Source organism: Corynebacterium sp. UBA2622 (assembly GCF_002339505.1).
Taxonomy (GTDB): Bacteria; Actinomycetota; Actinomycetes; order Mycobacteriales; family Mycobacteriaceae; genus Corynebacterium.
This window is the reverse complement of the sequence record NZ_DDJO01000009.1, coordinates 226,350-282,558: the sequence shown is the minus strand read 5'-3', so window position 1 is coordinate 282,558 and position 56,209 is coordinate 226,350. Positions and strand designations below refer to the sequence as shown.

55 protein-coding genes (2 of these 55 only partly in view) are annotated in these 56,209 nt (G+C 68.6%); 23 read left to right on the top strand and 32 right to left on the bottom strand.

Translation table 11 applies throughout. The features are described 5' to 3' along the window. The 3 genes in view from B3611_RS03980 to B3611_RS03970 are tightly spaced (at most 1 nt apart) and all read right to left on the bottom strand, a layout consistent with a single transcriptional unit that may run on beyond the window. Window positions 1–427: the 5' portion of an energy-coupling factor transporter transmembrane component T family protein gene (locus tag B3611_RS03980; RefSeq protein WP_291313770.1), read on the bottom strand. It extends 188 nt beyond the left edge of the window; the window shows 427 of its 615 coding nt (coding positions 1–427); the start codon lies at window positions 425–427; its stop codon lies off the left edge, out of view. After that, window positions 424–1,119 (bottom strand): energy-coupling factor ABC transporter ATP-binding protein, encoded by a 696-nt coding sequence (locus B3611_RS03975; RefSeq protein WP_291313769.1) that lies wholly within the window; start codon window positions 1,117–1,119, stop codon window positions 424–426. Before B3611_RS03975 ends, B3611_RS03980 begins: the two co-directional genes overlap by 4 nt. 1 nt (window position 1,120) lies before the next feature. Further along, on the bottom strand, window positions 1,121–1,720 hold the full coding sequence (locus tag B3611_RS03970) for a biotin transporter BioY (protein ID WP_291313768.1): 600 nt from the start codon (window positions 1,718–1,720) through the stop codon (window positions 1,121–1,123). An 89-nt stretch (window positions 1,721–1,809) separates the two neighbouring features. Here B3611_RS03970 and B3611_RS03965 point away from each other — a divergent pair, with 89 nt between their 5' ends. The 3 genes from B3611_RS03965 (at window position 1,810) to recX (ending at window position 4,018) form a co-directional block, all read left to right on the top strand. Further along, window positions 1,810–2,025, top strand: a complete 216-nt coding sequence (locus tag B3611_RS03965) for a DUF3046 domain-containing protein (RefSeq protein ID WP_291313767.1) — start codon at window positions 1,810–1,812, stop codon at window positions 2,023–2,025. Window positions 2,026–2,269: 244 nt separating this feature from the next. After that, window positions 2,270–3,409, top strand: coding sequence for a recombinase RecA (recA, locus tag B3611_RS03960; protein WP_291313766.1), 1,140 nt, complete (start codon window positions 2,270–2,272; stop codon window positions 3,407–3,409). A gap of 6 nt (window positions 3,410–3,415) precedes the next feature. Then, window positions 3,416–4,018: a recombination regulator RecX gene (gene recX / locus B3611_RS03955; RefSeq protein ID WP_291313765.1), complete on the top strand. Its 603-nt coding sequence runs from the start codon at window positions 3,416–3,418 to the stop codon at window positions 4,016–4,018. A 94-nt stretch (window positions 4,019–4,112) separates the two neighbouring features. Here recX and B3611_RS03950 read toward each other — a convergent pair whose 3' ends face one another. The 4 genes from B3611_RS03950 to gluA form a co-directional block, all read right to left on the bottom strand. Continuing rightward, on the bottom strand, window positions 4,113–5,057 hold the full coding sequence (locus tag B3611_RS03950) for an amino acid ABC transporter permease (protein ID WP_291313764.1): 945 nt from the start codon (window positions 5,055–5,057) through the stop codon (window positions 4,113–4,115). Next, entirely contained in the window at window positions 5,057–5,743 is a 687-nt protein-coding gene (locus B3611_RS03945; RefSeq protein ID WP_291313763.1) for an amino acid ABC transporter permease, read from the bottom strand. Before B3611_RS03945 ends, B3611_RS03950 begins: the two co-directional genes overlap by 1 nt. Window positions 5,744–5,818: 75 nt before the next feature. Continuing rightward, window positions 5,819–6,691 carry a glutamate ABC transporter substrate-binding protein gene (locus B3611_RS03940; RefSeq protein ID WP_291313762.1) on the bottom strand — a complete coding sequence of 291 codons (873 nt, stop codon included), beginning with the start codon at window positions 6,689–6,691 and terminating at the stop codon, window positions 5,819–5,821. Between the two features lie 57 nt (window positions 6,692–6,748). After that, the gene (gluA, locus tag B3611_RS03935) at window positions 6,749–7,477 is read right to left on the bottom strand and encodes a glutamate ABC transporter ATP-binding protein GluA (protein WP_291313761.1); all 729 of its coding nucleotides are present in this window, start codon (window positions 7,475–7,477) and stop codon (window positions 6,749–6,751) included. A gap of 286 nt (window positions 7,478–7,763) precedes the next feature. Between gluA and miaB the strand changes: the two genes are divergently transcribed. After that, on the top strand, window positions 7,764–9,302 hold the full coding sequence (gene miaB, locus B3611_RS03930; protein WP_291313760.1) for a tRNA (N6-isopentenyl adenosine(37)-C2)-methylthiotransferase MiaB: 1,539 nt from the start codon (window positions 7,764–7,766) through the stop codon (window positions 9,300–9,302). 51 nt (window positions 9,303–9,353) lie between these two features. Beyond that, window positions 9,354–10,001, top strand: a complete 648-nt coding sequence (locus tag B3611_RS03925; RefSeq protein WP_291313759.1) for a hypothetical protein — start codon at window positions 9,354–9,356, stop codon at window positions 9,999–10,001. 18 nt (window positions 10,002–10,019) lie between these two features. Here the strand turns inward: B3611_RS03925 and B3611_RS03920 are convergent, their stop codons facing one another. Beyond that, a complete protein-coding gene (locus B3611_RS03920) occupies window positions 10,020–10,715 on the bottom strand; it encodes a GAP family protein (RefSeq protein WP_291313758.1) in 696 nt (231 codons plus the stop codon). A gap of 88 nt (window positions 10,716–10,803) precedes the next feature. On the opposite strand from B3611_RS03920, the gene B3611_RS03915 reads away from it, so the two are divergent. After that, a complete protein-coding gene (locus tag B3611_RS03915; RefSeq protein WP_291313757.1) occupies window positions 10,804–11,409 on the top strand; it encodes a TetR/AcrR family transcriptional regulator in 606 nt (201 codons plus the stop codon). A gap of 7 nt (window positions 11,410–11,416) precedes the next feature. On the opposite strand, the gene B3611_RS03910 is transcribed toward B3611_RS03915, so the two are convergent. Both B3611_RS03910 and B3611_RS03905 read right to left on the bottom strand, forming a co-directional pair. Then, on the bottom strand, window positions 11,417–12,478 hold the full coding sequence (locus B3611_RS03910) for a GNAT family N-acetyltransferase (RefSeq protein WP_291313756.1): 1,062 nt from the start codon (window positions 12,476–12,478) through the stop codon (window positions 11,417–11,419). Continuing rightward, a complete protein-coding gene (locus B3611_RS03905) occupies window positions 12,479–13,900 on the bottom strand; it encodes a DUF349 domain-containing protein (RefSeq protein WP_291313755.1) in 1,422 nt (473 codons plus the stop codon). A gap of 170 nt (window positions 13,901–14,070) precedes the next feature. Between B3611_RS03905 and B3611_RS03900 the strand changes: the two genes are divergently transcribed. From B3611_RS03900 to dapF, 3 genes are read left to right on the top strand one after another with little or no spacing between them, the layout of a single operon-like run. Further along, window positions 14,071–14,661 (top strand): hypothetical protein, encoded by a 591-nt coding sequence (locus tag B3611_RS03900; RefSeq protein WP_291313754.1) that lies wholly within the window; start codon window positions 14,071–14,073, stop codon window positions 14,659–14,661. Beyond that, window positions 14,658–15,563 carry a tRNA (adenosine(37)-N6)-dimethylallyltransferase MiaA gene (miaA, locus tag B3611_RS03895; protein WP_291313753.1) on the top strand — a complete coding sequence of 302 codons (906 nt, stop codon included), beginning with the start codon at window positions 14,658–14,660 and terminating at the stop codon, window positions 15,561–15,563. The genes B3611_RS03900 and miaA overlap by 4 nt, the downstream gene beginning before the upstream one ends. Continuing rightward, window positions 15,560–16,432: a diaminopimelate epimerase gene (gene dapF / locus B3611_RS03890; RefSeq protein WP_291313752.1), complete on the top strand. Its 873-nt coding sequence runs from the start codon at window positions 15,560–15,562 to the stop codon at window positions 16,430–16,432. Before miaA ends, dapF begins: the two co-directional genes overlap by 4 nt. 16 nt (window positions 16,433–16,448) lie before the next feature. Here dapF and B3611_RS03885 read toward each other — a convergent pair whose 3' ends face one another. Together B3611_RS03885 and B3611_RS03880 are read right to left on the bottom strand one after the other, a co-directional pair. After that, window positions 16,449–16,964, bottom strand: a complete 516-nt coding sequence (locus B3611_RS03885) for a hypothetical protein (RefSeq protein ID WP_291313751.1) — start codon at window positions 16,962–16,964, stop codon at window positions 16,449–16,451. Window positions 16,965–17,012: 48 nt separating this feature from the next. After that, window positions 17,013–17,762, bottom strand: a complete 750-nt coding sequence (locus tag B3611_RS03880; protein WP_291313750.1) for a hypothetical protein — start codon at window positions 17,760–17,762, stop codon at window positions 17,013–17,015. 174 nt (window positions 17,763–17,936) lie between these two features. Here B3611_RS03880 and hflX point away from each other — a divergent pair, with 174 nt between their 5' ends. Both hflX and B3611_RS03870 read left to right on the top strand, forming a co-directional pair. Then, window positions 17,937–19,487: a GTPase HflX gene (hflX, locus tag B3611_RS03875; protein ID WP_291313749.1), complete on the top strand. Its 1,551-nt coding sequence runs from the start codon at window positions 17,937–17,939 to the stop codon at window positions 19,485–19,487. Window positions 19,488–19,559: 72 nt separating this feature from the next. Then, window positions 19,560–20,867 (top strand): uracil-xanthine permease family protein, encoded by a 1,308-nt coding sequence (locus B3611_RS03870; protein WP_291313748.1) that lies wholly within the window; start codon window positions 19,560–19,562, stop codon window positions 20,865–20,867. Window positions 20,868–20,874: 7 nt separating this feature from the next. On the opposite strand, the gene B3611_RS03865 is transcribed toward B3611_RS03870, so the two are convergent. Both B3611_RS03865 and lexA read right to left on the bottom strand, forming a co-directional pair. After that, complete coding sequence (locus tag B3611_RS03865; RefSeq protein WP_291313747.1) at window positions 20,875–21,660, bottom strand: DeoR/GlpR family DNA-binding transcription regulator; 786 nt, start codon at window positions 21,658–21,660, stop codon at window positions 20,875–20,877. Between the two features lie 117 nt (window positions 21,661–21,777). After that, complete coding sequence (lexA, locus tag B3611_RS03860) at window positions 21,778–22,467, bottom strand: transcriptional repressor LexA (RefSeq protein ID WP_291313746.1); 690 nt, start codon at window positions 22,465–22,467, stop codon at window positions 21,778–21,780. Window positions 22,468–22,746: 279 nt separating this feature from the next. On the opposite strand from lexA, the gene B3611_RS03855 reads away from it, so the two are divergent. Beyond that, a complete protein-coding gene (locus B3611_RS03855; protein ID WP_291313745.1) occupies window positions 22,747–23,121 on the top strand; it encodes a hypothetical protein in 375 nt (124 codons plus the stop codon). Between the two features lie 85 nt (window positions 23,122–23,206). Next, window positions 23,207–23,665: a transcriptional regulator NrdR gene (nrdR, locus tag B3611_RS03850; RefSeq protein ID WP_291313812.1), complete on the top strand. Its 459-nt coding sequence runs from the start codon at window positions 23,207–23,209 to the stop codon at window positions 23,663–23,665. Window positions 23,666–23,685: 20 nt separating this feature from the next. On the opposite strand, the gene hrpA is transcribed toward nrdR, so the two are convergent. The 5 genes from hrpA to B3611_RS03825 form a co-directional block, all read right to left on the bottom strand. Continuing rightward, window positions 23,686–27,588, bottom strand: a complete 3,903-nt coding sequence (hrpA, locus tag B3611_RS03845) for an ATP-dependent RNA helicase HrpA (RefSeq protein WP_291313744.1) — start codon at window positions 27,586–27,588, stop codon at window positions 23,686–23,688. Window positions 27,589–27,603: 15 nt separating this feature from the next. Beyond that, window positions 27,604–28,560, bottom strand: a complete 957-nt coding sequence (locus tag B3611_RS03840) for a hydrogen peroxide-inducible genes activator (protein WP_291313743.1) — start codon at window positions 28,558–28,560, stop codon at window positions 27,604–27,606. A gap of 91 nt (window positions 28,561–28,651) precedes the next feature. Further along, window positions 28,652–29,899 (bottom strand): NAD(P)/FAD-dependent oxidoreductase, encoded by a 1,248-nt coding sequence (locus B3611_RS03835; protein ID WP_291313742.1) that lies wholly within the window; start codon window positions 29,897–29,899, stop codon window positions 28,652–28,654. 78 nt (window positions 29,900–29,977) lie between these two features. Continuing rightward, on the bottom strand, window positions 29,978–32,521 hold the full coding sequence (locus tag B3611_RS03830; RefSeq protein ID WP_291313741.1) for a DEAD/DEAH box helicase: 2,544 nt from the start codon (window positions 32,519–32,521) through the stop codon (window positions 29,978–29,980). A 36-nt stretch (window positions 32,522–32,557) separates the two neighbouring features. Next, window positions 32,558–33,655, bottom strand: a complete 1,098-nt coding sequence (locus tag B3611_RS03825) for a PAC2 family protein (protein ID WP_291313740.1) — start codon at window positions 33,653–33,655, stop codon at window positions 32,558–32,560. 251 nt (window positions 33,656–33,906) lie between these two features. Between B3611_RS03825 and B3611_RS03820 the strand changes: the two genes are divergently transcribed. Further along, window positions 33,907–35,031, top strand: a complete 1,125-nt coding sequence (locus B3611_RS03820; RefSeq protein ID WP_291313739.1) for a DUF4192 domain-containing protein — start codon at window positions 33,907–33,909, stop codon at window positions 35,029–35,031. Here B3611_RS03820 and galE read toward each other — a convergent pair. The 6 genes from galE to B3611_RS03790 all read right to left on the bottom strand — a co-directional run bounded on the left by galE (window position 35,028) and on the right by B3611_RS03790 (window position 40,499). Further along, a complete protein-coding gene (galE, locus tag B3611_RS03815) occupies window positions 35,028–36,014 on the bottom strand; it encodes a UDP-glucose 4-epimerase GalE (protein ID WP_291313738.1) in 987 nt (328 codons plus the stop codon). The two genes, B3611_RS03820 and galE, sit on opposite strands and share 4 nt — an antisense overlap. A gap of 14 nt (window positions 36,015–36,028) precedes the next feature. Beyond that, a complete protein-coding gene (locus tag B3611_RS03810) occupies window positions 36,029–36,721 on the bottom strand; it encodes a metal-dependent transcriptional regulator (protein WP_291313737.1) in 693 nt (230 codons plus the stop codon). 196 nt (window positions 36,722–36,917) lie between these two features. Further along, window positions 36,918–37,913 (bottom strand): sigma-70 family RNA polymerase sigma factor, encoded by a 996-nt coding sequence (locus tag B3611_RS03805; protein ID WP_291313736.1) that lies wholly within the window; start codon window positions 37,911–37,913, stop codon window positions 36,918–36,920. A gap of 85 nt (window positions 37,914–37,998) precedes the next feature. Then, a complete protein-coding gene (dtd, locus tag B3611_RS03800; protein ID WP_291313735.1) occupies window positions 37,999–38,433 on the bottom strand; it encodes a D-aminoacyl-tRNA deacylase in 435 nt (144 codons plus the stop codon). A gap of 34 nt (window positions 38,434–38,467) precedes the next feature. Next, a complete protein-coding gene (locus tag B3611_RS03795; RefSeq protein WP_291313734.1) occupies window positions 38,468–40,009 on the bottom strand; it encodes a class I SAM-dependent methyltransferase in 1,542 nt (513 codons plus the stop codon). 22 nt (window positions 40,010–40,031) lie between these two features. Next, complete coding sequence (locus B3611_RS03790; protein WP_291313733.1) at window positions 40,032–40,499, bottom strand: DUF3099 domain-containing protein; 468 nt, start codon at window positions 40,497–40,499, stop codon at window positions 40,032–40,034. A gap of 62 nt (window positions 40,500–40,561) precedes the next feature. On the opposite strand from B3611_RS03790, the gene B3611_RS03785 reads away from it, so the two are divergent. Then, window positions 40,562–40,816 carry a DUF3039 domain-containing protein gene (locus tag B3611_RS03785; protein WP_291313811.1) on the top strand — a complete coding sequence of 85 codons (255 nt, stop codon included), beginning with the start codon at window positions 40,562–40,564 and terminating at the stop codon, window positions 40,814–40,816. A 59-nt stretch (window positions 40,817–40,875) separates the two neighbouring features. Further along, window positions 40,876–42,543 carry a DEAD/DEAH box helicase gene (locus B3611_RS03780; RefSeq protein WP_414646293.1) on the top strand — a complete coding sequence of 556 codons (1,668 nt, stop codon included), beginning with the start codon at window positions 40,876–40,878 and terminating at the stop codon, window positions 42,541–42,543. A gap of 142 nt (window positions 42,544–42,685) precedes the next feature. Here the strand turns inward: B3611_RS03780 and B3611_RS03775 are convergent, their stop codons facing one another. Together B3611_RS03775 and ppgK are read right to left on the bottom strand one after the other, a co-directional pair. Beyond that, window positions 42,686–44,170 (bottom strand): RNA polymerase sigma factor, encoded by a 1,485-nt coding sequence (locus B3611_RS03775; RefSeq protein ID WP_414646292.1) that lies wholly within the window; start codon window positions 44,168–44,170, stop codon window positions 42,686–42,688. A gap of 222 nt (window positions 44,171–44,392) precedes the next feature. Further along, a complete protein-coding gene (gene ppgK / locus B3611_RS03770; protein WP_291313730.1) occupies window positions 44,393–45,178 on the bottom strand; it encodes a polyphosphate--glucose phosphotransferase in 786 nt (261 codons plus the stop codon). A gap of 87 nt (window positions 45,179–45,265) precedes the next feature. Between ppgK and B3611_RS03765 the strand changes: the two genes are divergently transcribed. Continuing rightward, the gene (locus B3611_RS03765) at window positions 45,266–46,141 is read left to right on the top strand and encodes an inositol monophosphatase family protein (RefSeq protein ID WP_291313729.1); all 876 of its coding nucleotides are present in this window, start codon (window positions 45,266–45,268) and stop codon (window positions 46,139–46,141) included. 170 nt (window positions 46,142–46,311) lie between these two features. Beyond that, complete coding sequence (locus B3611_RS03760) at window positions 46,312–46,605, top strand: DUF4193 domain-containing protein (RefSeq protein WP_291313728.1); 294 nt, start codon at window positions 46,312–46,314, stop codon at window positions 46,603–46,605. Window positions 46,606–46,677: 72 nt separating this feature from the next. Here the strand turns inward: B3611_RS03760 and B3611_RS03755 are convergent, their stop codons facing one another. Further along, window positions 46,678–47,232 carry a DUF3093 domain-containing protein gene (locus B3611_RS03755; RefSeq protein WP_291313810.1) on the bottom strand — a complete coding sequence of 185 codons (555 nt, stop codon included), beginning with the start codon at window positions 47,230–47,232 and terminating at the stop codon, window positions 46,678–46,680. 164 nt (window positions 47,233–47,396) lie between these two features. Between B3611_RS03755 and dut the strand changes: the two genes are divergently transcribed. The 4 genes from dut (at window position 47,397) to dxs (ending at window position 52,204) form a co-directional block, all read left to right on the top strand. Further along, the gene (dut, locus tag B3611_RS03750; RefSeq protein WP_291313809.1) at window positions 47,397–47,834 is read left to right on the top strand and encodes a dUTP diphosphatase; all 438 of its coding nucleotides are present in this window, start codon (window positions 47,397–47,399) and stop codon (window positions 47,832–47,834) included. A gap of 141 nt (window positions 47,835–47,975) precedes the next feature. After that, window positions 47,976–48,878 (top strand): DUF3710 domain-containing protein, encoded by a 903-nt coding sequence (locus B3611_RS03745; protein WP_291313727.1) that lies wholly within the window; start codon window positions 47,976–47,978, stop codon window positions 48,876–48,878. 2 nt (window positions 48,879–48,880) lie between these two features. Beyond that, window positions 48,881–50,152 carry a class I SAM-dependent RNA methyltransferase gene (locus tag B3611_RS03740; RefSeq protein WP_291313726.1) on the top strand — a complete coding sequence of 424 codons (1,272 nt, stop codon included), beginning with the start codon at window positions 48,881–48,883 and terminating at the stop codon, window positions 50,150–50,152. Window positions 50,153–50,284: 132 nt separating this feature from the next. Continuing rightward, window positions 50,285–52,204: a 1-deoxy-D-xylulose-5-phosphate synthase gene (gene dxs / locus B3611_RS03735; protein WP_291313725.1), complete on the top strand. Its 1,920-nt coding sequence runs from the start codon at window positions 50,285–50,287 to the stop codon at window positions 52,202–52,204. A 17-nt stretch (window positions 52,205–52,221) separates the two neighbouring features. Here the strand turns inward: dxs and B3611_RS03730 are convergent, their stop codons facing one another. Both B3611_RS03730 and B3611_RS03725 read right to left on the bottom strand, forming a co-directional pair. Further along, window positions 52,222–53,409 (bottom strand): HRDC domain-containing protein, encoded by a 1,188-nt coding sequence (locus tag B3611_RS03730; protein WP_291313724.1) that lies wholly within the window; start codon window positions 53,407–53,409, stop codon window positions 52,222–52,224. 5 nt (window positions 53,410–53,414) lie between these two features. Beyond that, entirely contained in the window at window positions 53,415–54,053 is a 639-nt protein-coding gene (locus tag B3611_RS03725) for a DUF3000 domain-containing protein (RefSeq protein ID WP_291313723.1), read from the bottom strand. Window positions 54,054–54,269: 216 nt separating this feature from the next. Here B3611_RS03725 and hemQ point away from each other — a divergent pair, with 216 nt between their 5' ends. Further along, entirely contained in the window at window positions 54,270–55,013 is a 744-nt protein-coding gene (gene hemQ / locus B3611_RS03720) for a hydrogen peroxide-dependent heme synthase (RefSeq protein WP_291313722.1), read from the top strand. A gap of 3 nt (window positions 55,014–55,016) precedes the next feature. Here hemQ and msrB read toward each other — a convergent pair whose 3' ends face one another. Further along, window positions 55,017–55,439: a peptide-methionine (R)-S-oxide reductase MsrB gene (msrB, locus tag B3611_RS03715; RefSeq protein ID WP_291313721.1), complete on the bottom strand. Its 423-nt coding sequence runs from the start codon at window positions 55,437–55,439 to the stop codon at window positions 55,017–55,019. Beyond that, window positions 55,384–56,209, bottom strand: the 3' portion of a protein-coding gene (locus tag B3611_RS03710; protein WP_291313720.1) for a glycosyltransferase family 87 protein. Its footprint extends 473 nt past the window's final position; only the last 826 of its 1,299 coding nucleotides appear in the window; the start codon falls outside the window, past its right edge; the stop codon is at window positions 55,384–55,386. Before B3611_RS03710 ends, msrB begins: the two co-directional genes overlap by 56 nt.

The window sequence follows — 56,209 nt, the reverse complement described above, 5'->3', positions numbered from 1 at the left end:
GGCTGACGGTCTCCACGGGCACGCCCAGGCGCGAGAGCGGGGCCATGCTGCGCTCCAGCGCCCCGAGCAGCTCCTCGACGGTAGTGGTGAGGGTGAGGAGGTTTGCCGCCGCCAGGGTGGCCACGAGCCCGAGGGACGCGGTGAGGGCCCGCGACGCCCCGTTCTGCCACCACAGGTAGAGGCCGAGGACGACTATCAGCGGAAGTACCGGGGCGAACTGCCGTGCCGCCGCCCCCACCGGCACCCGAGCCAGCAGGTACAGCGCCACGACCACCGCCAGAGCCACGGCCGCGTGCCACGGTTGGCGGGGGAGAATTGTCACCGCGGCGATGAAGACGAGGACCACCACCAACTTCAGCGCCGGCGGTGCCCGGTGCACGGGGGTGGCACCGGGAATGTAGAGACCGAGGGGGACATCGCGGATCACGGTTCCGGCTCCCCGTCCATGAGGCGGAGGTAGTGCTCGATCGCGCCCTCCGCGGTGCCGTCGTACACGAGGGAGCCGTTGTCGAGGCAGAGCACCCGGTCGAAGCCGCGCAGCATGTCGAGGTCGTGGGTGACCACGATGACCTGCTGGTCGAGGGCCGCCAGCTCCCGGATGATGCGTCGGCGGTTGCGGAGGTCGAGCAGCGTTGTCGGCTCGTCCGCGATGATCGTGTCCGGCTCGATGACTGCCACGGCTGCCAGCGCGAGGAGCTGCTTCTCACCACCCGAGAGGGTGTGCGGCGAGTTGTCGGCTTTGTCCGCGAGGCCGTAGCGGGTGAGCATCGTCTCCACGCGGGTCCGGACCTCGGCGCGGGGCAGCCTGAAGCGGCGGAGGGAGAAGGCGACATCGTCGGCCACCAGGGGCATGACGATCTGGGTTTCGGCATCGGAGAAGACGAAGCCAACCCGCCGGCGCACGTACTTTCCCTGCGACGCGGGGTCGAGGCCGTCGTAAAGCATGCGCCCCGCCGTGGGTTCGATGAGGCCGTTGATCAGGCGCACGAGCGTCGACTTGCCGGACCCGTTGGAGCCGATGATGCCGATGCGGCGCTCGCTGAGCTCGAGGGTGACGGGGCGCAGGACCTCCTCACCGTCGTAGGACACGGCCGCGCCCTCAAACGAGATGACCGGCACCCTAGCGCGCACCCTTTGTCGCTTCGCCGCGGAGAAGCTGGGGGAAGGCGGAGTGGACACCGACGGCGATGGCGACCATCACCGCCATCTCGATCGCGTCGGTTGGAATGAACGGCAGCTGAGCCTTGAGCGCGCCGGCGGTGTCGAGCTGGGTGCGGACCATCATGCCGATGGTGCCACCGAGGTACTGGATAGCCAGCCCGAGGTAGCCCGCGAGGAGGAAAACCGCGGCCTTGCCGCCCCTGGGCTTGCCGACGGCCCGGGTGGCGACCAGCCCCGCCACGGGCGCCGCGACCAGGTAGCTGAGGAGGTAGCCCACCGTCGGGCTGCCCAACGCGAAGATGGTCGTTCGCCCGCCGGCGAGCACGGGGAGAAAAAGGCCGATGATGAGGAACAGGGCGGTGGCGTAGAACCCGCGCCGGGGCCCGAGGACGAGCGCGGCGAGGATTACCGCCGTGTTCTGGAGGAGGATGGGCACGCCCGCAACCCCGACGGGCACGGCCACGAAGCCGAGGACGATGATGAGAGCCGCGAAGACGGCGATGTACGCCAGGTCCGCGGTGCGTGTCGACGCAGAGCGGGAAGTGGTGGTTGTAGTCATGGCGGACACCATACTTGAACGGTGTTCAGGGGCGCGCAACCCGGTCGGTGCTTTCCCGTCGGGTGCGGGTTGACGCGTATATTGGCCGCATGCGTCTAACGGAGTTTCACCAGCTGGTGGAGGATGAATTCGGACCCGGAAAAGCGCGCTGGGTGGTCGATTCGCAGGTGTTGCCCGAATACGGGGCGACCGCTGAGGAGATGATCGAAAAGGGAATCGATCCGCGTTGGGCATGGGAGGCCCTGTGTGAGGCCTTCGACGTTCCCCCGGAGCGCCGCCTGGGCGTGGACCGGCCCGGGTGGTGAGATCGGGGCGCGCCGCCGCGTTCGAACACGTATTCGTGTACGATGGGTCCAGTGACGTGAGGGCCGTATAACTTAAACCCCAGTCCCGGTGGAGGGGCCGGGCTCCCCGGTGGGAACCACCCGCCCCGCCAGGGGGTCTAACTACCCGGAGGCATAACCGGGGACGGCGGCGTGCCGCTCCGTCAAGAGCACGGCCGACGCCCCCGCCGGCAGAAAACTGATAGCGAAGGATGAAACACTGACGATGGCTACCAAGAAGAAGACCGCCGCCGCATCGACGGGTGCGGACAGGCAGAACGCCCTCGATGCCGCTCTCGCGATGATCGAGAAGGACTTCGGCAAGGGCGCGATCATGCGCCTGGGCGACGAGAACCGCCCGCCGATCCAGTCGATTTCCTCGGGCAACACCGCGATCGATGTTGCCCTGGGCATCGGCGGCTGGCCCAAGGGGCGGGTCGTGGAGATTTACGGCCCCGAGTCATCCGGCAAGACGACCGTCGCGCTCCACGCCATCGCGTCGGCCCAGCGCGCCGGCGGCATCGCGGCGTTCATCGACGCCGAGCACGCCCTCGACCCGGACTACGCGCGCAAGCTCGGCGTCGATACCGACAACCTCCTCGTGTCCCAGCCGGACACCGGCGAGCAGGCCCTCGAAATCGCGGACATGCTCGTGCGCTCCGGTGCCATCGACATCCTCGTCATCGACTCCGTGGCGGCCCTGACGCCAAAGGCCGAGATCGAGGGTGAGATGGGCGATTCCCACGTGGGCCTGCAGGCCCGACTGATGTCCCAGGCCCTGCGCAAGATGACCGGGGCGCTCTACAACTCCGGCACCACCGCGATCTTCATCAACCAGCTCCGCGAGAAGATCGGCGTGATGTTCGGCTCGCCCGAGACCACCACGGGCGGCAAGGCCCTCAAGTTCTACGCCTCCGTGCGCTGCGACGTGCGTCGCATCCAGACCCTCAAGGACGGCCAGGATTCCATCGGCAACCGCACCAGGCTCAAGGTGGTGAAGAACAAGGTCTCGCCGCCGTTCAAGATCGCCGAGTTCGACATCATGTACGGCGAGGGCATCTCCCGGGAGTCCTCTATCATCGACATGGGCGTTGATAACGGCCTGGTGAAGAAGTCCGGATCCTGGTTCACCTACGAGGGCGACCAGCTCGGGCAGGGCAAGGAAAAGGCCCGGCTCTTCCTCAAGGAGAACCCTGAGCTCGCCGACAAGATCGAGGACGAGATCTTCCAGAAGCTCGGCGTCGGCGCGTACGCGCACACCGCGGCGGCCTCCGACGACCTGACCGACGATCCGGTGGACATGGTCCCCAACATCGACTTCGACGACGAGGACGAAGACGATCTCGTCGCCGGGGGCGCGGAGTAGGCGGGCGTGCCCACCCCCGACCCGGAAAAGCTCGGGAGGCTCCAGGCTGCCCTCGCCGCCTACGAGGCCGGGGAGGCCGCCGGGAGCCTTTTCGACCGCGCGGAGGAGGAGGCCCTCGAGCCGGTGCGTAAACGGGCCCTGGGTCTTCTTGATCAGCGGGCACGCTCACGCAAGGAACTGCGCGACCGGTTGATTCGCGCGGAGTTCGAGGAGGCGCTCGTCGACCGCGTCGTCGATGCTCTCGAACGCTCGGGGCTGGTCGACGACGAAGCCTTCGCCCGGGAGTGGGTGCGGCAGCGGGCGGCCCGCCGGGGGAAGTCGGCAATGGCGCTGGACCGCGAGCTCCAGCAAAAGGGAGTGGCCTCAGCCGCGAGGGCGCGGGCACTGGAGCAGATAACCGACGAGGACGAGGAGGCGGCCGCCCGCGCCGTCGCGGAGAAAAAGGCGCGTGGCGTGAAGCACCCTCCCGGGGACCGGGGGGAGTACGACGCCCACCTGCGGAGGATCATCGGGGTCATGGCGCGCCGCGGCTATAGCTCGGGGATGAGCATGAGACTCGGACGGGAGATCCTCGATGCCCGCATCGCGGAGCTGGAAGAGCTGACGTAAGGACCCGGCACGGGCAAAGCCCCGGAATAAGGGGTCTTCCGGGGCTTTCCGCTGCCCGCTCCCCGGGGTGACACCCGGTTCAGGGCTCACCGCGTCAGAGCTTCTCCTCCGGGTTGTCGATCTTGACGTAGCTCTGCGAGTGCCAGTCCAGGGTGGCGTTGTCCTTCGTGTCGAGGCCCTGGTGCGCGGCTTCGGGAACCTTGGCGAAGGGGTTGCGGCGCGCCCGGCCGGCACGAAGCTGCGCTTCCACGCGCGTGGCGAGGCGCGTGAGCGTGAAGTTGATCAGGATCATGATCAGCGCCACGACAATCAGCGAGGGGATGTAGTTCTTGTTCGCCGAGGCCACCTGCGTGCCGGAGCGGACAACTTCCACGTATCCGATCTGGTAACCCAGGGCGGAATCCTTGAGGGCGATGACGACCTGCGCGATGAGCGCGGGAAGCATGGCTGCCACGGACTGGGGCAGGAGGATCCGCCAGAGGGTCTGTCGGTGAGTCAATCCGAGTGCCTGGGCGGCCTCGGTCTGGCCGCGCGGCAGAGAGTGGATCCCGGCGCGCAGGATCTCGGCCACCACGGAACCGTTGTACAGGGTCAGGGCCAGGACCACGGCCCAGAACGCCAGACCCTTGGGCGGGACAACCTTGAACACCGCGAAGAGCTGGTAGAGGAAGATCATCAGCATCAGCACCGGGATGGCGCGGAAGAACTCGATGATGATCGCGCAGAGCCACCGCACGGGGCGAGTCTCGGCGAGGCGCCCGAGGCCGAAGACCACTCCGAAGACGAGGGCGAAGAGGATGCTGAGCAGGGCCGCCTTCAGGGTGCCCCACAGGCCGGGCAGGATGTAGGTCTGCCACGTGTGCGGATTGGTGAACGGCTGCCACTTGGCGGCGGTGAGCTGGCCGTTGTCGGCGAGCCGGCTGATCACCCACCAGCCGACCAGGGCGATGACCACGAGCGTGATCGCCGTGTAGATGCGGTTGCGCCGGATGGCCCTGGGGCCCGGGGCATCGTAGAGAACAGTTGCGCGGACGGACATTATCGCTTCACCGCCAGTCGGTTGGAGAGCCAGCCGAGGAACAGGCCCATCGGCAGGGTGAGGATCATGAAACCGAGAGCGAACACGCCGAAGATGACGAAGAGCTGGCTGGCGTGGAACTCGATGGTGGACTTCATCAGCAGCGAGGCCTCGGCGACACCGATGACGGAGGCGACCGTGGTGTTCTTCGTCAGCGCGATGAGGGTGTTGCCCAGCGGAACGATCGCGGCGCGCAGGGCCTGCGGGAAGATGATCAGGGAGAACAACTGCCCGAAGCTCAGCCCGAGGGAGCGGGCCGCCTCCGCCTGTCCGAAGTGGACCGTGTTGATGCCGCTTCGCAGGGACTCCGCGACGAAGCAGGACGTGTAGAGGATGAACCCCAGGACCGCGAGACGGAAGTTCTGGTCAGCGATGAACGTGTGGGAGTCGCGGCTGGCGAGCTGGAGGCCCAGGTTCTGGTACAGGCCGAAGGAGCAGAACAGGACCACCAGCGTCAGGGGTGTGTTGCGGACCGTCTCGATGTAGAACGTCGACAAGCCCCGCAGGATGCCCACGGGAGACACGCGCATGGCGGTGAGGAGGGTGCCGAAGAGCATGGAACCGAGCGCGGCGTAGACCGTCAGCTTGATCGTGGTGGAGAAGGCGGGCCACAGTTTGGGGAGGAGGTCGGCCCATAAGGCGTCCATCGCGTGAATCTCCTTGCGGTTAGGTCATGAAGGGGGCCCGGGCAGTGCCCGGACCCTGGTGGGGTGGCGGAGTCCTTAGAGGAAGGACAGGTCGCCCGGCTTGTCCTGGGACACGCCCACGCCGCCCTGGAGGTTGCCGTCGACGAACTTCTGGAACGAGCCGTCGGAGTACATCGATTCGAGGGCCTTATTCACGGCGCCGACGGCGTCGTTGTCGTCCTTCTTCACGCCGATGCCGTAGTGCTCGTTGGTGAAGGGCTGGCCGTCCTTTTCCAGCTCAAGGACGTTGAAGTCACCCGGGGACTGGGCGGAGTAGCCGCCGAGGATGGTGGCGTCGGTGGTCAGCGCGTCAACGTTGCCGTTGCGCAGGGCCTCGACGCAGGAGGAGTAGGTGTCGTACTCCTGCAGCTGCACGCCCGGAAGCGCGTCCTTGACCTTCTGCGCCGGGGTGGAGCCGGTGACGGAGCAGAGGATGCGGCCGTCAAGGTCGTTCAGGCCCTTGATGTTGCTCTCGCCGGAGCGAACGAGCAGGCCCTGGTGGGTCAGCAGGTAGGGGCCGCCGAAGCTGACGGCCTCTGCGCGGGACTTGTTGATGGAGTAGGTCGCGCCGATGGCGGCGACCTCGCCGTTCTGGATTAGCGTCTCGCGCTGGGCGGAGGGGGTCTCGCGCCAGGTGATCTCCGGGTGCTTCCACCCCTTGTCGTCGGCGATGGAGTTGACCACGTAGGTCAGCACGTCGACGTCGAGACCCTTCATGGAGCCGTCGCCCTCGCGCAGGCCGAGGCCCGGCTGGTCGTACTTGGTGCCCAGGGTGACCTTGCCGGACTCGATCTGGGAGAGCAGGCCCTGGTTGGAGGAGCCGCTGTCACCGCCACCGCAGGCGGCGAGGGTGGTGGCGGTCAGGGTGGCGACGGCCGCGGCGGCGAGGGAGCGCAGGATGCGGTTCATGGTTTTTCTCCTTGGTTGGGGTGAAGGGGGTGAAGTTTTCGGTCCCGGGTGTCAGTGTCAGTGGGGGAGGATCTTGCCCAGGAAGTCCCGGGCGCGGCTGGACGCGGGGTTGGCGAAGAAGCTCTCCGGGTCGGTGTCCTCGACAATCTCGCCGTCGGCCATGAAGAGGATGCGGTCCGCCACCTTGCGGGCGAAGCCCATCTCGTGTGTGACCACGACCATCGTCATGCCGGAGCGGGCGAGCTCGGCCATGACGTCGAGCACTTCGCCCACCATCTCGGGGTCGAGGGCGGAGGTCGGCTCGTCGAAAAGCATGACCTTCGGGTCCATGGCGAGCGCGCGGGCGATCGCCACGCGCTGCTGCTGGCCGCCGGAGAGCTGGGCGGGGTACTTGTCCGCCTGGTTGCCGATGCCGACGCGGTCGAGGAGCTCGTTCGCGCGCTTGGTGGCGGCTTCCTTGCCCGCCTTGCGCACTTTCATGGGCCCGAGGGTCACGTTGTCGCGGATGGTGAGGTGGGGAAAGAGGTTGAACTGCTGGAACACCATGCCGACATCGGCGCGCAGCTTCGCCAGCTCCCTGCCCTCCTCGGGGAGGCGCTTGCCGTCGATCTCGATGGTTCCCTTGTCGATGGTCTCGAGGCGGTTGATCGTGCGACACAGGGTGGACTTACCGGAGCCGGAAGGACCGAGGACGACGACAACCTGGCCTCGGGGAACGTCAAGGTTGATGTTTTTCAGCGCGTGGAAGTCGCCGAAGTACTTTTCGACGCCTTCGATGCGAATCATTGGTCCTTGGGCCTGTGTCATGAATGTAACTTCTACACGGAAACAGTGACCGTATACACATTTTGGTGAATTAATTTCATAAGGTTTGCAAAAATTGCAGCATGGACGGGCGTATAGGGGGTATTTCTCGCCCGTTCGGCTACACCCGGGACGGGTTGCGGGCAGGTCGGAGCCCGCCCCCGCCGAGGACCCGCCCCCGCCCGCCCCCCGGCCTCCGGAACGACCCCCGCCGCCACCTCCTTTCGCGTTTAGGCCGTCACCCGGGGCGGCGATAGACTTTCCCTCCGTGACACAGCAACCCACCGCGCAGGACAGCCCCCGCACCTACGAGGTGCGCACCTTCGGCTGCCAGATGAACGTCCACGACTCGGAGCGGCTCAGCGGCCTGCTGGAGGAGGCCGGGTACGCCGCAGCCGGTGAGGGGGAGGAACCGGACCTGGTGGTGTTCAACACCTGTGCGGTGCGCGACAACGCGGACCAGCGCCTCTACGGCACCCTGGGCCAGCTCAAGAACACGAAGGACGGCCACCCTGGCATGCAGATCGCGGTGGGCGGGTGCCTGGCGCAGAAGGACCGCGACCGGGTCGTGGAGAAGGCACCCTGGGTCGACGCTGTCTTCGGCACCCACAACATGGCTGTCCTCCCTGTCCTGCTTGAGCGCGCCCGCGTGAACGACGAGGCGCAGGTGGAGGTCGTGGAGGCGCTCGAGACCTTCCCCTCGGTGTTGCCGGCGAAGCGGGAATCCTCCTACGCGGGGTGGGTCTCCATCTCCGTGGGCTGCAACAACACCTGCACGTTCTGCATCGTTCCGAGCCTCCGCGGGAAGGAACAGGACCGCCGCCCGGGTGACATTCTCGCCGAGGTTCAGGCGCTGGTGGACCAGGGTGTCACGGAGGTGACCCTCCTGGGTCAGAACGTCAACGCCTATGGCGTGAACTTCGTCGATGAGGACCTCGAGCGGGACCGCTCCGCGTTCTCCAAGTTGCTGCGCGCCTGCGGCGACATCGAGGGCCTCGAGCGCGTGCGCTTCACCTCCCCGCATCCGGCCGAATTCACCTCGGACGTCATCGACGCCATGGCCGAGACCCCCAACGTGTGCCCGCAGCTGCATATGCCTCTGCAGTCGGGTTCCGACAGGGTGCTCAAGGAGATGCGGCGGTCCTACCGCTCGAAGAAGTTCCTCGCCATCCTCGACGAGGTCCGCGAGAAGCTTCCGCACGCCGCCATCACCACCGACATCATCGTGGGATTTCCGGGTGAGACCGAGGAGGATTTCCAGGCCACGCTCGATGTCGTGGAAAAGGCTCGTTTCACCTCCGCGTTCACCTTCCAGTACTCCCCGCGCCCCGGAACCCCCGCCGCGGAGATGGACAGGCAGGTGCCCAAGGACGTCGTGCAGGAGCGTTTCGAGCGCCTCATCGCCCTCCAGGAGCGCATCAGCGCCGAGGAGAACGCAAAGCTCGTGGGAACGGACCAGGAGCTCCTGGTCCAGGACGGGGGAGGGCGCAAGAACGACCGCACCAACCGCATGTCCGGGCGAGCCCGTGACGGGCGCCTAGTGCATTTCCGGGCGGAGGGTGCGACGGACGGCACCATCCGCTCGGGCGACATCGTCACCGTTACGGTGACCGAGGCCAAACCGCACTTCCTCATCGCGGACTCCGGTGTGCACTCCCACCGCCGCACCAGGGCGGGTGACAACGCCGAAGCGGGAACGGTTCCCACCACAGCGCCGGTTGGGGTGGGCCTCGGCCTGCCGACGCTCCGCCGACCCGCTGACACCCACGAGGTTCCGGCCGCAGATTCCGCCTGTTGCGGAGGGTAGGTCTACAATTAATTCCATCAAAAGTTGGACTGAACCCAGGGGAGGCGCGGCATGACCGACAGGCAGCCGAACGACGAAACCATTGACCTGGCTGAGCTGGAGAAGGATGCGTCGAGAAGCATCGAGCTCGGCACCGCCCACTGGGTGCTGCTCGGGTGCGCGCTCGTCTATCTCGCGGCAATGTTCCTCCCCTTCGCCGGTTCCACCAGCGGGTGGGAGATCATCGGTGCCACCGAGGGCTCGCGGGCCGTCCAGACGAAGGTGACGGAGTACCTCTTCGCGTGGCTCAGCTTCGCCGGCGTCGGCCTGCTGACGCCGCTGGTCCTGTTGACGAAACGGTTCGTCGTCGCCGCCCCCGCCTGGATGATCTCCACGCTCGCGCTCATCCTCTCGATCCTGGCCATCTGGCTGCGCCGCACCAGCTCGAGCTTCGACGTCGGGCTGCACCACGGCGCTGGAATCTACCTCGCGATCGCGGCGGTGGCCGTCACCGTGTTCGCCTACATTCCGGTGGTGCTCGGCCGAAGCGGGTCCCAGGAGGAGATCGCCCGCCGTCGCGCGGGAGCGGAGAAGCGTGACGACGTCGCGCTGGCCCAGGAAAGTGCGGCTCAGAAGGCGCGGACGGGGGAGGGCAACCCCCTGCTCGTCGATGACCGGCGGGCGCGCGCCGCCGAAAGGCACCGGAAATACGAGGGCTAGGACCCCGCCCCAGCTGCGCTACCCGATGAGACCCAGGTGGGATGCGCTGCGCACGGCAAGGTGGATACCCACGATGACGGCGATCCACAGGGCTGTGACCTTGGTTTCGTATTCAAGCCGCGGCAATACCGCCGCCACCCTCCTGAACACGCGGCCGCGTGAGAGCTGGACCGCGACCCCGAGGACACTCGCGGGCGCGATCATGACCACGCAGTAGGCGAACAGCGCGAGCAGCCGGGCTGCCGTGCCCGACTCAAATGTCTCGATGATTCCCACGGCCGCGAGGTAGGGAAGCATCGTGGCGGCCTCCGCCACCGCGGCTCCCGCCGCGAGCGCGACCATGGCGCCGAGCCCTCCCGCCGACGCGGTACCGCCGCGCTGCCGGGCCGCCAGGATGTCTTCGGCGGCCCTCCTCTTCGGGGAGGGCGAGAGGATTCCCAGTGCGATGAGGGAAACGCCCGCGGCGAGCAAGACCCACCAAAACGACCGGGAGGAGGTGACGGCCGCCCCACCGGCCCCATCGACGGCGATGCGAATGCCGGACATGAGGGCGACGCCGATGGCGAAGTAACTCACGGTGATCGTCGCCAGGTAGGCGGTATAGTGCGCCAGCCGCATCCGCTGCCAGGACAATAGCAGCACCGCCGGTATAAGCAGTGTTCCCGCGCTCACGCTGTCCACCAGTGCGAGCCCTGCGAGACCCAGAACGTCCACGGGCCTATCTCCTTTCTCATACGAGCGTATGGAAAGGTATCATACGGTTGTATGGCGTGCCGGTGAACGCGAGAGAATTGGAGGAGCCATGGCATCCGTGGGAACGGTGATCCGTACGATGTCGCCCCAGGAGGAGGCGATCGCGGATTCCGCGATTACCGTCATTGTCAATGAGGGGCTCGATGCCGCCAGTGTGCGCAGGGTCGCGAAGGAGGCCGGTGTCGCCCCCGGCACGGTGCAGTACTTCATGGGCACCAAGGAACTGCTGCTGCAGAAGGCACTTCTCCGCTCCACGCGGAGGCAGCATGAGCGGGTCTCCGCCACCTCCCTGCCGCCTGGAACTGATCCCCTGGAGCGTTTGGGCGCCTCCCTCGCGGAATTGCTTCCGATCGGTGAGATCCAGAGGGAGGATGCGGCCCTGTGGGTGATTCTCGGAGGCGCGGCATCGACCCGGCCTGGGTTGGCGGGTCAGTACCAGCGCGAACTGGAAATGTTCCGGGATCGTCTCATTCACGCACTGGGCGGCGGCCCGGCGGGGGAGCACAACGACACAGTCGCCCGCACGGCGCGTCTGATCACGGCTCTGGTCAACGGGCTCACCCTAGACTACCTCAACACCCCGCCCGGAGAGGGCACACGCTCGGCGATCATGGGTGATCTCGCCGCGGGCCTGGGCCGCCTTCTCGCCGAGTAACGGGACACTACGGCCGGGCCGGATCACCCGTGCAGGGCAGCTGCCACGCCGTCGTCTGCGAGACCGGCCGCGCCCCCAACCGCGCTGCGGTCGCCTCCGCGGCGGGATCACCCGACGGGTAGGAGAGATAACCAGTCTCCACCTCCGGCCACCGGGCACGTGCCGCGGCCAACGCCGAGGACAGCGCGGTGCGCCCGAGACCGATTTTCCGTGCGCTGGGCAGCACATACACCAGACCAACCTCGCACAGGCTGGCAGCGTCCGAGTCGTAGTGCACCACCTCCGCAATGCCCACCACGCACCCACCCCTGTCACGCGCGAGTGCGGTCACCTGGCTGCCTCCCCGGTCGAGCAGGCGCGCCCCCGCATCGCGCAGACGCGCCTCATCCCACGTCACCTCATCCATGATGAGACCGCCACGTGGGTAGCTCCGCGAGGACGATGTGAGCACGTCCCGCAGGCACGGTAGGTCTGATGCGGCAAAGGCCATGTCATCGACCACGTCGCACGCAACCTCGCAACGCGGCACATCGAACACGGCCTGCGTCTCCGAGAACGCCGGCGCATACCCGTGATGCCTCAGCGCGGCCGGTGCGTCAGCTCCCGTCGCGGTGGTGACCCACACCTGGCGGATGGGTCTGACGAGGGCGGCGGCGAGGTCGTCGAGAAGCGAAAGCGCGGCCTCCCAGGGGGCGGCGGGTGTGTCCTCGCCCGGGAGGGGCGCGATGGAAGCATCGAGGGTGATGTGGGCTTCGGTGACGCGGAGGTCCTCGAGGAGCGGGAGGGAGACGAACACCCAGGCCTCGATGTCGAGAAGGTCCTCTGATGTCATTACCGGGTACCCCAGCTCCCCGACGGTCCGGGGAACCGACCGAGCGGAGAGGCCGAAGAGCATGGAGCGCGACTCCGCGGAGCCTTCGAGCCGCTTGGCGACGTGCGAGGCGGTCACCCCGGAGGTTGCGAGCCCCGTGATGTCCTGAATGGCGAGGGTGGCGGAGAAAACGTAGGCCGCGACGGCATCCTCGAAATCGGGGGTGCCGCGGCGGCCGACGATGAGCGGGCGGAGCAACTAGCGGTTCACGGCCTTCGCCGCGACGTCGGCGAACTCCTGCCACTGAGCGGCCTGCGCCCGCAGCTCGGCGGCTTTACCTGTATGGCCGGCGGCTTCGGCGGCTTCGGCCTGGCGGGTCAGGTCATCGGCCTTGACCTGGAACTGGCTCACCTTCGCCTGGGCGGCCGGATCGGACGCCCGCCACCGGGAATCCTCGGCATCCGCGACGCGCTTCTCAATGGCACCGATCTTGTCCTCGTACTCGCGGACCCTGCTGCGCGGGACAAAGCCGATCTCCTCCCACTTGTCCTGCAGCTCGCGCAGCTTCGCCTTCGCGGCACCCAGGCCCCTGCCGGGGTCGATGAGGGAGTCGTACTCGGCGATGAGCGCGTCCTTGGCCCGGGCGTTGTCCTCGAATTCACGGTCGCGCTCGGCGTTGACCGCGTTGCGTGCCTCGAAGAAGTGGTCCTGTGCGGCGCGGAACTCGGCCCACAGCTTGTCGTCGACGTCGCGGGGCGCGCGACCGGCGGCCTTCCACTCCGCCATCAGATCGCGGTATGCCCGGGCGGTTTCGTTCCAGTCGGTGGAGTCCTGCATGGCGACGGCGCGCTGCACAAGCTCCTCCTTGGTCTTACGTGCGACGGCGCGGTTGCGGTCCAGCTCCGCGAAGTGGGAGCCGCGGCGGCGGTTGAAGGCGTCGCGGGCCCGGGAGTAGCGCTTCCACAGCGCGTCGTCGGTGGTGCGGTCGATGCCGCGGATGGAGCGCCACTCGTCGAGGATCTCACGGATCCGGTCGCCGGCCTTCTTCCACTCGGTGGAGTTCTCCGCCAGGTTCTCCGCCTCGGCGGCGAGCTCCTCCTTCCGGGCGATTGCACGCGCCCGGCGCTGCGCCTTCGCCTCCTTGGCCCGCTGCCCCGCTTCCTCGGAGGCGGCGATGACCGCGTCGAGGCGCTTTTCCAGCGCGTCCAGATCGCCGATCACGGCCTGGGTGTCCAGCGAGTCCTTGATCCCCTGCGCCTGGGTGCGCAGCTGGGAGGCATCTTCCGGGTGGACGGACAGGCGCGTCTCCAGCAGCCCGACCTCGGTGGCGAGGTCGTCGAAGCGCTGGCCGTAGTGGGCGAGGCCCTCCGCGGGGGTGCCCGCCTGCCATGACCCGATGACCCGCTCCACGCCACCGCGGGTGACGTAGACGGTGCCGTCGTCTGCGACGCGGCCGAACTCTGAGGGGTCGGTGGCGGGTGCAGGGGTGGCGGTGACGGGCCCACGGGAGGGAACGGGTGAGGGCGTGGCCAGCTGCTCATCCACGGAGCCGGGGTTCACGCCGGCGGTGCCGGGCCGCGGCTTTGGCGTGCGCTTGGCCAGAACGGCGGGCGAGGGCTTCTGCCCTGCGGGCTTGTCGCCGCCGCCCGGGGTGGGGCCGGGGGTGGGGGGCTGAGTCATGGTCTCGTTCCTTTCACGTCGGTGCCGCGCGTCACGGCCGCCAGACGCGGGGCGGCATGAGACCGCGCCCGCGCGTTGGCCACATCCTACCGGCCCCCGGTGCGTGCTGTCAGGCGTATCCGGGGCGGGTTGAGGGGGCTGGTTCCCCGCACCGCGATAGGCTGGAAGGCGTGTCCGGCCATCACATTCTGATCATGCCCGGGGCTCCCGCGCTCGTCGCGGAGCTCGCCCCGGCGCACGAGCCGTCGCGGCGCCTCGCGGCCGCCGCGCGCCGAGCCGCGGCCGGGACCGGCATCGCCCGGGCGGAGATCGTCTGCAGCCTCGACGAGCGATGGCGCACCGGGGTGACCGGTTCATTCGCCGCCTGGGGTGCCCCGCGGGTGAGCACGGGCGCGGGCAACCACCTTCCGGAGCTCGTGGCGCGTCACGTTCTCGGGGGCGGCCCGTCGGCCGCAGGCTCGCGCCCGCACATCGGGCGGCTCAACTCGGAGGCCCTCACCGTCGTTGTCGTGGACGGGCCCGCGGGTCTCAACGCCCGCGCGCCCCTCTCGCTCGTCGTCGGCGCCGCGGACACCCACGCGGCACTTCAGCGTTTCCTCGCCGGGGCGGGGGAGGTGGACGTCGACACGCTCGGTGCCGTGGGTGTGGTGGAGCCGTATTTGTGGGGTGAGCTCGCGGCTCTCGAGCCCGTGTCGGCGCGGCTGGTGGACTCGGATGACTCCCTCGGCGTGGGGGCGTACGTGGCGGTGTGGGAGGTATGAGCGTGCGTCCGATCGCCGTGGTGGGGCCAACCGCCTCCGGCAAATCATCCCTGGGAATCGCCCTGGCGCGCGAGCTTGGTGGGGAGATCGTCAACGTCGATTCCATGCAGCTTTACGAGGGCATGGACATCGGGACCGCGAAACTCCCGCCCGGTGAGCGGGGCGGCATCCCGCACCACCTGCTCGACATCTGGCCGGTGACGCGCACGGCCTCCGTCGCCGAGTACCAGCGGCTCGCGGTGGGCGCCGTCGAAGAGATCGCCGCGCGCGGCAAGGTGCCCGTCCTCGTGGGCGGTTCCATGCTTTACGTCCAGTCGCTCATCGATGCCTGGGCTTTCCCTCCCACCGACCCCGACGTGCGCGCCCGGTGGGAGGCTCGCCTGGCGGAGGCCGGCATCGACGCCCTGCACGCCCACCTGTCGCGGGTGGACCCTGACGCGGCCGCCGTGATTGAGGACAAGGACCCGCGCCGCACCGTGCGCGCCCTGGAAGTCATCGAGCTGACGGGCAGGCCCTTCCAGGCCTCCCAGCCGCCCAAGGATGCCCCGCCGCGGTGGGGCACGCGCATCCTTGGACTGCGCACGACCCCGGAGTGGCTCAACCCGCGCATCGCGCTGCGTGCCGAGACGATGTTCGCCGACGGGCTGGTCGAGGAGGTCGAGGGGCTGGTGGGCAGTGGTCTGCGCGCGGACTCCACGGCGGGCCGGGCCATCGGTTACGCCCAGGTGCTGGCCATGCTGCGCGGGGAGATGGACAGGGGCGCGGCGCTGGAGGGGACCATCACGGGCACCCGACGCTATGTGCGCCGCCAGCGCTCCTGGTTCAACCGCGACCGGCGCATCACCTGGCTCCCCGCGGACGACACCGGGGTGGTTGAGCGCGCGCTAGACTCGCTGGGGTGAAAACCGCGACGCGCAACACACACTCCGTCAAGGTCCCCTTCCTCAAGGGCCACGGGACCGAGAACGACTTCGTCATCATTCCGGATGCCGACGATTCACTCGACCTGACACCTGAAGTGGTGTCGGGCCTGTGCGACCGCCGCGCGGGCATCGGCGGTGACGGTCTGCTGCGCGTGGTCAGGCGGGAGGGCCGCTGGTTCATGGACTACCGCAACGCGGACGGCTCCGTCGCCGAGATGTGCGGCAACGGGGTGCGCGTCTTTTCCCACGTTCTCGTGGCCGAGGGGCTGCAGGGCCAGCGCGAGTTCGAGGTGGGCACGCGCGCCGGGGTGAAGCAGGTGGTCGTGATCGAGTCCGACCCGCTGTTCGCCACCGTGCGCGTGGACATGGGCCCGGTGCAGGTCACCGGGGTATCCACGGCGCGGATGGGTGACTTCGACTTTGCGGGGCTCGGAGTGGACGTGGGCAACCCCCACCTCGCGGCCGTGATTCCGGGCCTGACCGCGGGGAAGCTGGCCGAGCTGGAGCTGCAGCGGCCCGCCTTCGACCACGACTTCTTCCCGGAGGGCGTCAACGTGGAGATCCTCACCGAGCTTTCGGCGGGAGAGGTGCACATGCGGGTGTGGGAGCGCGGCGTCGGCGAGACCCGCTCCTGCGGAACCGGCACCGTCGCCGCCGCACGGGCGGCGCTCGCCGACGCAGGCATCGAGAACGGAACGGTCAAGGTCATCGTGCCGGGCGGCGCGGTGCGGGTGGACATCAACTCCGGGGAGGCCGTGATGACGGGGCCCTCCGCGATCGTGGCGCGCGGAGAGGTGGATTTGGCGGCCTTCACGTCCGAGCCGGGCTCTCTGCACAGGGCGGGGTGAGAGCTCGCGCGGGAGCTCAGGCCGGCCCGAGCTCCCGCGCCGCGCGGCGAGCATCGCGCCATGCCGTGTCGAGGGCGAAGGCGCGCTCGTCCGCGATCGTGATCAGGTGCTCGAGCTGGGCCCGGTCGAGATCGCCCTGCGCCAGGCGCGCGTCGACGCGGGCGATGAACCTCCGCGCGGCCGCCGCCCGGAGCTGGAAGTCCTGTATGGCGGGGTGGGTGGTGCCGGGGTCCGCCAGCGCGGGGTAATACAGGGTGCGCTCCGCGATTGCGTCGGGGTCGGGCCCGTGCAGGAACGTGTCGTAACGGGCGAGGATGTCTCCGATGTCGTCGCGCACGATGCGCAGTGAGGACGTCAGCGCGGAGGCTTCGGGGTCAGTGTCGTAACGGTGCAGCACGGCGTACATCACGGCGACCAGGACGATCGCCAGCATGATCCCCGGAACACGAAGGGTGATTACCAGCAGCACCGCGGCCGCCAGCAGGAACCCGGCTCCGAGGGCGCGGGTCAGATCGCGGCGCGGTGAATCCACGGCCGCCTCCCGCTGAACGTCAGGGGCGCCGCCGCGCCGCGCGGGGCGTTAGTGCCCACCGCAACCGCAGGAGTCACCGCAGCCTCCGCAGCCGCCGCCCTGCGGGGCGGGGATGGATCCGGCCATCACCGCCGTGCCGGCGATGACGGAGTTGCGTTCCGGCAGATCACCGTCGGGCAGGCACACCTCGAAGGGGATAGCCCCGTCGACGGACACGTGGATGAACCTCTGGCCGGTCAGCTCGCTCGTGCGGTACTCGGCCTCGAGAACGCGGGCGGAGAACTCGGCGCCCGCGTCGGGGGCCGCGGCGACACCGGAGTTGACGGCCTCGGCACCGGCGGAGCGGACCTCGCCGAGGATGGCGGGGGAGTGGGCGTGGAAATCCTCGACGCTGTCGTAGCGCGTGACATCCAGAGCCAGGGCGGTCACCCCCAGCTCCTGCCACTGCAGGGTCGGCTCGTCCGCGATGAGCGGGCCCTGCGCGAGGTTGACCGTGACGGTGGCGATGGTGTTGCCGTGGGGGTCGACGATATCGGCCAGCGCGACGACGTCGTTGAGCATCGTGACATGCGCGTAGGTCCGCGTCATCGCGTCGAACCCGGCGAAGGTGGCGAAGGGCTCGACGGCGAGGATGTTCAGTTGCGCACCGGAGGGATCCGCGTACTGGATCAGCTGCCCGCCGCGGACCTCTCCCGTAACCCCGAGGCGGTTCGTCGCGATGGCCGCCTCGACCGCGTCCTGCCACCTGTCGAAGCCCAGGCCGATGCTGGACAGGTCCGTGCTGACTGTATCGTTCATGCTTTCGCATCATAGTCCCGGACCCGCGGGGTGTTGAATCCCCGTGGCGGGAAGAAGGGGGCGTCGAAAAGCGTTGTGCCGAAGGGAAAAGCGCACGCTTGACGACGCCCCACGGTGCCGGCCCGGACGTGGGCGCGGCACGACCCCCGCAGATTCTCGTACACTAAGGATTCAATGACTCAAACTTCCTCCCACCCCGACCGCAGCCGCCACTACGGGGGCTCCTCCGAGGGTGCAGACGACGCTACCTACGCCGAGCTTCTCCGCCAGGCATTCCGCCACAACAGTCCCCAGCCCGGGGACGGCCAGCGCTCCGGGGAGCCCACCGTGGGCGCCCTCGACCTCGAGGAGCGCAACGCCTTCCGGCGGGTCATCCGCGAGACCGAGCTGCGCTCCGAGGACACCGAGGACGGCTACGAGGTCGAGTACCGCAAGCTGCGCCTGGAACAGGTCATCCTCGTGGGTGTGTGGACGGAAGGCACCACCGCCGAGGTGGAAGCCAACATGGCGGAGCTCGCAGCGCTGGCCGAGACTGCCGGCGCCGAGGTCGTCGATCTGCTGTACCAGAAGCGGGACCGCCCGGACCCGGGCACCTACATCGGCTCCGGCAAGGTGAGGGAGCTCAAGGAGATCGTGGACGCGACGGGTGCGGACACCGTCGTCTTCGACGGCGAGCTTTCCCCGGGCCAGCTGGTCGCGCTGGAGGAGACGCTGCGCACCAAGGTCATCGACCGCACGATGCTCATCCTCGACATCTTCGCCCAGCACGCGAAGAGCAAGGAGGGTAAGGCGCAGGTCAGCCTGGCGCAGATGGAGTACCTCTACACTCGTACCCGCGGCTGGGGCGGGCAGCTCTCGCGCCAGGCGGGCGGGCGCGCCGGTTCGAACGGGGGCGTGGGCCTGCGCGGTCCCGGTGAAACCCGCATCGAGGCGGACCGCCGGCGCCTGCGCACGGACATGGCCAAGCTGCGCCACGAGTTGCGCGACATGAAGACCGCCCGTGAGATCAAGCGCGCGAAGCGGCAGCGCTCAACCACGCCGAAGATCGCCATCGCCGGTTATACCAACGCCGGCAAGTCCTCGCTGATCAACGCGATGACAAACGCCGGCGTGCTCGTGGAGGACGCGCTCTTTGCCACCCTCGACCCCTCGACGCGTCGCGCCCGGCTCGCCGACGGGCGCAGCGTGGTGCTCACCGACACCGTCGGTTTCGTGCGCCACCTGCCCACCCAGCTGGTGGAGGCGTTCAAGTCCACCCTGGAGGAGGTCACCAACGCCGATCTGCTCCTGCACGTGGTGGACGGCTCCGATGCCTTCCCGCTCAAGCAGGTCGAGGCCGTGAACAAGGTGTTCTCCGACATCACCCGGGAGTCGGGGGAGTCGATCCCGCCGGAGATCATCGTGGTGAACAAGATCGACGGGGCCGACCCCGTCGTTCTCGCGGAGCTGCGCCACGCCTTCGACCGCACCGGCCACAACGCGGTGTTCGTCTCCGCCCTGACGGGCGAGGGGATCCCGGATCTCGAGGGGCAGATCGAAATGTTCCTCAACACCATCGATGCCCACGTCCGGATGTTGGTGCCGTTCACGCGGGGCGACGTGATCAGCCGGTTGCACGAGGAGGGCACCGTGCGCTCCGAGTCCTATGAGACCGAGGGCACGCTGATCGACGTCCGCCTGCCCCAGGTGATCGCCGAGCAGTACGCGGAGTTCGTGGTCTCCTAGCTTCCCGCCCCGCGGGGCGCCACGGGGCCCCGATTACCCCTGCCGCCTTGCGGGCCGCGATAATCGTCTCCCGTGAGCACAACATTCGGGTGGACCCTGCACGGAAACGGCCGCCGCGTGAGCCCGGGGGCCGTTGTCGGCCCCGGCGAGCGCCTGAGCTGGCCCCGCACGATCGGCATCGGGATGCAGCACGTCGTCGCCATGTTCGGCGCGACGCTGCTGGTGCCGACCCTTACAGGTATGCCGGTGAACACGACTCTCCTATTCTCGGGTGTGGGGACGATCATCTTCCTCCTCCTGACGCGCAACAGGCTACCTTCCTACCTGGGCTCCTCTTTCGCGTTCATCGCCCCGCTAACCGCCGCCCGAGGCTCCGGCATCGGCGTGCAGCTGGGCGGGGTGTTCATCACCGGTCTCGCACTCATCGCCGTCGGGTTCCTCGTCAACGCGGCGGGCAGGAGGGTCATCGATGCCGTCATGCCCCCCGTGGTCACCGGAGCCATCGTCGCGCTCATCGGTTTCAACCTCGCGCCCACCGCTGTGAAGAATTTCGAGGCGCAGCCCCTCATCGCCGCGGTCACCCTGGCGACCATTCTCGTCCTGACCGTCGCGGTCCGGGGCATGGCATCGCGCCTGAGTATCCTTATCGGCGTGCTGGCCGGATGGGTCACCGCCGCAGCCACGGGCGGCCTCGCGGAGGGAGCGATGGACCAGATTGCGGCCGCCCCGTGGGTGGGCCTGCCGCCCTTCCACTCCCCGCAGTTCAATGTCTCCGCCATCCTCGTGACGCTGCCGGTCCTGGTGGTCCTCATCGCGGAAAACGTCGGACACGTCAAGGCGGTCGGCGAGATGACGGGCGAGGACCTTGACGGATACCAGGGACGAGCTCTGATCGGAGACGGAATTGCCACGACCCTCGCCGGTGCCTTCGGCGGCTCGGGCACCACCACCTACGCCGAGAACGTAGGCGTCATGGCCGCCACCAGGGTCTACTCCACGGCGGCGTACTGGGTTGCCGCGCTGTTCGCCGTCTGCCTCGCCTTTGTGCCGAAGTTCGGCGCGGTGATCTTCACCATCCCGGTGGGCGTGCTCGGCGGCGCCTGCCTGGTGCTCTACGGCCTCATCGGCATGCTGGGCGTGCGCATCTGGCAGGACAACCGCGTCGACTTCACCAACCCCGCCAACCTCAGCGCGGCGGCCGTCGCTCTCGTCGCGGGCATCGGCAACCTCTCGCTCACGTTCGGCGGGGTCGCGCTCGAGGGTATCGCCGTGGGCTCCGTCGGCATCATCGTGATCTACCCGTTGATGAGGTGGGCCTTCCGCACGAGCGGTGAGGGCAGCTACGACGGTTTCGGGCAGCGGGGAAGCACGCGCGCTTGACGACGCCCTAGCTGCTCACCGCCACAACCTCCGCACCGTGGTTCTCGAACTCCCTGAGTATCGCCGGCGGCGCGTCCGCGTCGGTGATGAGCACGTCGATGTCGTCGAGGGTGGCGAAGCTCGCCAGGTAGTCGGTGCCCAGCTTGGAGGAGTCGCACAGCACGACCACCTTCCTCGCGTTGGTGACCATTGCGGCCTTGACCGCGGCCTCCTGGGCATCGGCCGTGGAGAGGCCGTGGTCGACGGTCAGGGCATTGGTGCCGATGAACGCCACGTCCGCGGTCATGAGCGCCAGCGTCCGCAGCGGGATGTCCCCCACAACCGCCTGGGAGAGGGCCCGGACAGCGCCCCCCAGCAGTTGGACGTTGCCGAACCCGGCGTCGGAGAGCTCGAGGGCGATGGGCAACGACCGGGTCACGATGGGCCACGTCTGGGCGACGGGTAGGGAGGTGAGCATCGCGGCGAGCATGCTCACGGTGGTTCCAGAGTCGAGGAAGATCCCGTCGCCGCCTTCCGCCGGCAGGTAGGCCAGGGCGGCCTCCGCAATGGCGTTCTTCGCCCCGGCCGCGGCGCGGTAGCGGGCGTCGAGAGGCATCTCCGCGGTGAGGAACGCCTGGCTCGCCACAGCGCCACCGTGTATGCGGTGGACGATTCCCTCCTCGTTGAGCACGGCCAGGTCACGCCGGATTGTTTCGGCGGTGACCTCGAAACGCGACGCGAGCTCGGTGACGCTTACCCGGCCCTCGACTGCGGTGAGGGACGCGATCTGGCGCCTTCTCTCTTCCGCGTACATGCACGAACCTCCAGGGATGAACCGCCGACCGTGGCCGAACGGCCACACCCGAACCATTGTTTCAGACCGGGGATAAAGCACCCGCCCCGCGCTAACCCCCTTCCCCCCGCCCGGGGGTTACAGGGTGCGGAAGACGGAGATGACCCGCCCCATGATCTGGGCGTCGTCGCCCTTGATGGGGGAGAAGGAATCGTTGTGCGGAAGGAGCCATACCCCCGTGCTGTCGCGGTGGAACTCCTTGACCGTCGCCTCGCCGTCCAAGAGCGCGGCGACGAACTGCCCCTCCTCCGCGACGGGCTGGGAGCGCAGGACGACCCAGTCCCCGTCGAGGATGCCGGCGTCGCGCATGGACTCACCCACGACGCGGAGCATGAACAGCTCCCCGTCGCCGAGAAGTTGCTCGGGGAGCGGCAGGTAGCTTTCGACGTTCTGCTCGGCGAGAATCGGGGACCCGGCGGCAATCTCACCGACCACGGGCACGAAGCGCGCGGGGGAGGCGTCCTCGGGGGTGTCCGCGGGCTCCGGGGCCTTCCGGGCGGGGGACTTCGCTGCCTCGGGAAGGTGGCGCAGGTCGACGGCGCGGGGCTTGTTCGGGTCGCGGCGCAGGAAACCCTTCTTCTCCAACTCCTTGAGCTGGTAGGCGACGGAGGAAGTGGACTGCAACCCCGCCGCGTCGCCGATTTCCCGGATGCTCGGCGGGTAGCCGCGCAGGACGACGGCATCCCTGATCACCTCGAGGATGCGCCTCTGCCGGTCCGACAGCACGCTCACGTCCAGTGTGCCGGGGTCTTCCTTCTTGCGGGCCATCTTTTCTCCTGGTTCCTCTTTCGATCGAAAACCGGCGGTGCCGGGGCGGGGTGTACCCCCGCGCGCCGTGCGGGGGCAACCGCCGCACGATAGCGGATTCACCCCTCACAGTATCAGAACTGGCAAGCATGTTCGAGATTTCCGCGCGCTCTCTGGACAAGCGTGTGAAGGCCTGCTATAAATCGAACACACAAACGAAAATCGAACACCCGGTCGAACGGGGGTCCGGCCCGTCGGGCCCCAAAACTAGACTTCGGCCATCAACAAAAGGAGCTTGCCATGACCATCGTCACCCGCAACAACGTCCCCGCCAGCGTCTCCCGTGCGCTTCCGTCCCCCGCCGTTGCACCCGCCGTGGTGTGGGATCTTCCGGCCCGTTCCCTGCATACCTGCGGAAGCGGGGTGGTGCGGAGCCTGGGTGCCGCCGAGCGTACGCGGGCGCGTTCGAACATATCCCCAGATTCGCCCCGAGCGGCCCTATCGGATCCGCGGGAGGCCCGCCACGAAACCCGCGCGAGCCTGATGATGGGGGCGGCGCTGGGCCTGGCTCTGCTGATCGGCTCCGCCGTCGGCGGCGTGTATTCCGCGGGGGGCACCGGGGCACAACACCAGGGCGACGTGACCCGGGAGGTCGTGACCGCGCAGGTGGGGTAACTGTCGGGGGCGGCGCACCCCGGACGGACGGGAGTACACTGCTGGATTGCCCGAAGCACCCGCCCACCCAGGGAGGAAGAGCCCCGTGTACTGCCCCTTCTGCCACAACGAGCACTCGCGCGTCACCGATTCCCGTGTCGTGGAGGGCGGCTCCGCCATCCGGCGACGGCGGGAGTGCAGCGAATGCGGGGGGCGGTTCACCACCGTGGAGAAGGCGATTCTCACCGTCGTCAAGCGCAACGGAGTCAGCGAACCCTTCGACCGCGACAAGCTCATAGTGGGCGTCCGACGCGCATGCCAGGGCCGCGATGTGTCCGACGACGCGCTGAAGCGGCTCGCCCAGCAGGTGGAGGAGACGGTGCGCAGCCACGGAAGCTCCCAGGTCAACGCCAACGACATCGGCCTGGCCGTCCTCGAGCCACTGCGAGCACTCGATGAGGTCGCCTACCTGCGCTTCGCGTCCGTCTACAAATCCTTCGAGTCGGCAGCCGACTTCGAGTCGGAGATCCGCCTCATGCGCCGCCGGGACCGGGAGGACTTCTAGGCGGCGTCATGGCCGGGCCCCTACGCCAGCTTCTCTATCATCTTTTCCACCCGGCGCTGACTGACCGGTTTCGCTGTCCCGAGGCGCTGGGCGAACAGGCTGACCCGCAGCTCCTCGATGCGCCACAGGATTTCCTTGTAGGCGGGAGTCTTCTCCCGCCCGGCGGGCAGCCGGGACACCTTCGCCCTCAGCGACGCCTTGGCGGAGTCCACGACCCCCTGCCGGTCTGCGTCCCGTTCAGGATCCAGGGACATGTCGGCAAGTCGGATGCGCATCGCCTCGATGTAGCGCGGTAGGTGCTGCAACCGCTCCATTCCGTGGACGGTGATGGCGTGCCTGGGCAGGTAGAACTCCAGCTGCGCCCGCATGTCGTCGATGGCGGGACCTTCCCATTTGCGCAGTTCCTCCGACATGGCCGCATACTCGACGAGGGCCGGTGCGATGCCCACCACAATCCGGCGGACGGCACCGGGTACCTCCGGTTTGACGGCCGCGGCGAGCCTGTCGAATTCGGCGGGATCGCGCACCGGCCCGCCGTGCGCGAGCATGAGGTCGCGCACGGCGGCCACGCGGGCATCGTCGACGAGGCCCGCGGCCCCGCCGTGCGGGTAGTGGTCCACCGCCACCTTGTGGCGCAGGGGCAGGCCCTTCGTCATCTGCTGGGCGGACACGGAAATCTCGCGCAGCAGCAGCGTGAGGGTCGCGGTGATCATGGAGACATCCGCGGCCGCCCTGGTCGGGTGGACGGTCACCTTCACCCCTTCGGCGGTGGCTTCGAGGGCGGGGTAGGCCTCGACGGTGTTGCCGTCAATTGTCGTGGTCACCGTCTCGGGCACCGCCCCCAGGCTGTCCCCCGTCCATTTCTGCACCGCCTCTGATTCGGAGTGCCTGCTCGCCTTGGAGACCGAAGAGCGGATCTGTCCCGCCCGGCGTTGCTTGAGCGCACCGAGGTCCTTGTCGTGATCGATGGTGTCGCCGCGCTTGTCGATCGCGGCGTAGGTGACCCGCAGGTGGGGCGGCAGCGCTGCGGGCCGGAAGTCCGTGGCATCGATGCCCGCCCCGCCGAGCGAGCGCAAAACCTCCGCCAGCTGCTCGACGAGCGGGGAGCCGTAGGGGAGCAGCTTCGGCATGGCCCGCTGCGCGAAGTCGGGGGCGGGAACCACCGTCCGGCGCAGAGCCTTGGGCAGCGTGCGGATCAGCTCCGTGACCAGCTCCTCACGCAGCCCCGGAACGAGCCAGTCAAAACCGGCGGAGTCGAAGCCCGCGAGCAGGGGCACGGGCACGTCGACGGTCACACCGTCGAAGGGGTCGCCCGGCTCGAATTTGTAGCGCAGGGCGTAGTCGACGTTGCCCTTGCGCCAGGTGGCGGGGAAGGCGTCCTCGGAGGCGTCCGCGGAGTCGTCGACAAGCTTCTCTGGGTCGAAATCGAGGTAGGCCGGGTTTTCGTGCCGCTTCTTCTTCCACCAGGAGTCGAAGTGACGCGCGGTGGTCACGTTGGAGGGCAGGCGCTCGTCGTAGAAGTCGAACAATGTGTCCTCGTCGACGACGAGACCGCGGCGGCGCAGCTTCTCCTCGACCTCGGAGGCCTGCTCCAGGAGCGCCTCGTTGTGCTCGATGAACGTGTGGTGGCGGTTCCAGTCGCCCTCGATCAGCGCGTGGCGGATGAACATGGACCGCGCCGCCTCGGGGTCGACGCGGTGGTAGGGGACCAGCCTGTCGAGGACGATCGGCACGCCGTACAGAAGCGACTTCTGGTGCACCATCGCGGCGGAACGCTTGCGCGACCACACCGGTTCGGAGTAGCTGTGTTTGAGCAGCTCGCCGGCGGCCTTCTCCACCCACTCCGGTTCGATCCGGGCCACGTCGCGGGCCCAGAGGCGGGAGGTTTCCACGAGCTCCGCGGCCATGATGTATTCCGGCGGCCGTTTCGCTAGGGAGGAGCCGGGGAAGACGAGGAAGCGGGTGCCGCGGGCACCGCGGAATTCACGGGATTCACCGTCGCGCGCACCGATGTTGGACAACAGACCGGTGAGCAGCGACTTGTGGATCGCGTCGGCATCGCGCGCGCCCACGACGTTCTCCTTGCGAGACCAGCCGAGGTGCTTCTCGACGTCCCGCAGCTGGCGCACCAGGTCGTACCATTCCCGGATGCGCATGTAGTGGAGGAACTCCCGGGTCATCCGCTTGCGGAACGCGTTGCCCGAGAGCTCGTCGCGTGAGTCCGTGATGTAGTCCCACAGCTTCAGCGCGGAGAGGAAGTCGGAGGTTTTGTCCTTGAAGCGGGCGTGCGCCTGGTCGGCCTGCGCCTGGAACTCGAGCGGGCGCTCGCGGACATCCTGGATGGTCATGCCTGCGACGATGACCGTGACATCGTCGAGCACCCCGAGTCGGTTGGCCTCGACGAGCATCCGCGCCATCTTCGGGTCGACCGGGATGCGGGCGATGTCACGGCCGATGTCGGTGAGCACGGGTGCGCCGTCGCGCTCCTCACCGCGAATGGCACCGAGTTCATGGAGGATGAGCAGGCCGTCGCGGATGGACTTCGGGTCCGGCGGCTGGATGAAGGGGAACTCGGCGATGTCACCTAGCCGCAGCGAGATCATCTGCAGAATGACGCTGGCCAGGTTGGTGCGCAGGATCTCCGGGTCGGTGAATTCCGGGCGGGCGTTGAAGTTGTCCTCGGAGTAGAGGCGGATGGCCACGCCGTCGGCGACGCGTCCGGAGCGGCCCGAGCGCTGGTTCGCCGAGGCCTGCGAGATCTCCTCGATGGGCAGGCGCTGGACCTTCGTGCGCGTGGAATAGCGTGAGATGCGTGCAAGGCCGGTGTCCACCACATAGTGCACGCCGGGCACGGTCAGGGACGTCTCCGCGATGTTTGTGGCCAGCACGATGCGCCGCCCGGAGTGGGAGGAAAACACCCGGTGCTGCTCGGCGTTGGAGAGGCGGCCGAAAAGCGGTGTGACCTCCACGCCTCGCCACCTCTTATTCTCGATGGCCTCCATTGCGTCGCGGATATCGCGCTCCGAGGAGAAGAAGCAGAGGATGTCCCCGTCCCCCTCGCGCATGAGCTCCTCGCACGCGAGAACGACGCCGTCGATCATGTCGACGTCGACCTCCTTCGCGCCCTTCTGCTCCACCAGGGGGCGGTAGCGGATTTCGACGGGGTAGGTGCGCCCCGACACCTCGATGACGGGGGCCGGGTTGCCCTCCGCGTCGGCGAAGTGCTCCGCGAAGCTTTCCGGGTCGATCGTCGCGGAGGTGATCACCACCTTCAGGTCCGGGCGGCGCGGCAGGAGGCGCTTGAGGTAACCGAGGAGGAAGTCGATGTTGAGGCTGCGCTCGTGGGCCTCGTCGATGATGATCGTGTCGTAGGCGTTGAGGTAGCGGTCCCGCTGCATCTCGGCGAGCAGGATGCCGTCCGTCATGAGCTTGACCGCGGTGGTGGCGGAGACACGGTCGTCGAAGCGGATGGCGTATCCGACCGTCTCACCGATCTTCTGGCCCAGCTCCTCCGCGACGCGCTCGGCCACGGTGCGCGCGGCGAGGCGCCTCGGCTGCGTGTGGCCGATCAGGCCTCGTCGGCCCCGCCCGAGCTCGAGCAGCATCTTCGGGATCTGCGTGGTCTTGCCCGAACCCGTCTCACCCGCGATGATCACCACCTGGTGGTCGCGGAGCAGCTCCATGATGTCCTCGCGGCGGGCCGAGACGGGCAGCTGCTCGGGGTAGGTGATTCCGGGAACGGCGGAGGCACGCTTCTCGACGGCCCGGGCGGCCGCATCGATGTCACCCGCGATCGCCTGCAGCGCCTGGGGGGAGCGGGCCTTCGAGAGCCGACGGCGGAAGCGGCGTACCTCGGAGAGCGGGACGGTGTCCAATCGCTCGAGGAGGTCGTCGCGGGAAGGGGAGGAGGAGGAATCGTTCATATCTGCCGAACGATTCTAGCCCTTCAGGAGCTCCCCGCCCTTTTCCACCGCCCGGTGGTGCGCCTGCGTGACTAGCTCACCGAGGCGCTCGTACTCCGCCGCCCGCGAGGAGCTCGAGCGGCACACGAGGCCGATGGTGCGCTGCGCGATGACGGAGTCGTCGAAGGTGGCGAGGCCGAGGCCGGGGCGGGCGCACTCGGTGGCGATCGCGGATGCGGGCACGAGGGTCGAGCCAAGGCCGGCGACGACGAGCTGCATGATCGTGGTAAGTGACGAGGCGCGCGTGGCGGACTCGGCGTTGGTCACCGGCGAGGCGTGCACGATGCGGCACAGGTCGACGATCTGGTCGCGAAGGCAGTGGCCGTCGTCGAGCAGGAGCAGGTCAAGGTCCTGCAAAACGTCAAGGGTGAGGTCATCGCGCCCCGCAGCCGGATGGTTTTCGTCGGTGACCACGATGAACTGTTCGTCGAAAAGCGGGTACTCGGTCATCCCGGCGACATCGGTGGGGATCGCGAGCAGGGCGATGTCGAGCTGGCCGTCGCGCAGCTGCTGCATCAGGTGCTCCGTCTGCTCCTCGACGATGCGCGGCTGCAGCTCCGGATATTTCTCCCGGGTGAGGCGGAGGAAATCCGGGAGGATGTACGGGGCGAGCGTCGGGATGATGCCGATGCGCAGCGGGCCAGCCAGTTCCCCGTGGGCGCCCCGGGAATGGGCGACGAAGTTGTCGGCGGCCTCGAGAGTGGCCTTGGCGAAGGGAAGCAGGGCCTCACCGGTGGGGGTGACGATGACCTTGCGGGTCGAGCGCTCGATGAGCTGAATGTTCAGGCCCGACTCCAGGGCCACGAGCGCCTGGGAGAGAGACGGTTGCGAGATGTTCAGCTTGCTCGCCGCGGTGCCGAAGTGGCGGTTCTCGGCGATGGTGACAAACGTCCGCAGCTGGGCGAGCGTCGGCCGGTATTCCTTATTGCTCATGCCTATGACAGTACAAGAGGTTGATAGGTACGATGAACCGATCCTTAGTTTTTCGGCCGAAATAGTTCGTCCCCGGGGGTGAAGCGGACCGTCAGAGCCCACCGAGTTTGCCACGGAGGGGGTTGAAGGGGCGGATGATTTCGTCGGCCCGGCCCGTGGCCACCTGCCGGGCCAGGAGCTTGCCGGAGACGGGGCCGAGCACAATGCCCCACATGCCGTGCCCGCCGTTGACGTAGACGTTCGGCGCCTTTGTTGCACCCACCAGCGGGAGGCCGTCCGGGGTGACAGGGCGGGAACCCACCCACTCGTCCTGGCGGCTGTCCCAGTCCACGCCCCGGAACAGGGGGCGGGTGTTGTGGATGATTGATTCCACCCGCCCGGGCTGGAACGCCTCATCGGGGTGCCGGAACTCCATCGTTCCCGCCACGCGGAAGCGGCCCTCGTACGGGGTGCAGGCGACCTTGGTGTGCGGCAGGTAAACCGGTGAGGTGGCGGGCTCGTCCGTCTCCACGCTGAAGGAGTACCCGCGGCCCGCCTGCACCCGCACCGCCACCCCGAGCTCGCGCGCCAGCCTGGGCAGCCACGCACCGGTGGCGATGACCACCGCGTCCGCCGGCAGCCATTCGCCCGTGGCGAGCTGCGCCGCCGGTTTGCGTGTCGACGTCACCCGCACGACCTCGGCGCCCGTCGTAATGCGCCCGCCGCGGGCGACAATGGCCTCCGCGATCGCCTCGCAGAAGTTTCCCGGCGCGATGAAGCGCTGGTTGCCCATCTTGTAGATCGTGCGGACGCTGTCCGAGAGCATCGGGGCGTGGAGGCGGGCCTCGTCGAGATCGATGCGCTCGAAGGGGATGTCCTGGCCGTGTCGGGCTGCGCCCTCCACCTCGTCGAGGAAGCCCCGGGACTGTGCGTCGTTCTCGAAGCCAATGATGAACGGGTCGCGGTGGGTTTCGGCCTCGACCCCGCCGGCGATGAGCTCGTCGAAGGCCGCGAGGGCGCCCAGGTCGGCGGGGGTGAGGCTGGCCATGGTCTTGTCCCAGGCGCGGGCGGTGGCGTGCGCCATGAACTCGGCCACAAAGGCCCACAGGCGCGGGTCGAACCTGACGGGCACGTGCAGTGCGGCGTGCGGGGCGAAAAGGGCGGTGGGGCCGTAGGCCCAGAGGCTCCTGTTCGAAAGCGGAATCGTCTTCCCCGGCGCGAGCCACCCCGCGTTGCCCCACGAGGAACCCGCGGCCACGCCGATGCGGTCGAGTACCTCGACCTCGTAACCGTGGTCCTGCAGGTGCCACGCGGTGGAGAGCCCGACCATGCCGGCACCGATGACAAGAGCCTTCGCCATTTTAATTTCTCCCTCCTAACTACCGTGCCCTCACCATAATTCAGCGGGTGGGCGGGCGCAGGAGGTTTCGCGGCGGGGTTAGCGGGAAATAAGGTTGAGGGAGCTGAGCCGCACTTCGCCGGCCGCGTCGGACGCGTCGAGGTCGACCACGCCGTGAAGCTGGAAGGAGTTGTCCCCCTCGGGGTCCTGGAAGATCTGCACGACCTCCCACCGCCGCGCCGCGTCCTCCCGGACGCGGAAGAAGGCGGTGCCCCGGGCCTCGGGTCCGGTGAGGAGGTCGTCGTACTCGTCGAAGTAGTCGTCCATCGCCGCCGGCCAGTCCGGGCGTTCCCCGGGTTCGAGGTAATCCACCATCTGGGCGAGGAGCTCCTCCTTCTCGCCGGCGAAGAGCTCGACCATGCGGAAGAAGTGGTTGCGTACCATGATGCGGAACGCCCTGCGGTTCGCGGTGAGGGCTGTGGGGTCCTCCACCCCGAAGGCGAGCTCACGGTCGAGAGCCTCCTGCGAAATCGGGCTGTCCTCGTCGGCCATGTGGGCCCACTCGTCAATGAGCGAGGAATCAACTTGGCGGATAAGTTCACCCAGCCATGCGATGATGTCGCCGAGCTCCTCGTTGAGGTAGGACTCGGGCACCGAATGCGACAGCGTGCGCCAGGCGTCGGTCAGGTAGCGCAGGACGACGCCCTCCGAACGCGCGAGGCCGTAGGCAGCGATGAGATCCGAGAAGGTCATCGCGTGCTCGATCATGTCCCGCACCACCGACTTGGGGGAGAGCTCGAACTCCTTCGCCCACGGATTGCCCTGGACGAAGGTGTCGTAGGCGTCCTCGAGTTCGTCCTCGAGCGGCTTGGGGTAGGTGACGTCCTCGATCAGGGTCATGCGCTCGGTGTAGTCGACGCCCTCGGCCTTTAACTCCGCGATCGCCTCACCGCGCGCGGCGGACTGCTGCGACTGCAGCAGCTGGCGGGGGTCGTCGAGGATGGCCTCGAAGGTGGAGATGACGTCGAGAGTGTACGTCTCCGACTCCGGGTCCAGGAGCGAGAGGAAGGCCAGGGCGAAGGGGGAGAGCGGCTGGTTGAGGGCGAAGTCGCGGTCGAGCTGGGTGGTCAGCGTGTAGGGGCGCATCGCCGGCGAGTCGGGGGTCCGCTCGACGACGCCCGCCGCGACGAGACCCCGGAAGAGCTCAACGGCGGTGAGGATATCCCGGTTCTGCTTCGCCCGGGTGTCGTGGTTGGAGCGCAGGAGGTGTTCCATGTGCCGGTAGCCGTCTCCGGGACGGGCGACCACGTTGAGAAGCATGGAGTTGGACACGCGGAACTGGCTGGTCAGCTCTTCCGGCTGGGCGGTGGTGAGTCTCTGGAAGGTCTTCTCGGACCATGAAACCTCACCCTCGCGGGCGGATTTCGCGCGGATCTTCTTCTGCTTCTTCGGGTCGTCACCGGCGCGTCGGCGGAGTTTGGCGTTCTCGATTTCGTGTTCGGGGGCCTCGACGACGACGGATCCCTCGGTGTCGTAACCCGCGCGCCCGGCCCGCCCGGCGATCTGGTGGAACTCACGGGATTTGAGCACCCGCTGGCGGGTGCCGTCGTACTTGGCGAGCCCGGTCATGAGCACGGTGCGGATGGGCACGTTGATCCCGACCCCCAGGGTGTCGGTGCCGCAGATGACCTTGAGCAACCCGGCCTGCGAGAGGCGCTCGACGAGGCGGCGGTACTTGGGCAGCATCCCCGCGTGGTGCACACCGATGCCGCGGCGCAGGAGCTTCGACAGCGTCTTACCGAAGGTGGTGGTGAAGCGGAAATCCCCGATCTCTGCGGCGACGCGCTCCTTTTCCTCGCGGCCGAGGATGTCGATGCTGGTCATGGCCTGGGCGCGCTCCGTCGCTTCGCGCTGGGAGAAGTGGACGACGTAAATCGGGGCCTTGCCCTCGGAGAGTAGCTCCTCGATCGTCTCGTGCACCGCGGTAAAGACGTAGGTGAAGTCCAAGGGAACCGGACGCTCCGAACCTCCGACGAAAGTGGTCGTGCGCCCGGTGCGGGCGGTGAGGTCCTCCTCCAGCCAGCCCGTGTCACCGAGGGTGGCGGACATGAGAAGGAACTGCGCCTTCGGCAGCTCGAGGAGGGGGACCTGCCATGCCCAGCCGCGGTCCGGGTCCGAGTAGTAGTGGAACTCGTCCATCACCACCTGGTCGATGGCGGCGTTCCTGCCTTCGCGCAGGGCGATGTTCGCGACAATCTCAGCAGTGGCGGCGATGATCGGGGCGCTGCCGTTGACGGTGGCGTCGCCCGTCATCATGCCGACGTTTTCGGGCCCGAAAATTTCGCACAACGCGAAGAATTTCTCGCTCACGAGCGCCTTGATGGGCGCGGTGTAAAACGAGCGCTGGCCGCGGGCCAGCGCGATGAAGTGGGCCGCGTTGGCCACCATCGATTTTCCCGAACCCGTGGGGGTGGCGAGGATGACGTTGTCCCCGGACAGCAGGGACAGGGAGGCCTCCTCCTGGGCGGGGTAGAGGGAGATGCCCCGCCCGCTTGCCCAGGCCTGGAAGGAGTCCCAGATGACATCGTCGAGGAGTGGCTCGGGGACGTCGTCAAGGTCGGGGAGAATGTCGGCGATACTCACAGGCACAACCGTAGCCGACACCCCCGACACCGGGGCCTAGGCTTCGGAGCCGTCCCCCTCGTCGCGGTCCACGGCATCGCCGTTCCCCGGCATCCCGTCCGAATCGTCCTGCTCCTCGCCCGCGGGCGGGTTGAGGTCGTAGTGGTCCTCCAGACGAGTGTCCCCGTCCTCGTTGAAGGGCAGCCCACGCCCGGATGAACCGTTGCGGTCGCGGTCTTCGATGGCGGCGAGGAAGTTCTCGAAGGCCTCGCCGATCTCCTCGCCCGACGGCGTCTGCGCCTCACCCGGCATCATCGCGTCCGGGTGGCTCTCGCGGTACTCCTCCATCTCGCGGTCGTAGTGCTGCTCGAGGGCACCGACAACCTGGGAAATCTCCTCGGACCCCTCGGTCTGCTCTGCAAGCTGGCGCGAGACGCGCTGCATGTCCCGCTCGAGGGCGCGGAGGGGGAAGGTGAGCCCGGACGCGTCGGAGACGGACTGGAGCAGCTGGTAGGTGGCGTTGGGGTAGGGGGAGGCCGCCACGTAATGCGGCACGTGGGCGGTGTAACCCGCCACCGCGCGACCGCGGCCGTGGAGCTCGCGCTCGATCATGATCGCCGCCGAACCGGGCACCGTCACCATTCCGTCGAAGGTGTACATGGATCCGACGAGGTCGCGGTCGTTGCCGTGCGCGGAAACGACGAGCGGGCGGGTGTGCGGGGCGCCCATGGGGGCCGCGTAGAGGCAGATGGTCTTGTCCACGTCGAACCGCTCCACCAGGTCAGCAACGGCACCGCTGAACGCCTCCCACCGCAGGTCCGGCTCCGGGCCGGAGAGGAGCAGGAAGGAGGTTCCCTCGCTGTCACGCAGCACCCGCATGTCCAGCTGCAGATCCTCCATGCCGGTGATCTCGTGCTGCGCCATGGTGACTGCGGGCCGCCGCGAGCGGTAGTCGATCAGCTCGTCGTTGCTGAACGTGGCGACGGTGCGCGATTCCAGCGCCGCCTTGAGGTGGTCCGCCGCGCCCTCGACCGCGTGGCCCGCGTCGGCGTAACCCTGCATCGCGATCACGAGGGTCGGGCCGTTGGAGGCACCTTCACTCACCGCGGGAGCCGGGTATTCCAGCTCGTACATGTGACGGTCGTGCTGCGACATGTCTCAACCTCCTGAACCAACAGTCTAAGCGTGGCGACGCCGTGCGTCTTACCTCACAACGATGTAAGCCGCCCAAACATTCCCGTTTAAAAGAGTCCATCTTGCCGGAACCCCGCCGAACCCGCCACTATACGACGCTCCGCCGCCACCCCGGTGTGGATAACCGGGCGGTTTCCACAGAAGCGGGGTCCACAATCCCGGGCGCGCCGGGCGCGGGGAACCGCACCGGCGGCCCGTGCGTCTGAAACGACATGCTGAACTCACCGTTTTCCCCGGAGCACCTCACCGGGCCCTCCGACCTCATCGCCTGCTTGCCCGGCGTGCTGGGCTTCTATCCGCACGAATCTGTTGTCGTCCTCGGCCTGCACTCGGACACTGACCCGTCCTGCGTCACCCTCGGGCCTGTCCTGCGCGCGGACCTCACCCACGCCGCTGAACTGTGCGCGGCCCTGCGGGACCTGCCGGCTGAGGGGTGCATCGGCTACTACGCGCTCCTTGTCACCCGCATCCCCGATTCAGACCTCGCCCGCGAGGCGGGGGACGCCCTTTTCAACGCCGGGGATTCCGCGGGGTCCTCGCTCATCGACGCCTGCTGGACCGTCTCGGAGATCGCCACCGGCACCCCGTACCGCATCGTCTTCGGGCCGGGCCCCGGCGCGCTGGCCGCCGACCCGCTGGGCCCTCACTGGATTTCAGGGGCCGTCTCATCGGTAATGGGCTCACCCGCGATGAGGGCGCTGTTGGACAACGGAATCCTGCCCGAGCTGAACCGCGAGGACACCTTCAGCTACTTCGATGTCCTGGAACCCGCCGATGACGGGGAGCGGGACAGCTGGGAAGCCCTCGGGCGCCTCGCCGTGAGCCGCGGCACAGACCTGCTGGCCCGCGTCGCTCAGGGGGACCGGGCCGCCGCTGCTGCGGCGGCTGAGGCCTGCCTCGTTCTCCATTCAGCGCCGGCGCGCCCCCTGGTCTCCCCGTGGGAGGGGGCCGAAACACGCGATCTGCTTGGCGAGGAGGATGACCGTCTCGCTCTGGCCACCATGCTTTCCCGCAGCATGCTGAGGGACCGTCTGCTCAACGATGCCCTGACCTTCCCGTTGCCCGCGGCGCACGCGCTCCTGTGCGTGGCCAAGACGTTCACCGGGGTTATCCGGGCCAACGCCCTCAGCATCTGGGCGGTTATCGCCGTCGACCGTGGGTTGACACCCTGGGCTGTCGCGGCCCTGACGGTTGCGCAGACGGAGCTTCCGGGCCACAACCTGTCCGGGGTGCTCCTCAGCCTCGTGCGCACGGGCCACCACGAAAAGCTGACCGAGGCAGCCCGCCTGGGATGCGATGCGGCGTGGGCGGGGGATGCCGGGCTGGAGGCCAGCTAGCGTCGCGGTGCGGAGTGGGATCGCTCGCCGAGCTCCGTGGTGAACGCCCACGCGTCCTCGACGATGGTGCGCAGGTTTGTGCGCGCCGGGTTCCACCCGAGCTCGGAGCGGATCTTCTCGGAGGATGCGACGAGCACCGCCGGGTCGCCCGCGCGCCGGGGCGCCACCTCCGCGGGTATGTCGTGGCCGGTGACCTCCCGGCAGGTCTCGATCACCTCGCGCACCGAGTAACCGTCGCCAGAGCCGAGGTTGAAGATCCGGTGCTCGCCCGCCCGGTTTGTCTCGAGCGCGAGGCGGTGGGCGTCGGCGAGATCTGCCACGTGTATGTAATCGCGCACGCACGTGCCGTCCGGGGTGGGCCAGTCGTCGCCGAAGATCATGATCTTTTCGCGGTAACCAAGCGCCACCTGCAGGATAAGTGGTATGAGGTGGGTTTCCGTTTTGTGGTTCTCCCCGGCCCGGCCGTGGGCTCCGGCGACGTTGAAGTAGCGCAGGCTCGTCGCTCCCAGGCCGTACGCGGCGCAGTAGGACGCGATGGCGTAGTCGATGGAGAGCTTCGTCGCCCCGTAGGTGTTGGTGGGGCGGGTGGGGGAATCCTCCGTGATGGGCACCTGCTCCGGCTCGCCGTAGGTCGCGGCCGTGGAGGAGAACACGAGGTTGGTCACCTCGTGGGCCCGCATGGCGTCGAGAAGCTTCAGCGAGACGAGGAGGTTGTCGCGCCAGTACTCGTCGGGGACCTCCATCGATTCTCCCACGAGCGAGCGCGCGGCGAAGTGGATCACGCCGTCGTAGTGCTGCTGCGAGAGGACATCATCGATGACGTCCGTGATGCTTCCCTCCACCAGCCGGGCCCGCTCGGGCACGGCGTCGCGGTTGCCGGTGGAGAAGTCATCAATGATCGTGACATCGTGCCCGGCATCGAGGAGGACCGTCGCGCAGACGCTGCCGACGTAGCCGGCACCGCCGGTGACCAGTAGGTTCATAGTCGTCCCCGGTCCTACGAGGCGGCCGACACGCGCAGCGCGTGGGTGAGGTCCTCGCGCAACAGGACGCGCGTGCCATCCTCGGTGGTGAGGGAGATGCCACCCTCTTCGGGTGCCCCGTCGATGGTCACGACGGAGCCCACGCCGATGCCGGCCTTGTTCAGGGCGGCAAACTGTCCGTGATCGAGCTGGAGGATCTCGCTCATCTGCACGATGCTGACGCGCGCGGGCGTACGCAGGGAGAGGTCACAGGCGCGCTCACCCAGCTCGAGCCCGTCCGGGGCATCGATGCCCAGCTCGGAAAGGGCGGGAATGGGGTTGCCGAAGGGTGAGCGGTAGGGCGAGTCCAGGACGGCGACCACCCGCTTCTCCACCTCCTCGCTCATGACGTGCTCCCAGCGGCACGCCTCCTCGTGGACCTGCTCGAGGTCGAGCTGGAGGACGTCGGTGAGGAGTCGCTCGGCGAGCCGGTGCTTGCGCATGACGGCGGTGGCCCGCTCCCGTCCGCTCTCGGTAAGGGAGAGGGAGCGGTCGTCCTCCACGACCATGAGGCCGGCGCGCTCCATGCGGGCGACGGTCTGCGAGACGGTCGGGCCCGACTGGTCGAGACGCTCGGCGATGCGCGCGCGGAGGGGGATGATCCCCTCCTCCTCAAGCTCGTACACGGTGCGGAGATACATTTCGGTGGTGTCTACAAGGTCGCGCACGTTTTTCCATCCTTACCTAACAACGCAATTCCCGGTGCCCAGCCACCACAGTGCGGCGCATGGGCCCAGGTAGGCTCACATTCCCGCCTAAAAAAGAAAAAGCACAGCTCATCATAGTTTAGTCAAACCACGATGGCGGTGCTTTCAGCCCACCAGTTGGCGGCCGAGCCGGGCCGCGCCCGCGACGAGCCCCGGGCTACAGGGCGTAGTCGCGCAGGCGCTCCGCGCGGTCGCCCACGCGCAGCTTGGCCATGACCTCCCGCTCGATCTGGCGCACCCGCTCGCGGGACAGGCCGAACTGGCGGCCGATCTGATCCAGGGTGCGGGGCACGCCGTCGTCAAGCCCGTAGCGCAGGCGGATGACGTCCTGCTCGCGCTCCTCGAGCCCGTTGATGATGTCCTGGATGTCGTCGTGGCGCAGGGTGGACACGACGGCATCCTCGGCGTCGGTGGCCTCGGCGTCCTCGATGAAGTCACCCAGCGGGGCCTCCTCATCGGCGCCGACGGGCATGTCCAGGCTGACGGGGTCACGCGACTGGCGCAGAAGCATCTCGATCTTGGACTCGTCGATGCCGGACTCCTCCGAGAGCTCCTCGTTGGTGGGTTCGCGGCCGAGGGACTGGTACATCTCGCGGCGGATGCGGGAGAGCTTGTTCACCTGCTCCACCAGGTGGACGGGGAGGCGGATCGTGCGCGACTGGTCGGCCATCCCGCGGGTGATGGCCTGACGAATCCACCAGGTCGCATAGGTGGAGAACTTGAATCCCTTGGAGTAGTCGAACTTCTCCATGGCGCGGATCAGGCCGAGGTTGCCCTCCTGGATGAGGTCGAGGAGCGGCATGCCGCGGCCGGTGTAGCGCTTGGCCAGGGACACGACCAGGCGCAGGTTCGCCTCCAGGAGGTGGGCGCGCGCCTTGCGGCCCTGCTTCGCGAGGATTTTGTAATCCCGCTTCTGCGCGCGCGTCAGTGTGACCTCGGTGTCATCGAGCAGGTGCTGAGCGTACAGGCCCACCTCGATCTGCTGCGCGAGCTCCACCTCTTCCTCGGCGTCCAGCAGCGCGGTCTTGCCAATTCCGTTCAGGTACACGCGAACGAGGTCGGCGGAGGGGTTGTCGTTCGTCTGGTTTCGGCGACTACCGCGGTCGACCGGCTCCTCGGTCTCGACTGCTGGGGCATGATCCGGTTGCGTCATGTAAGCGTGCCTCCTAAAACGGTGGGTGTCTATGGAGCCAACGCCCGGGCCCGCCGTTTTGTTCCCGGTTCGGTGCCGTGGAGCCCTACGTCTCCACGATGACGGTGAAGGGGCCCTCGTTGACGCTTGCCACCTTCATCATCGCGCCGAAGCGGCCCTGCTCGACACGGATCCCGCGGCCTCGAAGCTCCCCGGCGATCGCTTCGATGACAGGCTCCGCCACCTCCCCCGGGGCGGCGTCCGACCACGACGGCCTGCGCCCTTTCGCGGTGCGCCCCATGAGGGTGAACTGGCTGACCAGCAGAACCGGCGCCCCGGCCTCCTCCACGGAGCGCTCCCCGTCGAGGATGCGCAGCTCGGCGATCTTTCGCGCGACGGTGCGCCAGTCCGCCTCCGCATCCCCGCGCGCGACGCCGACGAGGGCGAGGACACCACCGGTCGCTGCGCAGTCGATCGAGCCGACGACCTCCCCGTCGACGGTGACGGAGGCATTCGAGACGCGTGTGAGAACTGCCTTCATGGTGGGTGGTCCTTCCTTTCGGGTGCGGGCCCCGCTACGCGACGACCTCGGCGATGTCGGCGGGGACGACGATGCCGTGCCGGACGAGGTCGACCACGGCGGATGCCGCCGACGCGGCCAAATCGGCGTCGCCGCCCCCGGTTTCACCGCCCGTGGAGGCGGCCCACAGGTCCACGATGTCACCCAGTGCGAGCCCCTGCGGGTGCAGTCCGGCGACGATGGAGCGGAGGCCGGCATCGATCTCGTGGCTGAACCGTGGCCCGTCAGTGCGGCTCAGGCGCGTGACCCGGGGTGAGAACCCCATGCCGGCGTCCGTGTCGGCGACGCTGACCTCCTCCAGGGCGACGCCGGGGCGGAGCAGGAAGCGGGAGCCGAGAATGTCGTCGGTGGAGGCGTCGCGAAGCCACGCGACGCGCTCGAAATACTCCGCGACCTCGGGTGCGAGGGGGTCGGTGAAGGGGTGGGAGAGTTCCTCGGCGGTGATTTCGCTGGGGGCGTCGCCGATGTCGCGGAGGAAAACCCAGCCGAAGCCGATGGCGCGCACTCCCTCGTCGCGGAAGTGGCGCAGCCAGCGCACCGTGCGCTCGATGCCCTCCCGCGAGCGGGGGTCGATGGATTCGTCGCGGAGCCAGGTGGAGACGTACATGCCGGGGTCGACAACATCGCGCTGCAGGACCCAGGCGGACACACCCGTCGGGGGAAGCCAGGAGGCCACCCTGTGCTGCCACGCCTCGTCCGCCTTGTGCACCCACGCGCCGAGGATGTGCGCGGTGCCGCCCGGAGCGAGGTGGGCGGGAGAGTCCCCGACGACGAGCTCCGTGGCGCCGTCGAGCGACAAACCCGAGTCGCGGTAGACGTGGCCCACCTCGGGCAGCCCGACGACGAAGGGCGGGTTGGCCACGATCCGGTCGAAGCGTTCACCCTTGACCGGGTCGAACCACGCTCCCTCCCGCAGCTCGACGTTGCCGATGCCGTTGGCGGCCAGGTTCGCCTCCGCCAGGTCCAGCGCCCGGCGGTGCACGTCGGTGCCCACGACCCGCGCCGCGAAACCAGACTGCGCGATGGCCTGCACCCCGGATCCCGTTCCCAGGTCCAGAACCGTTTCCACGGGCGAGCACGGCGAGGCCGAGAGCAGCGACAGCGATGCGGCTCCGACACCGAGGACGTGGTCGGGGCCCGGCACGTGGGCGGTGGTGGAGGCGTCGAGGTCGGAGAGGATGATCCGGTTCTCCCCGGCGAGGACGTGGGGGCGCACGTCGAGGGCGACCCGGACCTCGCCGGAGGGGAGCTCGGCGGCGACGGAGGCGTCGAGTAGCGAAAGAGCCAGGCGGGGGGAGAGGAGCTCGGCGATCGTCTCGACGCTCATGGGCTCGCGCAGGAGTAAGAAGCGGATCAGACCGGAGAGCCGCGACCCGTCGTCGCACGCGGCGTGGACAACACCGGGCTCACCCCGGTAGAGCGCCTCGGTGGTATCCGGGCCGAGGTGGGCGGCGATGCCCTCGTTGGTGAAGTGCGCCTCGGCGAGCGCGCGGCTCAGGGCGGCGGCGGTGGCGGGCAGGGTCGGCGCCTCGTTCACGCACAGCTCCTTCGGGGTGGGGTTATTCGTCGTGGTCGATGATGGTGGGCATGTTGCCAGCGGCTGGCCCGCCCGAACCGATCTCGCGGCGGCGCGCCGTCTCCAGGCGCTGCTGCTCCCGGGCGGCGGCTGGCTTGTAGACGTTGCGCGAGCGCACGTCGCGCTTCTCGCCCTGACCGTTGCCGATCATCACCGCGATCCACGGCAGCGGCACCGAGATGACGAAGAGGATGCTGGCCAGCCACCAGTTGGAAAGGTACCAGGCGGAGAAGATGGACAGGAGGATGAAGGGGAAGCGCAGCATCTGCAGCACCATGTAGGTGCGCTCCCGGCTGCGGATGTTCTGCTCCGGGCTGCGGCGGGCGTCCGTGATGAGGGCCTTCGTGGAGCGTCGTCCGAGGCGTCTCTTGTGCGGCACGGCGTCTGCGTCGACGTCGACCGTGGTGGCGTCGCCGTCCGGGCGCGGGCCCGGGTTGTGCGCTGTGCTCATGTCCACCGAGCGTAGCGCCTGCGCAAAACCCCGGCTTAATTTCTCGCCTGGATTGGGGCAATATAGGGGGCGTGAATACGACGACGAAAACCCTTGAGCGCCCCGATTTGAGGGAGGACACCTCGTCAACCACCGACGACGGAACCCCCAAGTTTTTCCACTACGTGAAGAAGGACCAGATCGTCGACTCCGCCGTCTCCGGGAAGATGGTCGTCGCCCTGTGCGGGGAGACATTCCCCGTGAAGAAGCAGGCCAAGCCGGGTTCGCCGGTGTGCCCCGACTGCGAGCGGATCTACAAGGGGCTGCGTCGTAAGTGACCCAGCCCTCCACCGGGCCTTCGCTGCGAAAATGGCAGCAGGAGGCCTTTGATTCGTTTATGGCCACCAAGCCGCGCGACTTCCTCGCCGTGGCAACCCCGGGCGCCGGCAAGACCACCTTCGCCCTCACCCTCGCCAGCGCGCTCGTGGCGGACCGCAGCGTGCAGCGCATCATCGTCGTCGTGCCCACGGAGCACCTGAAGCACCAGTGGTCGGGGGCGGCGAAGCGCTTCGGGCTCTCGCTCGACCCGACGTTCACCAACGCCTCCGCGGTGAACCCGGCCTTCGACGGCATCGTGGTCACCTACGCCCAGGTGGGTATGCACCCGTTCAAGCACCGCGCCGTGGCGTCGGCGCGGCGCACGCTCGTCATCCTCGACGAGATCCACCACGCCGGTGACTCGAAGAGCTGGGGCGACGGCGTGCGCGAGGCCTACGACGACGTCCAGCACCGGCTCGCCCTGACCGGCACGCCGTTCCGTTCCGACGATTCCGCGATTCCCTTCGTGCGCTACGAGGAGGACGGGGAGGGCCACCGGGTCAGCCGGTCCGACTACACCTACGGCTACTCGCACGCGCTTGCCGACGGCGTCGTCCGCCCCGTCGTCTTCCTGGCCTATTCGGGCCAGGCGCAGTGGAAGGACTCCGCGGGGGAGGAGTACACGGCCCGCCTCGGTGAACCCCTCAACGCCGAGCAGACGGCCCGGGCGTGGAAGACCGCGCTGGACCCGAAGGGCGACTGGATTGCGGCGGTGCTGCAGGCGGCGCACACCAGGCTGCTCAAGATCCGCGCGCACATGCCCGACGCCGGCGGGCTGGTCATCGCGACCGACAAGACGACCGCCCGCGCCTATGCGCGCATCCTGGCCAAGCTCAGCTCCACCCCGGTGACGGTGGTGCTCTCGGACGAGGAGGGGGCGTCCGACCGGATCGACGAGTTCTCGGCGTCGACGAGCGAGTGGATGGTTGCCGTGCGCATGGTCTCCGAGGGCGTCGATGTCCCGCGCCTGGCCGTGGGGGTCTACGCCACCTCCGCGTCCACCCCGCTGTTCTTTGCGCAGGCCATCGGGCGCTTCGTGCGCTCGCGCCGACCGGGCGAGTCCGCCTCGGTGTTCCTCCCGTCGGTTCCGGTGCTGCTCCGACTGGCGGAGGAGATGGAGGTCTCGCGCGACCACGTGCTGGGCAAACCCCACCGCGAGTCCGGCTGGTCGGATGAGCTGCTCGAGCAGGCGGCCCGGACGCAGAACGAGCCCGACGAGATCTCCCCCTACGAGTCCATTGGCGCCTCCGCCGAGCTCGACTCCCTCATCTTCGACGGTTCCACCTACGGCACCGCCACCGTGGCCGGTTCGGCGGAGGAGCAGGACTTCCTCGGCCTGCCCGGGCTGCTGGACGCCGAGCAGGTGAAGCTGCTGCTGCGCAAGAGGCAGAGCGAGCAGCTCGATGCTCGCGACGCGGCACTTCGGGCGCGCCAGGAGGCGGAGCGGGAGGCCGCGGCCGCGCGGGGCGCGGGCGCCTCCGGCTCCGCGGGCGGCAAGGTTGCCGTCGACGAAATCGCCGACCTGCGCCGGGAGCTCAACGCCCGGGTGTCGATCGTGGCAGGCAAATCCGGCCGCCCGCACGGCGCCATCCACACCGAGGTGCGCAAGGCGTGCGGCGGCCCGCCCACGGCGTTGTGCAACGCCGAGCAGCTGCGGGACCGGATCGCGTACCTGCGGGACTGGTAGACGGGTGGGGTGCCGGTAATCTTCGGGCCCCGATCAGACGGCCACCACCCCGGCATGCGCGAAAGGGCCGGAACACCGGTTTCCGGCCCCGCCGGTCGTTCTGGCGCGATAGTTGCCCCTTCGCGGCCCCGGGGCCAGGAGCCTAATCCAGGTAGTCGCGCAGCACCTGGGAGCGCGAGGGGTGGCGCAGCTTGGACATCGTCTTCGACTCAATCTGGCGGATGCGCTCGCGGGTGACCCCGTAGACCTGGCCGATCTCGTCCAGGGTGCGCGGCATGCCGTCGGTCAGGCCGAAGCGCAGGCGCACGACACCGGCCTCGCGCTCGGAGAGCGTGTGCAGCACGTCCTGCAGCTGATCCTGCAACAGGGTGAAGGAAACTGCGTCGACGGCCACGACTGCTTCGGAGTCCTCGATGAAGTCCCCGAGCTGGCTGTCACCCTCGTCGCCGATGGTCTGGTCGAGGGAGATGGGCTCGCGGGCGTACTGCTGGATCTCGAGGACCTTCTCCTCGGTGATGTCCATCTCCTTGGCCAGCTCCTGCGGGGTTGGCTCGCGGCCGAGATCCTGCAGCAGCTCGCGCTGGATGCGCCCGAGCTTGTTGATCACCTCCACCATGTGCACCGGGATGCGGATGGTGCGGGCCTGGTCCGCCATGGCGCGGGTGATGGCCTGGCGGATCCACCAGGTGGCGTAGGTGGAGAACTTGTAGCCCTTGGAGTAGTCGAACTTTTCCACGGCCCGGATCAGGCCCAGGTTGCCCTCCTGGATGAGGTCCAGGAACGCCATGCCGCGGCCGGTGTAGCGCTTGGCCAGGGAGACCACGAGTCGCAGGTTGGCCTCGAGCAGGTGGTTCTTCGCCTTGCGGCCGTCGCGGGCGACGGCGCGCAGGTCACGTTTGACGGCGGGGGTGAGCTTGGCGTCCTTGTCACCCTCTGCGGCGGCGCGCTCCATCTCGTCGAGGCGGTGCTGCGCATACAGGCCGGCCTCGATGCGCTTGGCCAGGGAGACCTCCTGCTCGGCGTCGAGAAGCGCGACCTTGCCGATCTGCTTGAGGTACGCGCGCACGGAGTCTGCGGAAGCGGTGAGCTGGGCATCCTTGCGGGCCTGGCGCAGCGCCGCGGATTCCTCAATGTCCCAGACGGAGGAGCCGTCGTCGGCCTCCTCCTCGTCTTCCTCATCATCCTCGACGTCGGTGATGGTCTCGTCCTCGATGGCTTCGTCGCCGATCTCCTCGTCGTCGGCGAGGGCGTCGTCGAAGTCCTCGTTGACCTCGTCCACGTCGTCGGGGATGAGGGTGGCCAGGTCATCGTCCCCGGCGGAATCCGCGAGTGGGAGCTCGGTGTCCACCTCGGCGGCGGCATCGGCGGGGGCGGTCGCCTTCTTCGCGGCGGTCTTCTTCACCGTCTTTTTGGCGGACTTCCTCACGGCCTTTTTGGCTGTCTTCTTGACCGTCTTCTTCGCCGCCTTCTTGGCGGTTTTCTTTGCCGTCTTCCTGGCGGGCCTGGCCGCGCCACCCCCCGTTTCAGAGGTCGCTTCAGCCGCCGCGGACTCGGGTGCGACACCGCCGGCCTCGGCGGTCGCCGAGCTGTCGACGGTGTTCTTTCCGGAGGTTTCGCTGGTTGCCACGTACGCCCTTTCGCCTTGACGGTACTTAACGTTCCGCATTCTTAGACAACCCAGAGTACGTAAAGAGGGTTGCTTTTTCATGACCGACATGTATAACGGCCGCGGCAAAAGGGCTATTCCGGGCGGGTCCGCGCCTTCGGTGGAACAGCGGTGCCGCGAGGCCTGTCCGAGTTCGACGCACCACCGTACCCGATAACGGCGCGGGCCCGCTTATCGACGTCCCTACGGCGCCACGTGCTTCACCGCCGCCATCGCTGCGCCGACGATGCCCGCCCGGTTGCGCAGATGGGCGGGGACGACGGGCGTGGAGACGTCGAGAAGCGGAATCCACTTCTCCGCCTTGCGCGAGATCCCCCCGCCGACGATGAAGGCGGAGGGGTTGAAGAGGCGCTCGTATTCCCGCAGGACCTTCTGGACCCGCTGCGCCCATTCGGGGTACTTCAGCCCCTCGCGGTCCTTCACGGCGGAGGAGGCGATGTGCTCGGCCTCCTCGCCGTCGACGATCATGTGGCCCAGCTCGGTGTTGGGGAACAGCTCGCCGTCGGTAAAGAACGCGGAGCCGATGCCGGTGCCGAAGGTGAGGAAGATGATCGCCCCCTCCCGCGCGGTGTCCTCCCCGTGCGCGACCTCGGCGAGGCCGGCGGCGTCTGCGTCGTTGAGCACAGCGATGTAGCGCTCCCCGAGGTGGCGGGCGAACAGCTCGTGGACGTTCGTGCCCACCCACGAGGGATCGATGTTGGCCGCGGTCATGGCCACCTGGTCGCGGATCACGGAGGGGAGGGTGATTCCGACGGGACCCTCCCAGCCGGCGTCGCGCAGCATCTGCGCCACCGCTTCGGCGATTGCGTCCGGGGTGGCGGGCTGCGGGGTCGGGACCTTCAGCCGCTCGCCTATGAACTCTCCCGTGGCAAGGTCCACCACGGCCCCCTTTATGCCGGATCCTCCCACGTCGATGCCGAAGGCGGTGTCGGTGGAGGAAGCTGCGGGGGAGGGGGTGGCCTGAGTCATGGACGCAAGCATACAAAAGGGGCCGGACACCGGCCGGGTGAGCGCCGCGGCGTGCGGGCACCGGCCGGGCGGGGCACCATGGTGGGCATGATCAATGACACCGGCACCGGTACCCGCGCACGTCCCCTCCCGAGCCCGGGCGAGCTGAGGGACCTGTGCACCTCCATCGTCTCCGAGGCTGCCCGCCTCGTGGCGCGGCAGCGGGCCGCCTACGTCGCCGGCGGGGAGGGGATCCCGCGGGAGACCAAGTCCAGCGAGGTCGACCCTGTCACGGCTGTCGACCGGGCCGCCGAGCAACTCATCGTCGCGCGGCTTGGTGAGCTGCGGCCCCGCGACGGCATCCTCGGGGAGGAGGGGGCGGACAAGCCGTCCCTCACCGGGGTGCAGTGGATCGTCGATCCGATCGACGGCACGGTCAACTTCCTCTACGGCCTGCCCGCCTACGCCATCTCCGTTGCCGCGGCGGTGGAGGGGGTTGTGGTGGCCGGCGCCGTGCAGAACGTGGCGACGGGTGAGCTGTACTCCGCCGCCCTCGGAGAGGGGGCCACGGTTTTTCGGGGCGGGCGGGTGACCCCGCTGCAGGCCTCGGCGGAGACGGAGACGGCGCGCGCCCTGGTGGCGACGGGGTTCTCGTACTCCTCGGCGTGGCGGGCGCGCCAGGCGGAGATTCTGGCCGGCGTGCTGCCGGAGGTGAGGGACATCCGGCGGATGGGTTCCGCCGCACTGGATCTCTGCGCAGTTGCCGAGGGGAGGGTCGACGCGTACTACGAGCACGGCACACACCCGTGGGACTGGGCGGCCGGCGCGATCATCGCCGCGGAGGCGGGGGTTGTCGTGCACCACCCGGGCGTCGAGTCGAAGGGGGAGGAGGGGGAGATTGTCACGGCTGGCGCGCCGGGCGTCGCGGCTACGTTTTCGGAGCTGCTGGGGGTCGCCGGGGCGCTCTCCCCGCTGGCCCGGTGAGGCCGCCCCGGCCCACGCCGCGGCGGGGTAAAGCAACGCTTGACCTGGAAAGATGACAGGCAGGGCCCGATCCTTTACTATTCCGCTGAAAAGCGTACAACCACGGCCGGTTTCCGCAGGTTGCGAAAGCGGTGCACAAGCAACAGAGCTTTGCTCGAAGGAGAGTCAGGATGGCTACCGATTACGACGCGCCGCGTCGCCGCATGGATGACGAGATCGAGACCGACTCGCTCGAGGGCCTGAAGGCCGCCGAGGTTGCCGGCAGCAGCATGGATGACGACGGCGAGATCGTCGACTCCTTCGAAATTCCCGCCCCCGACCTTTCCGGTGAGGAGCTCAACGTCACCGTCGTCCCCCGCCAGGAGGACGAATTCACCTGCGCATCCTGCTTCCTCGTGCAGAAGAAGAACCGTCTCGCCTACACCGAGCCGGACGGCAGCATGGTCTGCCTGGACTGCGAATAGCGGCGGGGAACGGCGAAACGGAGGGTGAATGCGCACCCTCCGTTTTTTCGTGCCGGCCCCGGCGGTGCCGCGCTAGCCGTGGTGGCCGGGCAGGAAGGCGTCGAGAAGTTCGTGCGGGTTTTTTGAGGCGATGAGCCAGTAGGGGGTCGGGTCCTCCGGGTCGTCGAGGACGAGCAGGACGTGCTCCTTGACCCAGCCGTGGGAGACGAGGAACGCCGCGGGGTCGAGCTGGCGGCCGAGCGCGTTGCGCCGCGCGGAGGCCGGGACGGCCATGGAGCGGGAGACAACGGTGGCGGGGAGGTTCGCTTCGTCCACGAGAAGCCAACGGGAGCCGTCCGCGTCCTGCTCGACGCGGACCTCTGTTCGCGACAGCCACATCAGGTACCACCCCACGAGCGCTCCGATGACGATCAGCGGGATGACGAACCACCAGACGTTCCGGTTGAGGGCGAACTGACCCGACAGCAGGAGCACCAGGCCCGCACCGGCGAGCCACATGTACCACGGGGCCCACTGGCGCTCGCGGTAGAGAACCGTGGGAGTCGTCCCGGGGTTTCCAGCCCCCGACGGGTCCGGGTGTGCGCCGGTCTCGTCCACGTCTCCGCCCTTCCTCGCAGCGTTATCCATCACCGATCCAACTTTAGTTCAGGGGTGCGGGAAGGGGAGCATCACGGCGGGATCGGCGCCGGGGCACCCGGTGGGCCGGACCGGGCAGGTGCCGTAACCTTGTCCGCGTGACTAGCCACGAACACCCCGAATCCCCGTCCGCTTCCCCGGGCCCCTCCGCCGGGATGACCCCCGTGCCGTTGAAGCGCCTCGACCCGGGTCTTCCGCTGCCCAGGCGCGCGCACGCCGGGGATGCGGGGGTTGATCTGTACTCCACCGAGGACATCGAGCTCGCGCCGGGGCAGCGTGCGCTGGTGGCTACCGGGATTGCCGTCGCCCTGCCGATGGGGACCGTGGGCCTGATCCACCCGCGCTCCGGTCTGGCGGCAAAGCATGGCTTGAGCATCGTGAACACGCCCGGGACCATCGATGCCCAGTACCGCGGTGAGCTCAAGGTCTGCCTTCTCAACACCGATCGTGAGACCCCGATCGCCATCACCCGGGGCATGCGCATCGCGCAGCTGGTGGTGCAGAAGGTCGAGCTGGTCGACTTCGTCGAGGTCGACGAGCTGGATGAAACGGAGCGCGGGGCCGGGGGGTACGGCTCGACCGGCACGCACTGAGCGAGATAACGCTGCGGCTCCGCGTGCTGCGTTGGAGGCGGTTACAGTCGGTGGGGACAAAAACAGACAGTGATGTCCCCGCCGCGCGACCGTCCCACTGTGAACGTGGGGGCGCGCGGGGTCGAGGAAAGGTGATTCGCCATGGCCATGTGGCCGTTCGGAAAGAACAAGGACAACTCCGGCGCGGCAGCCCCCGCGGAGCCGGCCGATCAACCGGCCCGCCGTGCGGATGCCGACGCCGAAGTGACGGCGGGGGACGCCGTCACCGGGCCCGCCGCGGTGGCGGAAACCACGGGCGGGACGGAAACAACCCCTGCCGAGGGACCCGTTGCGGTGGAGCACGACGCGGTCAATGGCAGCACCGGCCCGTTCGACGGTGACTCCGTGGACATCGAGGAGTTCGATTTCAGCGACTTCTCCCAGGTCATCCTCAACCTGAGCTCGATGCGCATTCCGCTGCCGAAGGAATCCCAGGTGCAGGTGGAGATGTCCGAGGCGGGGCCGAAGATGGTTCACATCGTCACCCGCCACGGCCGCGCCACCCCGGTCGCTTTCGCTTCCCCCCGTACCGGCGGCATCTGGGAAAAATCAACCGAGGAGATTGCGGAGGGGATGCGCTCCGAGGGGATGCCCGTGACCTTCGAGACGGGTCCGTGGGGTCGGGAGGTCGTGGGCACCGGTGAAAACGGAGTGATCCGCATCATCGGGGTGGAGGGCCCGCGGTGGCTCTACCGCCTCACTCTCGCTGCCCCGACGGGCATGGAGGACGAGCTCGCCGCTCTCGGACGCGAGATGGTCGCGCGCAGCTTCATCTACCGCGGCTCCGATCCGATCCTCGCCGGAAACTCGCTCCCCGTCGTGCTGCCGGACCAGCTGGCGGCCCAGGTGCAGCAGGCGGTCCAGCAGCGGGCTCAGGAAGCACAGCAGGCCCAGCAGACCCAGCAGGCCCAGCAGGCTCAGCAGCAGCCGCCCGCCGCGGGCAGCCCCGACGCTCTCGGCGCGGCGCTGGAAAACCTCATGGATCAAACCCCCGAAGAAAAGTAGTCATGACTGAGAACGCCGCGATGAACCGCGGACAGGTAATCGAGCTCGACATCACGAGGATGGCCCACGGCGGTGAGGGCATCGGTTTCGCCCCGGACGGCCGGGTCGTCTTCGTCGGCGGCTCGCTGCCCGGTGAGAGGGTCCGCGCCGAGATCACCAGGGCGAAGAAGCGCTGGGCCCGGGCCAGGTTGGTGGAGGTGGCGGAGCCCTCGCCCCTGCGCGTGGAGCCCGCGTGCCCCGCGGCAGCGCGGGGTGCGGGGTGCTGCGACTTCAGCCACGTGGAGCCCTCCGCCCAGCTCGGCCTGAAGCACGAAGTCATCCTGGGCCAGCTCGGTGCCCTTGCGGGCCGCTCCGGCGTGCTCGACGGTTTCGACCCGAACCTCGAGCTGGCCGGGTGCCAGCTCCAGCCCACGGCCGGGTGGCGCACCCGCGTTCGCCTCGGTGTCGACACCCACGGCCGAGCCGGGACCCGCATGTCGCGTTCCAACGAGCTGGTCACCGGGGTGGCCTGTGCCCAGGCGGCGGAGGGACTCCTGGACGGCATCGTCGGGGAGGGGGCGCGTTCCTTCACCCCCGGTGCTGAGGTGGTCGCGGTGCTGGACAGTCGGGGGGAGCGCCACGTCGTGGAGACGACGCGGGCGCAGCGCGGTCGGCGCGTGGAGAGCATCGACACGGTCGTGGAGGGCACCGGCACCGTCACCCAGGACGTGGGCGGCCGCACCTTCACCTTCCCGGCCACCGCGTTCTGGCAGGCCCACGTCGAGGCCCCCGCGGCGTACGCGCGGATCGTCGAGAAGTGGGGCAGCGCCACCTACGCGCGCAGGGTGGGCTGGGACCTCTACGGCGGCGTGGGGGTGTTCGTGCCCTCCATCGATGCCGCCATCGGAGGCGGCCACGTCGATACCGTGGATTACTCTCCTGCGGCGAACACCCCACAGGAAGCCCTGGCCGGCCTCGACGTCGGGCGTCACAACCGCAAGGTGGAATCCGGTGTGGGCGATCTCGCCGCCCCGGGCCTCGTCGTGCTCGACCCGCCGCGTTCCGGGGCCGGTGAGGAGGTCGTGAACGCCGTCGCGGCCGCCGCACCGGAGCGCGTTATCCACGTGGGGTGCGACCCGGCCACCTTCGCGCGCGACCTCGGTACGTGGGGGGAAAGGGGATACCGCGTCACGCGCATGGAGCTTATCGACGCCTTCCCCGGCACCCACCACTTTGAAACCGTGGCCCTTCTCGCGCCCGCCGGAGCGGCCGCGACGGGCCGTGACAGCTACTGAACCGGCACTGTCGCCGAGTCTTTCCCGGCGGCCCGGCAGTGTAAACTGGCCGGATTAGGTGCAGGGCTGCGTCCCGGGCCGACCGACGCAAACGCCCGAGCCAACAATCGCCAAAAGGAGTGCGGAACTACTGTGGGATTGCTAGACACGATCGAGTCGCCGGCGGATCTGAAGGCGCTCTCCCTGGCCGAGCTCAGGGAACTGGCGGACGAGATCCGGGTGCTTCTCATCGAGAAGGTGTCCGCCACCGGCGGACACCTCGGCCCGAACCTGGGTGTGGTCGAGCTGACCATCGCGCTGCACTACGTGTTCGACTCGCCCGGGGAGCCGATCATCTTCGACACCTCGCACCAGTCCTACGTGCACAAGATTCTCACCGGCCGCGCCGGGCTCTTCGACACACTGCGCAAGAAGGACGGGTTGTCCGGGTACACCAGCCGCGCCGAGTCCGAGCATGACTGGACGGAATCCTCCCACGCTTCCGCGGCCCTGTCCTACGCCGACGGCCTGTCGAAGGCAAAGCGCCTGGCGGGGCTCGGCCACAAGAACGTAGTCGCCGTCGTGGGCGACGGAGCACTCACCGGCGGCATGTGCTGGGAGGCGCTGAACAACATCGCCGGCGGGGACCGCAACGTGGTCATCGTGGTCAACGACAACGGGCGGTCATACTCGCCGACCATCGGGGGCTTCGCCAACAACCTCACCCACCTGCGCAGCCAGCTCGCGGCGATCCGCATCCAGCCCGGTTACGACGAGGTCATGGAGTCCGGGAAGAAGACCCTGAAATCCATGGGTTGGGTGGGTGAGCGCGCCTTCGACGCGCTGCACGCGCTCAAGGAGGGTGTGAAGTACCAGGTGCTGCCCACGGAAATGTTCCCGGAGCTCGGCATGAAGTACGTCGGCCCCGTCGAGGGGCACGACCTGAAGGCCCTGACCAACGCGCTGAGTTACGCCCACAAGTACCAGGGCCCCGTGATCATCCACGTGGTCACGGAGAAGGGGCACGGCTTCGCCCCGGCGGTGAACAACATCGCCGACCAGATGCACTCCACCGGTGCCATCGACCCCGTCACCGGGGAGGCACTCACCGCCGCGGTCCCGGGGTGGACCTCCGTGTTCTCCGAGGAGCTCCTCCGCGCAGCGCACGAGCGCGACGATATCGTCGCCGTCACCGCGGCCATGGCGGGCCCCACGGGGCTAACGCCCTTCGGCGACAAGTTCCCGGAGCGCTTCTTCGACGTCGGGATCGCCGAGCAGCACGCCATCACCTCCGCGGCGGGGATGGCCCTCGGCGGGCTGCACCCCGTGGTGGCGATCTACTCCACCTTCCTCAACCGCGGCTTCGACCAGCTGCTCATGGATGTCGGCCTCCTCAACCAGCCCGTGACAATAGTCCTCGACCGGTCCGGGGTCACCGGTTCCGACGGTGCAAGCCACAACGGCGTGTGGGACCTGGCCATCACCTCCATCGTCCCCGGCATCCGCGTGGCCGCGCCGCGCGACCCCGCGCGCCTGCGCGAGGAATTCCGCGAGGCCATCTCCGACGAGACCGGTCCCACGGTCGTGCGCTTCCCCAAGGGCAACGTCGGCGCCGACATCGACGCCATCGAGCGGCTCCCCGGCGGTGTGGACGTGCTCGCCCGGCCGGAGGGTGTGGCGTCGGACAACGAGCTCGACGTGCTCGTCGTGGCCGTGGGCAGCTTCGCCGAGCAGGCCGTGAGCCTGGCCGCGCAGGTGAAGGACGGGGGCATTCGCACCACCGTGGTGGACCCGCGGTGGGTCATCCCCGTCAACCCGGAGCTGATTGACATGGCCGCGGGCGCGGACATGGTGGTCGTCTACGAGGACGGCGTGGTGCGCGGTGGAATCGGCTCCGCACTGGCCGAGGCGCTCTCGGCGGCCGAGGTGGACACGCCGGTGCGCAGCCTGGCCTTCCCGGACATCTTCCCGCCCCACGGCAGCCGCGCGGAGCTGTTGGAGGAATACGGTCTCGACGCCGCCAGCGCCGCCGGGAGCGTCCGCGCCTGGGCGGAGGCACTGGCCCGCGACTGAGCCGGGATTTCCGGCCCCTAGGACAGGGCTCCCGATATGGGGGCAGCAGTCTCCTCCACCTGCCACGGTCTCGCGCCCCGGGCGGCGAGCCCCCGGGCGACGGAGTCGGTGTCGTGCAGACCACCCGAGGAAAACACGTGCCACACCAGCTCGCGCAGCACGGCGGACTGCAGGAGCGTCTCGGCGGGCATCGCCAGCTCGGCGGCCCGGTCCGCCACCGCGGTGCGCGCCGCCAGGAGAGAGGACCAGGAGTCGGGGTGGTTACGCTCCCACCACTGCTTCGCGGGTGCGCCGGGGCCGCCCTTCTTCCGCTCGGGCCACGTCGACCGCTCGGCCTGCAGGGCCTCCCGGATGACACCCGCCCACAGTTCCGGCGCCCCGCGCCGGCGGCGGGGAAAGCCCTTGACGAGGGCGATGTCCCGCGCCGTGGCCGGCTGCGTACGGGCGAGGTCCACGAGAACGCGGTTGGGCAGAATTGTGTGCGGCGAGATGTCGGCGGCGCGGCCGCGCGCGTCGCGGGCCGTCCACAGCGCGCGGGCGACCTGCAGCTGCGCCGGGTCGGCGAGAAAGGAAACCCCCTTCACATCCCGCCACGTCCGCCCCGGCACCTGCGCCCCACCGCGGTTGATGGCGGCGAGATGGCTGAACTCCTGCTCCGCCATCCCGAGTTTGCCGTGGGCGTCGAGGTGCTCGGCCAGCGCCTCGGCGAGGTCGTTGAGGTGAATCACGTCCTGGGCCGCGTAGACCTGCCAGTCCGCAGGCAGGGGAGTCACCGACCAGTCCTCCCGGCCGTGGCCCTTCTCCAGGACGACACCGGTGAAGTGCTCCACCATCGCCGCGAGGTTGGAGCGGGGGAAACCACCGAGGCGTGCCGCAAGTTCCGTGTCGAAGAGGCGGCCCGGGTGGAGCCCCAGCTCCGCCATGCTCGGGAGATCCTCTCCCGCGGCGTGGAGGATCCAGTCCCCGCCTCCGATGACGGGGGCGAGGGTCTCGCGCACGGCGTCACGGTGGCCCTCCGGGGCGATGAGGAAGGTCCCCGCTCCGCGCCGGTGCACCTGGACCAGGAAGGCGCGGTCGTCGTAGCGGAACGTGGAGGCGCGCTCGGTGTCCAGTGCGAAGGGGCCGCACCCGCGGGAAAGGGCGTCGGCGGTGCGTCGAAAAGCGTCCGGCGTGTCGACGAGCTCGAACCGGGGGGTGCCGGGCACGGGTGCTAGCGCGGCCGCAGCTGGGCGACGTCCTCCGGCGGCAGGCCCGCAACATGGGCGAGGACCTTGGCGAAGGCTTCGACGTGGCCGGAGAGGTCAATGCCCTCCGCGGTCCAGGAGGCGCGCATCTCGAGCTGGTAGGCGCGCGGCGGGCCGCCGATCTCTCCGAAGCGCACCGAGGCGGTGGAGGTCACGGTGCCGCCCAGGTTGGTGAAGCCGGCACCCGTCTCGGCGAGGGATTCGTTGAGCCACTGCCATGCGACATCGGGAAGGAGCGGGTCGGAGGCGACCGCGTCGTCCATGTCCGCCTGGATGTAGGCGACGAGGCGCATGGAACCTTCCCACGCCTCCTCGGCGTCGGGGGAGTGTAGGAGGATGAGGCGGCCGAAGGCATCCCCCTCGGAATCCGTCGGCACCGTGGCGCCGGGGCGGGAGCGGTCGACCTCGAGGCCGACGGCGTGGCTGAACGGCGCGGGGCGCTGCGGGGGACGGATCTCACCAAGCGTGATTTCGGGGCGCAGCTTGGCGGCGTGCATGGACTCCGCGGCGGAGGTGAATTCCGCCGGCGTGGCCGGGCCCGAGCCGGCGGTCCCGGCGGCGGACGCGTTGCCGGGGCTGTGGGGGGAGGTGTCGGAGTTCGTCACGCCGTTCAAGGTATCCCACGCTCCCCCGGCCCCCGGGTAAGGCGCGCCGGTGCGCGGGTGTGGGGTACCCGCTGCGCGGAGACGGTCGGCCGGTGCCGGGCCGAACCACTCGGGGCACGGGAGAACCATCCGGGGCCTGGGGAAGGTACACTCGTCTACGACTTTAGTTTGATACGAGTTTCGTGCGCCCCACAGGGGCGGGAAAGGATCGCACCCATGACAGAGCACGCGCACGCGGCGGGGGAGACCGCCGCGGAGGCTGCCGGCCCCGACTACGAGGCCCTGAACAAGATCCAGCGCTACACCCAGTGGGTGACGTTCCGCGCCATCCCGGGGGCGCTGGGCTCCGAGCGGGACAACATTATCACCGAGGCGAAGGCCTTCTTCACCTCCCTCGACTCCGCCGGCGAGGTCACCGTCCGCGGCATCTACGACGTGACGGGCACGCGCCGTGAGTCGGACTTCATGATCTGGTGGCACGCCGAGAAATTCGAGCAGCTGCAGAAGGCGCTGGCGGACTTTCGCCGCGAGACCACGCTTGGCCAGCTCGTCGAGCTCGGGTGGATCGGAAACGGGCTGCACCGCCCCGCGGAGTTCAACAAGGCCCACCTGCCCGCCTTCATCATGGGCGAAGAGCCGCAGGACTGGATCACCGTCTACCCGTTCGTACGCTCCTACGACTGGTACATCCTCGAGCCCGAGAAGCGCCGACGCATCCTCGCCGAGCACGGCCGCGCGGCGGTGGGTCACCCCGACGTGCGCGCCAACACCGTTGCTTCCTTTGCCCTGGGCGACTACGAGTGGATGCTCGCCTTCGAGGCGGCAGACCTCGCCCGCATCGAGGATCTGATGCACAAGATGCGCTACACCGAGGCGCGCCTGCACGTGCGCGAGGAGGTCCCCTTCCAGACGGGCCGCCGGGTCGCGGACATCGGTGAAATCATCGCCATCCTCCCTTAGGGGTTAGTGCCCCTGCACCGGCTTCTCCTCCAGCGTCATCGAGATGGAGTTGATGCAGTAACGCAGGTCGGTGGGGGTTCCGTAACCCTCGCCGGCGAAGACGTGGCCGAGGTGGGAGTGGCAGTTTGCGCAGAGCACCTCGGTGCGCACCATTCCCAGCGAGCGGTCCTCCCGCTCGATCACCGCGTCGCCCGCCAGCGGGGTGAAGAAGGACGGCCACCCGCAGTGGGAGGAGAACTTCTCGGTGGAGCGGAACAGTTCCGCCCCGCATGCGCGGCAGCGGTAGATGCCCTCGGTTGTGGTGTCTGTGTACTCGCCGATGCCGGGACGCTCGGTCCCGGCATCGCGCAGCACGTGGTACTCCTCGGGGCTAAGCTTCGCGCGCCACTGCTCCTCGGTCCAGTCGTGGTAGTTCTCGCTGCTCATCGTGCTTGACCTCTTCCGTGTGTCGGTTCTGTGTGCGTTCCCCCCGGCCGGCGGCGGCGACGGTGGCCGCCCACGCCGCGACGGAGACGATGAAGATCGCCCAGCCGGCCGTGGGCAGGAACGTCCCCAGCCAGGCACCCCCATCGGGGAGATGGGGGCTTGTCCAGGTCAACGGAGCGAGGCAGAGAATAATTCCCAGCCATGTGGTGGGCAGGTACAGCGGGCTGGTCCGGTAGAGCGCCGTGAAAATCGCGGGGAAGAGCATCATCGAGTAGTACGCCTGACCGAGCGAGGACAACAGGCACACGCCGGCGGAGAGCACGCCCGCGCTTAACGACGCCCAGAGCCACCCGTCCGTCCACCGGAAACGCGCCAGGCCCACCACCGCCACCGCGACAGCGGCCGCGCACACTGCGAACAGCAGCGATTCGAGCCATGCCGGCATGCCGAAGTAGACGGCGAGCCCCGGCAGCGAGGAGTTGGCGTAGTCGCGTGCCTGACCGAGGTAGGGCACCAGCTCCGAGCGGTAGGCACTCACCCCGGGGGTGAGCGGCCAGGCGACGGCGTTGACTGCCAGAGGCACGGCGAGCGCCGCGGCGAGGGCGCGCCACTGGAGCCTCATCAGAGGGAGAATGAGCAGCGGGACGAACATCGGCTTAACCAGCACGCATAGGCCGAGGACCACCCCCGCGGGCCACTGCCTGCCGGCGACGAGGAAGTCGAGAAAGGCCACCAGGGCGAGAAGCAGAACCCCGTTGATGTTGGAGAAG

Bases quoted from the DNA above. Each gene is read 5' to 3' on its own strand.
- B3611_RS03835 (WP_291313742.1), bottom strand. From the start codon at position 29,899: ATGGCGAAGGCTCTTGTCATCGGTGCCGGCATGGTCGGGCTCTCCACC.
- B3611_RS03855 (WP_291313745.1), top strand. From the start codon at position 22,747: ATGACCATCGTCACCCGCAACAACGTCCCCGCCAGCGTCTCCCGTGCG.
- B3611_RS03740 (WP_291313726.1), top strand. From the start codon at position 48,881: ATGACTGAGAACGCCGCGATGAACCGCGGACAGGTAATCGAGCTCGAC.
- B3611_RS03820 (WP_291313739.1), top strand. From the start codon at position 33,907: ATGCTGAACTCACCGTTTTCCCCGGAGCACCTCACCGGGCCCTCCGAC.
- miaA (WP_291313753.1), top strand. From the start codon at position 14,658: ATGAGCGTGCGTCCGATCGCCGTGGTGGGGCCAACCGCCTCCGGCAAA.
- B3611_RS03755 (WP_291313810.1), bottom strand. From the start codon at position 47,232: ATGGATAACGCTGCGAGGAAGGGCGGAGACGTGGACGAGACCGGCGCA.
- B3611_RS03905 (WP_291313755.1), bottom strand. From the start codon at position 13,900: ATGACTCAGCCCCCCACCCCCGGCCCCACCCCGGGCGGCGGCGACAAG.
- hflX (WP_291313749.1), top strand. From the start codon at position 17,937: ATGACTCAAACTTCCTCCCACCCCGACCGCAGCCGCCACTACGGGGGC.
- B3611_RS03880 (WP_291313750.1), bottom strand. From the start codon at position 17,762: ATGAACGATACAGTCAGCACGGACCTGTCCAGCATCGGCCTGGGCTTC.
- B3611_RS03790 (WP_291313733.1), bottom strand. From the start codon at position 40,499: ATGAGCACAGCGCACAACCCGGGCCCGCGCCCGGACGGCGACGCCACC.
- dtd (WP_291313735.1), bottom strand. From the start codon at position 38,433: ATGAAGGCAGTTCTCACACGCGTCTCGAATGCCTCCGTCACCGTCGAC.
- recA (WP_291313766.1), top strand. From the start codon at position 2,270: ATGGCTACCAAGAAGAAGACCGCCGCCGCATCGACGGGTGCGGACAGG.
- lexA (WP_291313746.1), bottom strand. From the start codon at position 22,467: ATGGCCCGCAAGAAGGAAGACCCCGGCACACTGGACGTGAGCGTGCTG.
- B3611_RS03805 (WP_291313736.1), bottom strand. From the start codon at position 37,913: ATGACGCAACCGGATCATGCCCCAGCAGTCGAGACCGAGGAGCCGGTC.
- B3611_RS03950 (WP_291313764.1), bottom strand. From the start codon at position 5,057: ATGTCCGTCCGCGCAACTGTTCTCTACGATGCCCCGGGCCCCAGGGCC.
- gluA (WP_291313761.1), bottom strand. From the start codon at position 7,477: ATGATTCGCATCGAAGGCGTCGAAAAGTACTTCGGCGACTTCCACGCG.
- galE (WP_291313738.1), bottom strand. From the start codon at position 36,014: ATGAACCTACTGGTCACCGGCGGTGCCGGCTACGTCGGCAGCGTCTGC.
- msrB (WP_291313721.1), bottom strand. From the start codon at position 55,439: ATGAGCAGCGAGAACTACCACGACTGGACCGAGGAGCAGTGGCGCGCG.
- B3611_RS03760 (WP_291313728.1), top strand. From the start codon at position 46,312: ATGGCTACCGATTACGACGCGCCGCGTCGCCGCATGGATGACGAGATC.
- ppgK (WP_291313730.1), bottom strand. From the start codon at position 45,178: ATGACTCAGGCCACCCCCTCCCCCGCAGCTTCCTCCACCGACACCGCC.
- hrpA (WP_291313744.1), bottom strand. From the start codon at position 27,588: ATGAACGATTCCTCCTCCTCCCCTTCCCGCGACGACCTCCTCGAGCGA.
- B3611_RS03945 (WP_291313763.1), bottom strand. From the start codon at position 5,743: ATGGACGCCTTATGGGCCGACCTCCTCCCCAAACTGTGGCCCGCCTTC.
- B3611_RS03840 (WP_291313743.1), bottom strand. From the start codon at position 28,560: ATGAGCAATAAGGAATACCGGCCGACGCTCGCCCAGCTGCGGACGTTT.
- B3611_RS03925 (WP_291313759.1), top strand. From the start codon at position 9,354: ATGACCGACAGGCAGCCGAACGACGAAACCATTGACCTGGCTGAGCTG.
- B3611_RS03780 (WP_414646293.1), top strand. From the start codon at position 40,876: ATGGCCACCAAGCCGCGCGACTTCCTCGCCGTGGCAACCCCGGGCGCC.
- B3611_RS03915 (WP_291313757.1), top strand. From the start codon at position 10,804: ATGGCATCCGTGGGAACGGTGATCCGTACGATGTCGCCCCAGGAGGAG.
- B3611_RS03965 (WP_291313767.1), top strand. From the start codon at position 1,810: ATGCGTCTAACGGAGTTTCACCAGCTGGTGGAGGATGAATTCGGACCC.
- dut (WP_291313809.1), top strand. From the start codon at position 47,397: ATGACCCCCGTGCCGTTGAAGCGCCTCGACCCGGGTCTTCCGCTGCCC.
- B3611_RS03745 (WP_291313727.1), top strand. From the start codon at position 47,976: ATGGCCATGTGGCCGTTCGGAAAGAACAAGGACAACTCCGGCGCGGCA.
- B3611_RS03825 (WP_291313740.1), bottom strand. From the start codon at position 33,655: ATGTCGCAGCACGACCGTCACATGTACGAGCTGGAATACCCGGCTCCC.
- B3611_RS03940 (WP_291313762.1), bottom strand. From the start codon at position 6,691: ATGAACCGCATCCTGCGCTCCCTCGCCGCCGCGGCCGTCGCCACCCTG.
- B3611_RS03765 (WP_291313729.1), top strand. From the start codon at position 45,266: ATGATCAATGACACCGGCACCGGTACCCGCGCACGTCCCCTCCCGAGC.
- B3611_RS03970 (WP_291313768.1), bottom strand. From the start codon at position 1,720: ATGACTACAACCACCACTTCCCGCTCTGCGTCGACACGCACCGCGGAC.
- B3611_RS03865 (WP_291313747.1), bottom strand. From the start codon at position 21,660: ATGTACGCGGAAGAGAGAAGGCGCCAGATCGCGTCCCTCACCGCAGTC.
- hemQ (WP_291313722.1), top strand. From the start codon at position 54,270: ATGACAGAGCACGCGCACGCGGCGGGGGAGACCGCCGCGGAGGCTGCC.